Origin of the sequence: Streptomyces sp. NPDC059009, assembly GCF_042740175.1 — a bacterium.
In the GTDB taxonomy this organism is placed as follows: domain Bacteria; phylum Actinomycetota; class Actinomycetes; order Streptomycetales; family Streptomycetaceae; genus Streptomyces.
This window is the reverse complement of sequence record NZ_JBHYJB010000029.1, coordinates 1-56,342: the sequence shown is the minus strand read 5'-3', so window position 1 is coordinate 56,342 and position 56,342 is coordinate 1. Positions and strand designations below refer to the sequence as shown.

Here is a 56,342-nt window from a genome sequence, read left to right as displayed (position 1 = left end):
GCGCCGAGGACGTGCAGGGGGCCTGCGACGCGTACGACAAGGCACTTGCCGAGGCCGGGGGTGTCGATCTGCAGCTGCTCGGCATCGGGACCGACGGGCACATCGGCTTCAACGAGCCCTGCTCGTCGCTGGCTTCGCGCACCCGCATCAAGACGCTGACGGAGCAGACGCGGGTGGACAACGCGCGCTTCTTCGACGGGGACATCGAGCAGGTGCCGCACCACGTCATCACGCAGGGCATCGGGACGATCCTGGAGGCGCGGCACCTGGTGCTGCTCGCCACGGGCGAGGGCAAGGCGGACGCGGTCGCGGCGACCGTGGAGGGGCCGGTGGCCTCCGTGGTGCCCGCGTCGGCGCTGCAGTTGCACCGGCACGCGACCGTCGTGGTCGACGAGGCCGCCGCCTCGAAGCTGAAGCTGGCGGACTACTTCCGGCACACGTACGCCAACAAGCCTGCGTGGCAAGGCATTTGAGACGTCGTACGACGATGGGGCGCCCCTTGGCGAAAGGGGCGCCCCATCGTCGTATCCGCGTCAGGAACCGGTGATGGCCTCCGCCGCCGCCGCCCCGCACACCCTCGCCGCGCCGTACGTCGCGATGTGCAGGGAGCCTCGCGGGGTCGACTGGGGCACGCCCATCTCGACCACGATCGTGTCGGGGCGGGCCGTCAGGAGGGTGTCGAGGGCCGACGCCATCCACGGGTGGCGGTGGGCGTCGCGGACCACCGCCACGATGCGGCGCTCCCCCGCCGCCGCCAGGGCGTCCGCGCCCGCGGTGTCACCGGAGAAGCTGGCCGTCCCGGTGCCGGGGAGGCGGCGCTGGAGTTCGGCGGCGACGCCCCAGGGGGTCTCGTCGCCGACCGCGATGTTGGCCAGGGGCGTGAAGGCGGCGACGTACGGGGCCTCGGTGACCGGGCCCGCGTAGGTCTCGCCGTGCGTGACCGTGAGGGCGCGGCGGGCCGCGGTGAGGCCGATCCCGGTGTCGGGCGCGCCCCCCGAACGATCGGCCGCGCCCGACACCGAGGTCCAGGAGGCGAGAGCCCGTACGCGCTCGGCGGCGTCGGCGAGGCGCTCCTCGGGGAGTTCGCCGGCGCGGACCGCGGCGACCAGGGCGTCCCGCAGGCGCAGGACCGTCTCGTCGTCGGCGAGGCCGCCGCCCACGCAGATCGCGTCGGCGCCCGCGGCGATGGCGAGGGCGCTGCCGCGCTCGATGCCGTACGTCGAGGCGATGGCCTGCATCTCCATGCCGTCGGTGACGATCAGTCCGTCGAAGTTCAGCTCCTCGCGCAGGACGCCCGTCAGGATGCGGTGCGAGAGGGTCGCGGGGCGCTCCGGGTCCAGGGCCGGTACGAGGATGTGGGCGCTCATGACCGCCCGGCTGCCCGCCGCGATGGCCGCGCGGAACGGGGCCAGGTCACGGGCGCGCAGCGTCTCCAGGTCCACGTCGATGCGCGGCACCGAGTGGTGCGAGTCGACCGCGGTGTCCCCGTGCCCGGGGAAGTGCTTGGTGCAGGCGGCCACCCCCGAGGACTGGAGGCCCTCGACGTAGGCGGCCGTGTGCCGGGCCACCAGGAGCGGGTCGGCGCCGAAGGAGCGGACGCCGATGACAGGGTTGTCCGGGTTGGCGTTGACGTCCGCGGAGGGCGCCCAGTTGAGGTTGACGCCGCAGGCGGCCAGGCGGCGGCCGAGCTCGGCGGCGACGTCGCGGGTCAGGGCGGTGTCGTCGACGGCGCCGAGCGCGTGGTTGCCGGGGAAGGAGGAGCCGGTGCGCACCTCGAGGCGGGTGACGTCGCCGCCCTCCTCGTCGATGGCGACCAGCACGTCGTCGCGCTCGGCCCGCAACTGGGCGGTGAGCGCGGCCAGTTGCCCGGGCGAGGCGATGTTGCGGCCGAACAGGCCCACGGAGGCGAGCCCCTCGCCGAGGCGGCGGAGCAGCCAGTCGGGGGCCGTGGTGCCGACGAAGCCGGGCTGCAGGACCGTGAGGGCGTCGCGGGTGAGGGTGTCGGTGGCGCGGGTGAGCGTCGTCATAGGGCGTTATCCCTTCACTGCGCCGGCCGTGAGACCCGCGGCCATCTTGCGCTGGACCAGGAGGAAGAGGACCACGATCGGGACGGCCATCATCGTGGAGCCGGCCATCATCGGGGCGTACTCGGTGCCGTTCTTGGTGGTGAAGTTGCCGAGCCAGACGGTGGCCGTCTGGTTCTGCTGGCTCATCAGCATCAGGGCGTAGAGGTACTCGTTCCACGCCTGGATGAAGCCGTACACCGAGGTGGCGACCATGCCGGGGGCGAGGAGCGGGAAGACCACGCGGACGAAGGCGCCGGTGCGGGTGCACCCGTCGACCATCGCCGCTTCCTCCAGCTCCTTGGGGATGTTGACGATGAACCCGCGCAGCGTCCACACCGTGAAGGGGAGGATGAAGGTCAGGTACGTGATGATCAGGCCCGAGAGCTTGTCGTACTGACCGAGGTCGTTCAGGAGCAGGAAGACCGGGATGATCATGGCGACGAGCGGCACCATCTGCACCGCGAGGATGCCGACGATCACGATCTTGCGGCCGCGGAAGGCGAACCGGGAGATGGCGAGCGCCGCCAGCATGCCGATCGCGATGCCGATGACCACGACCACCAGGGACACGATGAGGCTGCGCCCGACGGGGCCCCAGAAGTCCGAGACCTCGAGGGCCCGGCGGAAGTTCTCCAGGGTGAAGGTCCGCGGGAAGAAGTGCGGGTTGGGGTCGATGGCGTCCTTGGCGGGCTTGAACGCGGTGTTCAGCATCCAGTAGACGGGGAAGCCCGCGGTGAGGAAGACGGCGAGGCCGAGGAGGTTCCAGCCGAGCTTCGTCTTGCGCCGGGGCCGTCGGGCCTTGGGGGCGGGGGAGGCAGAAGGAGCCGTGGCGGGCGTGGCCACGTCCTCCTTTCCGATCACTGCGCTCACTCGACCTCTCCGATCTTGAGCATCTGACGCATGTAGACGGCGACGACGCCCAGCAGCAGGACGACGGTGATCAGGGCGATCGCCGAGCCGCCCGAGTAGTCGTTGACCACGAACGCCTTGTCGTACGAGTACGTGGTGAGCAGCTGGAACTCGGCCTCGGGGTGTCCGTTGCGCATCACGAAGACCTGCGGGAAGACGCCCATGTCCCAGATCACCGAGAGCGTGGTGAGCATGACGAGGATGGGCTTGAGGATCGGCAGCGTCACGTAGCGGAAGACGCCCCAGGATCCTGCGCCGTCGAGCCGGGCGGCCTCCTCCAGCTCCTTGGGGACCTGGGTGAGACCGGCGCTGAGGGTGATGACGACGAACGGGACGGCGCCCCAGACCACGAGGAGCATGATGACCGCGAGGCCCTGGGGCCCGGTCGCGAACCAGTTGTGGCCGATGAAGTCGACGCCGGGGAGCTTGCTGAGCAGCCAGTTGAGGACTCCGTAGTCGGAGTCGAACATCCACTTGAAGATCGTGGTGGCCACGATGATGGGCATGCCCCAGCTCGCCACGAGCGCGATGTTGATGAGCGTCTTGACCCAGCCGGAGACCCGCTGGAGCAGCAGCGCGATGAGCATGCCGATGACCATCGTGAGGACGACCGCGCCGCCCGCGAAGAGCACGGTGCGCACGACGACGGTCCAGAACTCGGAGTCCCCGAGGATGGCGCTGAAGTTGTCGAAGCCGACGTTCTCGGGCTCCTGGAAGCCCCAGAGCTGGGTCTTGCCGAACTTCTGGAAGGAGAGGGTGACCAGGCGCACCAGCGGATAGCCGAGCACGAGGACGAGGATGATCAGGCAGGGAGCGAGCAGCGCCCACGGGACCGCGGCGCCGCCTGTGGTGCGCCTCTTGCCGGGTCTGCCCGGTGATGGTGACCGCCGCCCCTGCGGCACCTTGGCGGTGGTTGTCTCTGCGGCACTCATCGCGCGCTCCTCAGCAGTCCCTCTCGTGGTGCGGGCGGCAGGGCCCCTCCGTGCGAAGGGGCCCTGCCGTCAGGTCACTTGGTGTTGATGACCTTGTCGATCGCGGCGTCGGCGTCCTTGGCCGCGGCCTCGACCGACTTCTTGCCGGTGCCGATGGACTGCAGCATCGTCTGCAGGGTCTGCGCCTTCTCGACCTGGCCCCAGCCCGGAGCCATCGGGACGAACCAGCTGCGCTCGGCGGCGGTGGCGGGGACCACCGTCTTGGGGTCGTCCTTGAGGGTCGCGAGGTCCTTCTTGTTGTTGGGCAGGTTGCCCTTGGCCATCAGGCCCTTCTGGCCCTTGGCCCCGGTGAAGGCGGCGATCCACTCACCGGCCGCCTCCTGGGCGTCCGACTTGACCGGGACGGCCAGGTCGGAGCCGCCGAGGAAGACGGGGGCGTTCTTGCCGGACGGGCCGGGCATGACGAAGTCCTCGATCTTCTTGCCGAGCTTGCCGACCTTGTCGTTCTTCTTCAGGGCCGCGGTGCCGCCCTCCCAGGCGGAGGCGAAGATCATCGCCGACTTGCCCTGGCCGTAGACGATCGGGCGGTCCGCCTCGTCCTTGGTCTTGTCCCCGTGCATGTAGGTGTCGAGCACCTTCTTGTACGCGGTGAGGCCCTTGATGGACTCGGGCGAGGAGAGGTTCGACTTCCACTTGTCGCCGTCCTGCTTGGCGATGGAGCCGCCCGCGTCGTAGACGAAGGACATGGCCGCGTACCAGTCGCGCGAGGGCTGGTACCAGGCGCTGAACTGCTTGCCCTTCTTGTCCTGGATCTTGTCCAGGTCGGCGGTGAGCTCCTTGTACGTCTTCGGCGTCGACTTGATGCCCGCGTCGGCGGCGATGTCCTTGCGCCAGGTCGCGACGCGGCCACCGGCGTAGTACGGCACGCCGTAGGTCTTGCCCTCGTAGGTCACGGACTCCTTGAGGCCGTCCAGCCAGTCGCCCGAGTTCTCGAACTTCTTGGGGTCGAGCGGGGCGAAGGCGCCGGTGACCATGTAGCTGAGCATCTCGGAGTTGCCCATCTCGACCACGTCGGGCGCCTTGTCCGTGGACAGGACGGCGTCGAGCTTGGCGTTCTTGTCCGGCCAGCCGTAGTACTCGTGGTTGATCTTCATCCCGGGGTGCTTCTGCTTCACCGCGGCGTCGGCGGCCTTGACCAGCTCCGGCCAGTTGTTCTGCGCGTCGACGGTCAGCCAGACCGTCAACTCCTTCGTCTCGGCGGCGGACTTGCTCTTCCCGTCGCCGTCCCCACCACAAGCCGCGACGCCCGCCATGATGCCCACGACACCGATGGCCGCTATGAGCTTGCGCTTCATGTCACCCTCCTCAGGAGTGCCATCAACCCCCCACCCGCAGCGACCAATAGGACGAGAACTGCCCGTGGGACCGGAACCTGGTCTTTAATGGTGTAGACCAGTACGGGGAGCTTGGCCTAGACCTTTAGGGGTGTCAAGGGTGTATAAGAAGGGCTGTCGCGTCCGTTATCGGACCGACACCTGAGCGGGCACGACCGGGTCGGCCCGTCCCGTGCCACGATGTGAGCCGCGACAGACGGAGGAGCCGGTGACGGCAGCAGCACAGCCGCAAAAAAATGCCGCGCGCAGCGGGTCCCCCCAGGTGTCCAGCTCTGGGGGAGCGTCCGGCAGGGATGGCGGCCGGGAGACGGGTGGGAAAGGCATGGGCACCGAAGCGAGCACCGGGACCGACTCGGGCGCGCCCACGGAGGGCGCGGGGGTCGGCCGCACCGCCCGCGTGCCCAAGTACTACCGGCTGAAGCGGCACTTGCTCGACATGACCGAGACGCTCCCTCCGGGCACCCCGGTACCGCCCGAGCGCACCCTCGCCGCCGAGTTCGACACCTCGCGCACGACGGTGCGCCAGGCGCTGCAGGAGCTCGTCGTCGAGGGCCGCCTGGAGCGCATCCAGGGCAAGGGCACCTTCGTGGCCAAGCCCAAGGTCTCCCAGGCCCTCCAACTCACCTCGTACACCGAGGACATGCGGGCCCAGGGCCTGGAGCCGACCTCGCAGCTCCTCGACATCGGCTACATCACCGCCGACGACACCCTCGCCGGGCTCCTCGACATCAGCGCGGGCGGCCGGGTGCTCAGGATCGAGCGGCTCCGGCTCGCCAACGGCGAGGCCATGGCCATCGAGACCACGCACCTGTCCGCCAAGCGCTTCCCCGCGCTGCGCCGCTCCCTGGTCAAGTACACCTCGCTCTACACCGCGCTCGCCGAGGTCTACGACGTGCACCTGGCCGAGGCCGAGGAGACCATCGAGACCTCGCTCGCCACCCCCCGCGAGGCGGGCCTGCTCGGCACGGACGTGGGCCTGCCGATGCTGCTGCTCTCCCGCCACTCCCTCGACGGCGGCGGGCAGCCGGTGGAGTGGGTGCGGTCGGTGTACCGGGGTGACCGGTACAAGTTCGTGGCGCGGCTCAAGAGACCGCAGGAGTAGCTCAAGAGACCGCAGGGACGGTCCAAGAGGCCCCAGGGGCAACGGAGTTGGCCGTGCCTGCGGTATAGCGCCGGTCCCCTTCCTGCCATACGGTCCTCCCGTCATCGCCTGATCGGTGAACGGGAGGACGCCCCGTGCGCACAGCAAGCCCCCGCACCATCGTCACCTGGACCCTCGTCGCCCTCGTCGGCGCGGCCGGCTGGACCGTCCTCGCGCTCTCCCGGGGCGAGGAGGTCTCCGCCGCCTGGATGGTGGCCGCGGCCCTCGGCTCGTACGCCATCGCGTACCGCTTCTACTCCAAGTTCATCGCGTACAAGGTCCTCAAGGTCGACGCCACCCGGGCCACACCCGCCGAGCGGCTCGACAACGGCATCGACTTCCACCCCACCGACCGGCGGGTGCTGCTCGGCCACCACTTCGCCGCGATCGCGGGCGCGGGGCCGCTGGTGGGGCCCGTGCTGGCCGCGCAGATGGGGTACTTGCCGGGCACCATCTGGATCGTCGCCGGGGTGATCTTCGCGGGCGCCGTGCAGGACATGGTGGTGCTGTTCTTCTCGACGCGGCGGGACGGGAAGTCGCTCGGGCAGATGGCGCGCGAGGAGATCGGCCCGTTCGGCGGGGCCGCCGCGCTGATCGCCACCTTCGTCATCATGATCATCCTGCTCGGGGTGCTGGCGCTCGTCGTCGTGAACGCGCTCGCCGAGTCGCCCTGGGGCACCTTCTCCATCGCGATGACCATCCCCATCGCCCTGTTCATGGGCTTCTATCTGCGGGTGCTGCGGCCGGGCCAGGTCAGCGAGGTGACCTTCATCGGGGTCGGGCTGCTGCTGATCGCGCTCGCGGCGGGGAAGTGGGTGGCCGAGTCGTCGCTCGCCGACACCTTCACGCTGGCGCCGTCGACGCTGGTGATCTGGCTGGTGGCGTACGGGTTCGTCGCCTCGATCCTGCCGGTGTGGACGCTGCTCGCACCGCGCGACTACCTCTCCACCTTCATGAAGATCGGCACCATCGGGCTGCTCGCGGTCGGTGTGGTCGTGGCGCTGCCGACGCTGAAGATGGACGCCGTCACGGACTTCGCCTCGCGCGGCGACGGGCCGGTCTTCGCGGGCTCGCTCTTCCCCTTCGTCTTCATCACCATCGCGTGCGGGGCGCTCTCCGGCTTCCACGCCCTGATCTCCTCCGGCACGACGCCGAAGATGATCCAGAAGGAGACACAGGTACGGATGATCGGCTACGGCTCCATGCTGATGGAGTCGTCGGTCGCGATCATGGCGCTCGTCGCCGCGTCCATCATCGACCCGGGCCTGTACTTCGCCATGAACGCGCCCGCGGGCGTCGTCGGCGACACCGTGCAGCAGGCTTCCCAGGCCGTGGGACAGCTCGGGTACACCATCTCCCCGGACGACCTGGCGCGCGCCGCCGACCAGGTCGGGGAGGGCTCGCTGCTGCACCGCACCGGCGGGGCGCCCACCCTCGCGATCGGCGTCTCGGAGATCTTCTCGAAGGCGACCGCGGGCGAGGGGCGGGCCTTCTGGTACCACTTCGCGATCATGTTTGAGGCGCTCTTCATCCTGACCGCGCTCGACGCGGGCACCCGGGTGGGCCGCTTCATGCTCCAGGACATTCTGGGCAACGTCTACAAGCCCTTCAGGAACGTGAGTTGGAAGCCCGGGCTCGTCCTCGCGAGCGCCGCCGTCACCGGACTGTGGGGCTACTTCCTCTGGGTCGGCGTGCATGAGCCGCTCGGCGGGATCAACCAGCTCTTCCCGATCTTCGGCATCGCCAACCAGCTGCTCGCGGCGGTGGCCCTCGCCGTCTGCACCACGCTCCTGGTGAAGTCCGGCCGGCTCAAGTGGGCCTGGATCACGGCCGTTCCGCTCGCCTGGGACGCCACCGTCACGCTCACCGCGAGCTGGCAGAAGGTGTTCTCCAGCGACCCGCGCGTGGGCTTCTTCAAGCAGCGCGAGGTCTACCAGGACGCCATCGACGCGGGGAAGGTCCTGCCGCCCGCCAAGTCCATGGACGACATGCACACCGTCGTCACCAACTCGACGGTCGACGGCGTCCTCTCCGCCCTCCTCGCCGTCCTCATCGTCGTGGTGATCGCCGATGCGGCCCGGATGTGCGCGCGCCATCTGCGCGACCCGGGGGCCACGACGCTCAGCGAGGCGCCGTACGTGAAGTCGAAGCTGGTGGCCCCCGCCGGGCTCGTCCCCACCCGGGAAGAGCGGGCACAGGCGCGGGAGTTGACGAAGTGAGGGCGGCCCTGGGGCGCGTCGCGCACGGGCTGCGGTGGCTGCGGTGGTATCTGCGCGAGCTGACGGACGAGTCGGCGTACGACCGGTATGTGGCGCATATCCGCGGGGAGCATCCGGCCGCAACCGTCCCCAGCCGCCGCGCATTCGAACGCATGCGGACACAGCGGCAGGAGTCGGACCCGCGGCAGGGGTTCCGCTGCTGCTGAGCAGGGACCTTGGCGCGTCCGTTATCCGGACGGGGGTTCCATACGGCGAGACTGTGGCTTAGATTTCCCGCACGTTAAGCATGGGATAAGTGAGGGAGCGGAGCCGCCGTATGTCAGATGCGCCTGAAGTGAGCAGACCGGTCGTGACGCCGGTCCGCGTGGTCATCGCCCTCTGCCTCGTCGCGCCCTTCGTGGCCATGCTCTGGGTGAGCTCCTACGCGAAGGCGGAGCCGCTCTTCATCGGCATCCCGTTCTTCTACTGGTACCAGATGCTGTGGGTGCTGATCTCCACGGCGCTGACGATGATCGCGTACAAGCTGTGGCAGCGCGACCAGCGCGCCCGTAACGGGGGTGCTGACAAGTGAAGGAGCTCGCAGCGGGAACGGGCGGCGTCAACGGCGTCGCGCTCGCCGTCTTCATCTTCTTTTTCCTGGCCGTCACGGTCATGGGCTTCCTGGCCGCGCGCTGGCGCAAGGCCGAGAACGAGCAGAGCCTGGACGAATGGGGCCTCGGCGGCCGGTCGTTCGGCACCTGGGTCACCTGGTTCCTGCTCGGCGGCGACCTCTACACCGCGTACACCTTCGTGGCCGTCCCGGCGGCGATCTACGCGGCGGGCGCGTCCGGCTTCTTCGCGGTGCCGTACACGATCCTCGTCTACCCGCTGATCTTCACCTTCCTGCCGCGCCTGTGGTCGGTCTCGCACAAGCACGGGTATGTGACCACCTCCGACTTCGTGCGCGGGCGCTTCGGCTCCAAGGGGCTCTCGCTGGCCGTCGCGGTCACCGGCATCCTCGCCACGATGCCGTACATCGCGCTCCAACTGGTCGGCATCCAGGCCGTGCTCGACGTGATGGGCATCGGCGGCGACGCGGGCACCAACTGGTTCATCAAGGACCTGCCGCTGCTGATCGCCTTCGCGGTCCTCGCCGCGTACACGTACTCCTCGGGTCTGCGCGCCCCCGCCCTGATCGCCTTCGTGAAGGACGGGCTGATCTACCTGGTCATCGCGGTCGCGATCATCTACATCCCGATCAAGCTGGGCGGCTTCGACGAGATCTTCGCCGGCGCCGCCGCGAAGTTCGACGCCACCAACGAGGCGGCGGGCAAACCGGTTTCGGGCCTGGTGCCCGGCTCCGCGGGGACCTGGACGTATGCGACGCTCGCCCTGGGCTCCGCGCTCGCGCTCTTCATGTACCCGCACTCGATCACGGCGACCCTCTCCTCCAAGAGCCGCGACGTGATCCGCCGCAACACCACGATCCTGCCCCTGTACTCGCTCATGCTGGGCCTGCTCGCACTGCTCGGGTTCATGGCGATCGCGGCCGGGATCAAGGTCGAGAACGGGCAGTTGGCGATCCCGCAGCTCTTCGAGGACATGTTCCCCGACTGGTTCACGGGTGTCGCGTTCGCGGCGATCGGCATCGGCGCACTGGTCCCGGCGGCCATCATGTCCATCGCCGCCGCGAACCTCTTCACGCGCAACATCTACAAGGACTTCCTGAAGCCCGACGCCACCCCCGAGCAGGAGACCAAGGTCTCCAAGCTCGTCTCGCTGCTCGTGAAGGTGGGCGCCCTGGTCTTCGTCCTCACCATGGACAAGACCGTCGCCATCAACTTCCAGCTCCTCGGCGGCGTGTGGATCCTGCAGACGATGCCCGCCCTGGTCGGCGGCCTGTTCACCCGCTGGTTCCACCGCTGGGCGCTGCTCGCGGGCTGGGCGGTCGGCATGGTCTACGGCACATGGGCCGCATGGAGCATGTCCTCGCCGAAGCAGTCGCACTTCGCCAGCAACTCCAAGGAGATCCCGGGCATCGGCGAGATCGGCTACATCGGTCTCACGGCGTTCGTCCTCAACGTCGTGGTCACGGTGGTCCTCACCTTCGTCCTCAAGGCCCTCAAGGCCCCCGAGGGCGTCGACGAGACCTCCCCCGGCGACTACACGGCCGACGCGGGCGACAAGGGCGTCCAGGTCGAACTCCCCAAGGTGGGCGCGGGCCACTGAGCCTTCCCTGCGCGTGGACGGGCCGCCGGAAAATCCGGCGGCCCGTCCTCGTGCGCGTGCGGGACACTCCCGGCATGGACCTCACCATCAGGCAGGCGCGCGCACAGGAGTACGAGGCGCTGGGCGCCGTCGTGGCGCGGGCGTACCGCGCGGACGGGCTCCTCGACTTCGAGGAGAGCGACGGGTACGAGGAACAGCTGCGGGACGTCGCGGGGCGGGCCGCCGCCGCGCGCATCCTGGTCGCGGTGGACGGCGGCACGGACGGGCGCGCGGGCGAGGACGGCACGGGCGGGCGCGCGGGCGACGGCGGCACGGGCGGGCGCGCAGGCGACGGCGGCCGGGTGCTCGGCGGCGTCACGTTCGTGGAGTCCGGCGGCCCCATGGCGGAGCTGGCGCGGGCCGGCGAGGCCGAGATCCGCATGCTGGCGGTCGCCCCCGACGCGCGCGGCCGGGGCGCGGGCGAGGCGCTGGTGCGGGCCTGCGTGGAGCGGGCCCGGGCGGTCGAGGGCTGCGTCCGTGTGATCCTGTCGACCCAGCCCACGATGCACGCGGCCCACCGCCTCTACGAGCGCCTCGGCTTCGTACGGGTCCCGGAGCGGGACTGGCTGCCGGTGCCCGATGTGCGGCTGCTGGCCTACGAGTTGGAGCTCCGGGCCCGGAGCGGGCCCTAGGGCCTGTCCGGCGGATCAGGCCGCATGATTCCGAGCTGTGCCGTCCGTCGCTGGTGAGCGGGCTGTGGTGCGTCGAGATGCAAGGCGGAGGAGGGCGACAACGCGGAGCGTTGGCAACCGACGACAACGCCGCAGATCGGCGTGGAACAGCCCGCGACCGCGGCAAGATCCACCGGACAGGTCCTAGCCGTACAGCTCCGCGCGGACCCGGTCCACCGCCTTCGCCGCCGCCTCGACGGTGCGCCCCTCGTCCGTGCCCGCGCTCACCGTGACGAGCACACCGCCGACGCGGACCTCGGCGGTGTACTGGGGCCTGTGGTCGTACTCGTTGCTTCCGGGGATGCGGCTGGTCTCCAGGATCGCCTCGTCGCCGATGCGGGGCAGCTTCTTGACCGAGTGGTGCCGGGTGATCGGGGCGGCTTCGGTGTCCTCCATCGTGGTGGGGCACAACTCACCCAGCCTGCGCTGCAGTTCGAGGTAGCGACCGGCCTCGGCGGGGCGCAGCGAGACAAGGCGCTGGCTCACGGGCGGCCGGGGCGCCGCCGTCTGGTCGGACACCGAGCCCAACTCGCCCGCCCCGCCGCCTGCTTCGTCCGCCCCGCCGGCACCTTCGTCCGCTCCGCCGCCGCCCTCGTCCGCCCCGGCGTCGAAGGCCAGCACCTGCTGCGCGCTCGCGCCCCGCAGGCCCAGCAGCTCCTCGTTCGCGTCCTTGCCCCGGGCGCAGGAGCCCCAGTCGCCGCGCCCGAAGCTCTTGTTGAAGAGCCCCACCGCGGTGTCCGTCGGCCGCGCGCGCTCGGCGAAGGCGTCGTCCGCGAGCAGCGCGCCGCTCAACTGGACGTCGCTGAACGTCTTCGCGGCGCCCTCGCGCCCGTCGACGCCCTCCGCGCTCGGCGGCCCGTCCGAGAACCAGCCGCCCGCCCCGCAGCCCGCGAGCGGCGCGATCAGTGCCCCGCAGAGGGCCGCACGGGCCATGCCCCGCCTCGCTCCCACAGCCCCTCCTCCGCCGCTTGATCCGTCAAGCCGCCACCCTAACCACACCCCAGCCGACACAAGATGTGGTGCTGCCTCCGAAACCCAGCACAAGATGTATGCTCGTCCTCGCTGTCGCCGCAGGGGAATCCGGTGGAAGTCCGGAACTGTCCCGCAACGGTGTATGTGTACGTCTTTGTCGTACCCGTGAGTCCGAGAACCTGCCGACAGTGCGCCCGGTGCATCCGCTCCGGGTGCCGAGACGTCCGGGCCTCGTGGAATGGGCCGGTGGACGCGGCGCTCCGCCCTGCGCGGACGCGCCCGCACCCGCCGTGCTCCCCTCGGGCCCAGAGCCGAGCGAGGGAGTGCTCCACGTGACCATCGCGCCAGCCGAACCGGCCTCAGCCCAGCAGACCCGGGCCGCGCAGGAGGCAGCGGACCAGGCGGACAAGGTACAGGACGCGCCGGGCACCGCCCTGTTGCGTACCCTCACCGACCTCACCGCCGACCTGCCCGACGCCGACCCCGGCCGGGTCGCCGCCGCCGCGCTGCGCGGCCGCTCCGCCAAGGCGGACGAGGCGGAGCTGCGGGACCTGGCCACCGAGGCGGCCGCGGGGCTCATCTCCGAGGACCCGGTGTACTCCAGGCTCGCGGCCCGGCTGCTCACCATCGGCATCCGCGAGGAAGCGGCCTCGCAGGGCGTGACGTCCTTCTCCGGCTCGATCGCGGTGGGCCACCGCGAGGGCCTGATCGCCGACCGCACCCAGGAGTTCGTGGCCGCGCACACGGCCCGCCTGGACGCGCTGATCGACCTCGACGGCGACGACCGCTTCGGCTACTTCGGCCTGCGCACCCTGCACAGCCGCTATCTGCTGCGCCACCCGCTCACCCGCAAGGTCGTGGAGACCCCGCAGCACTTCATGCTCCGCGTGGCCAGCGGTCTCGCGGAGGACGGCAGCGACCGCGCCGTGGACGAAGTCGCCGCCCTGTACCGCCTGATGAGCCGCCTGGACTACCTCCCGTCCTCGCCCACCCTCTTCAACTCCGGCACCCGGCACCCCCAGATGTCCAGCTGCTACCTGCTGGACTCGCCGCTGGACGAGCTCGACTCGATCTACGACCGCTACCACCAGGTGGCCCGGCTCTCGAAGCACGCGGGCGGCATCGGCCTCTCGTACTCCCGCATCCGCAGCCGGGGTTCACTGATCCGTGGCACCAACGGCCACTCCAACGGCATCGTCCCGTTCCTGAAGACGCTGGACGCCTCGGTGGCGGCCGTGAACCAGGGCGGGCGCCGCAAGGGCGCCGCGGCCGTGTACCTGGAGACCTGGCACTCCGACATCGAGGAGTTCCTGGAGCTGCGCGACAACACCGGTGAGGACGCGCGCCGCACGCACAACCTGAACCTCGCGCACTGGATCCCGGACGAGTTCATGCGCCGGGTCGCCGCCGACCAGGACTGGTCGCTGTTCTCCCCCGCCGACGTGCCGGACCTCGTCGACCTGTGGGGCGACGACTTCGACGCCGCGTACCGCAGGGCCGAGGCCGAGGGGAAGGCCCAGAAGACCATCCCCGCACGGGACTTGTACGGCCGCATGATGCGCACCCTCGCGCAGACCGGCAACGGCTGGATGACCTTCAAGGACGCCGCCAACCGCACCGCCAACCAGACCGCGGAGCCCGGCCACACCGTCCACTCCTCGAACCTGTGCACCGAGATCCTGGAGGTGACGGACGACGGGGAGACGGCCGTCTGCAACCTGGGGTCGGTCAACCTCGGCGCCTTCGTGGACCCGGCCACCCGCGACATCGACTGGGAGCGGCTCGACGCCACCGTGCGCACCGCCGTGACCTTCCTCGACCGCGTCGTCGACATCAACTTCTACCCGACCGAGCAGGCGGGCCGCTCCAACGCGAAGTGGCGCCCGGTCGGGCTCGGCGCCATGGGCCTTCAGGACGTCTTCTTCCAGCTGAAGCTGCCCTTCGACTCGCCCGAGGCGCGCGCCCTGTCCACCCGTATCGCGGAGCGGATCATGCTCGCCGCGTACGAGGCGTCCGCCGAACTCGCCGAGCGCAACGGCCCGTTGCCCGCCTGGGAGAAGACCCGCACCGCGCGCGGTGTACTGCACCCCGACCACTACGGCGTCGAGCTCACCTGGCCCGAGCGGTGGGCGGCGCTGCGGGAGCGGATCGCCGCCACCGGCATGCGCAACTCCCTGCTGCTCGCCATCGCGCCGACCGCCACCATCGCGTCCATCGCGGGCGTCTACGAGTGCATCGAGCCGCAGGTCTCCAACCTCTTCAAGCGCGAGACGCTCAGCGGTGAGTTCCTCCAGGTCAACTCCTACCTGGTGGACGAGCTGAAGCGGCTCGGCGTGTGGGACGCACAGACCCGGGAGGCGCTGCGCGAGGCCAACGGCTCGGTGCAGGGCTTCAGTTGGGTCCCGGCCGAGGTGCGCGAGCTGTACCGCACGGCGTGGGAGCTCCCGCAGCGCGGCCTGATCGACATGGCGGCGGCCCGCACCCCGTTCCTCGACCAGGCGCAGTCGCTCAACCTGTTCCTGGAGACGCCGACCATCGGCAAGCTCTCCTCGATGTACGCGTACGCCTGGAAGCAGGGCCTGAAGACGACGTACTACCTGCGCTCGCGCCCGGCCACGAAGATCGCCCGGGCCGCCCGCGCCACCGCCCCCGTACCCCAGCAGGTCGCCGACCCCGAGGCCGTCGCCTGCTCCCTGGAAAACCCCGAGTCCTGCGAGGCATGCCAGTAATGAGCTCCATCACCAACTCCGAGAAGAACCTGCTCGACCCTGGCTTCGAGCTGACTCTCCGCCCCATGCGCTACCCCGACTTCTACGAGCGCTACCGGGACGCCATCAAGAACACCTGGACCGTCGAGGAGGTCGACCTCCACTCGGACGTCGCCGACCTGGCGAAGCTGTCGCCGGGTGAGCAGCACATGATCGGCCGCCTGGTCGCGTTCTTCGCCACGGGTGACTCGATCGTCTCCAACAACCTCGTGCTGACCCTGTACAAGCACATCAACTCCCCCGAGGCCCGGCTGTACTTGAGCCGTCAGCTCTTCGAGGAGGCCGTGCACGTCCAGTTCTATCTGACGCTGCTCGACACCTATCTGCCCGACCCGGAGGACCGCGCGGCCGCCTTCGACGCGGTCGAGGAGATCCCCTCGATCCGGGAGAAGGCAGAGTTCTGCTTCAAGTGGATCAACGAGGTCGAGAAGCTGGAGCGCCTGGAGACGCAGGCCGACCGGCGCCGCTTCCTGCTCAACCTGATCTGCTTCGCCGCGTGCATCGAGGGCCTCTTCTTCTACGGTGCCTTCGCGTACGTCTACTGGTTCCGCAGCCGCGGTCTGCTGCACGGCCTGGCGACCGGCACCAACTGGGTGTTCCGTGACGAGACGATGCACATGAGCTTCGCCTTCGACGTGGTGGACACGGTCCGCAAGGAGGAGCCCGAGCTCTTCGACGAGGCGCTGACGCAGCAGGTCACGGACATGCTGAAGGAGGCCGTCGAGGCCGAGCTGCAGTTCGCCCGCGACCTGTGCGGGGACGGCCTGCCCGGCATGAACACCGACTCGATGCGCGAGTACCTCCAGTGCGTCGCCGACCAGCGCCTCCAGCGGCTCGGCTTCGCCCCGGTGTACGGCTCCGAGAACCCCTTCTCCTTCATGGAGCTGCAGGGCGTGCAGGAGCTGACGAACTTCTTCGAGCGGCGGCCCTCGGCGTACCAGGTCGCCGTCGAGGGGTCGGTCTCCTTCGACGACGAGTTCTAGGACGGATCCCGTACGGAAGACGCGTTCTCATACGTGAGTGGGGCGCCCTCGGCCAGGAGGGCGCCCCTTCCGCGTGCCCGGGACTCAGCGCGGATCGGCGCGCAGCACGAGGCGCTTGGGGTGCAGGGTGATCCCCACCTTCGTGTCGCTGTCCGTTTCCGCTACGCGCGTCAGCCGCCAGAGTGGCACCACCGTGCCCAGAATGATGGTGAGTTCCGCCAGGCTGAAGTGGTCCCCGGGGCACTTTCGGTTGCCGACGCTGAACGGCATCATCGCGAACTCCGGTACGTCTCCGGCACGTTCCGGTGTCCAGCGATCCGGGTCGAACTCCAAGTGCCGTTCGAAGGAACGCGGGTCGCGCTGCATCGCATACACGCTGTAGACGATGTCGGCGTTGGCTGGAATGCGATAGCCACCCAGCTCGGTTTCGGCCACGGAGCGCCGGGTGAATATCCAGGCGGCGGGCCGTATACGCATCGCTTCGGTCACCACATTGCGCGTATGCGGCAGCCGACCGAGATCGCCGAATGTGATCGGCCGGTCCCCCGCGACGTCCTTTACCTCTTCAACCAAACGCCTTTCCTGTTCCGGGTGCCGGGTGAGCAGGTGGAAGGTCCACGCCAGGGTCGAGGCCACATTCTCCGCGCCCGCCACCACCAGGGAGACCACGTGGTCGTGGATCTCCGCGTCGGTGAGCGGGGCGCCCGTCTCGTCCCGGGCGGTGAGCAGCCCGGCCAGCAGGTCGTCCTTCTCCGTGGCGGCCGCGGCGCTGCCCCGGCGCTCCGCGACGATCTCGTCGACCAGCGCGTGCAGATCGGCGAGGGCCCGCTCGAAGCGGCGGTTGGCCGGGGTCGGGACCTTGTAGAGCGGCCCGACGGACAGCACCATCCGCCGGTAGAGGCCCTCGAAGACGGTGTGCAGCGAGTCGGCGATCCGGTCCGCCTTCTCGCCGATCGAGTCGACCTCCAGGAGCGAGCGTGACACGATGCGCACCGCCGTGCGGAACATCTCGGCGCTGACGTCGACGGCCTCGCCGGGGAGCCAGCGCGCCGCCGTCGCGCGCGCCTCCTCTTCCATCACCTTCGCGTAGTCGGCGATCCGCTCGGGCCGGAACGCGGGCTGCATCATGCGCCGCTGGCGCCGGTGCAGCTGTCCGTTGCTGGTGGCGACGCCCTTGCCGAGGAGGACTTCGAGGGTGTCCCACAGGGGTCCGCCGACGATGTACTCCGGGCTCTTCAGCAGCGCCCCCGCCAGGTCGGGCGCCGTGACCGCGTACGCCGTCTTGGGCCCCAGCCTGATCCTGACGAGATCCCCATGGTCACGCAGCTGTGCGAGGAAGCCGAGCGGGTCGCGCACCAGGTTCCAGGCGTGGCCGAGCAGCGGTGCGCCGCCGGCCACCAGGGGCGGCTCGGCTATCGGGCGGGTCGTGGTGACGGGGCTACGGGATTCGACGCTCATTCCTCACCTGCCAGGTCGCTCGCGAGATCGTCGATGTACGGGGGGGTCGACCGGTCGTCCCAGCTGTCCACGCGGTACCGGCCGGACTCGTGGTGGAACCAGTACACGGAGCTGAACCAGTTCCGCATATTGGTCACGCAGTCGATGAGGGCCTCGCCTATTTCCCGGCCACGCTTCGAGCCGTCGGCGGCGAATTCATGGGCGAGCGCGAATACTTCCTGTTCCGCCTGGAGGAAATCCCGGACGCATCGACTCACGCGCCTATGGACTTCGGCGACCGCGCCTTCGAGAGAAAGGCCCTCGTGCTGGATGAGACTGATTCCGAGATTGTGCACCTCATCGCCCGCGATTTCCTTCGGGAGCGAGCAGAGGTCGTTGTACCACGCGGAGAAATCCTGCGTGGCGAGTGCGGCCCGCCGATATGCGGGGTGTTTCCTTGTCGCGGTGGGGAGTTCGAATCTCGCGGTCGGTTCAAGAAGGTCGATCCAGATCCAGTGCGCGAAGGTGAGCCGCCTCAGTTCCACGTAGTCGGCGACCGTCGGGACGGTGTGGCGCGTGCGGTTGTCGTACTCGTGGTCGTACGCGTCGATCACCACGTGGAAGTGCCGGACGAACCGGGTGTCCCACTTCCGACTAAGCCGGGAGCACATGCGCACCACACAGTCGGCGAAGGCTGCGACCAGGGGATCCCGGTGGTGCAGATGGCGCCGGGGCGCGTCGAGTGCCGCGTGCAGATCGCGGCAGAGCCGCCGCCAGCCCTCGCTCCTGCGGTGCACGACGTCCCGGTCGTGCCGGTCGTCCCAGGCGAAGAACCAGGCACTGAAGTCCGCGATCGCGGAGAGCAGGTCGTCCGGGGCGCCGAGGTAGTAGCCCGCCACCAGGTCCGTGTAGCAGAGGCTGTCGGCGTACCGCGCGACCTTGTCGGCCGGCATGAGCCGCTTTTCCAGCAACCAGACCCGTGTGGTCTCCTGAAGCTTTGGCCAATACGGGTGCAGATTGCGAGGAAACGCGGACTCGATCACCGGAAGGGAGAGCGCCGGTGGGACTGTCACCCTGGGTCCCGCTGTCGGTGTCCTTGAAGTGCTGTGTGAGAAAGCAGGCACGAACTAACCCCTCTCAGCCGCCAGTTGAGCGAGCGCCCCTCCCGCCGTACCGGGCGCGCGCCGTTGCGTATCCCCGCGCTTTCCATTCAGCATCACAACTGACCGTTCTGGGAACAGATTTGCGCCATTCACTACCCCAAGGTGCCGAGAACCTCCCCATGTGTGACTGATTTTGGATCATCCGATGGCGTTCTCAGTACGGCCATCGACCACACATGCGAACGGCGCCTGGTCGGGAGGGGGTCCCGGCCAGGCGCCGTCGGTGCTGCACACGCGCCTCAACAGGCGCTTCGTTCCCAGGAGTTGGGTACGTCAGTCGTTGGACACCACGGGGTAGCGCGGGGTGCCTTCGGCCATCTGCTTCAGCGCGTCCTTGCGCTCCCGCTTGGAGAGGCGGTCGATGTACAGGTAGCCGTAGAGGTGGTCCGTCTCGTGCTGCAGGCAGCGGGCGAAGTAGCCGGTGCCGCGCACCTTGATCGGGTTGCCCTTCTCGTCCTGCCCGGTGAGCTCCGCGTAGTCCGGGCGGGCCAGCTCGGCGTAGGCGGTGGGCACCGAGAGGCAGCCCTCGTTCGACGCGTCGAGGCTGCGGCGCTCGGCGGGCAGGTCCTGCAGCACCGGGTTGCACACGACGCCGACGTGGCGCACGCCCTCGTCGTCCATGCAGTCGTAGACGAAGACCTTCAGGTCGACGCCGATCTGGTTGGCGGCCAGGCCCACGCCCTCCGCGGTCCGCTGGCTCGCGAACATGTCGTCGACGAGCTGCGCGAGCTCGTCGTCGAAGGCCGTGACGTCCTTGCACTCCTTGTGCAGGACCGGGTTGCCGACGACCGTGATGGGCCGGGACGTGCCGCGCTCGCGGTAGGCCGTCTCGCGCTCCTCGCAGTCCTCCGTGTCGATGACGAAGCCCTCGTCGTCGACGGGGAGCACCCCGCCGGAAGCCTGCTGCTCAGTGTCCTGCGCCATGTCCGCCGTACGCCTTCCTGGGAACCCTAGTGATACTGCCGCTACAGCCTACGGGGCGCACGCGCCTGCTCTTCCCGGGATCCCGGCCCCGGACGGACCGCTTCGAGGTCTCAGCAGACCTCTTCGAGGTCCCGCCAGTCACGGGAGTCCGGGCTGTCCGCCACCCAGCCGTCGAGCAGCCCCCGCACCAGCGCCGCCGGCGCCGCGATCCCGCACTCCCGCTCCGGCACCCACAGGGCGCCCGGGCTGCGGTGGCCGAGCGGACCCGGGTGGCCGGGCTCGCTGTGGTCGTGCGGGTCCAGGTGCTCGCCGTCGCCCTCGTCGCTGGGCATCCGGGACTCCGAGCACATCCGGCACAGCAGGCGCACCGACGAGGACCAGTCCTCGGCGGCGAAGCCCGCGTCGGCGGCCAGCTTCTCCAGGGCGTCCCGGTCCTCCTCGGTGGCGGCCTCGAGGAGGACCACCCAGGTGGGCACGGGCGAGGGCGCCCACAGCTCGATCTCGTCGAAGACCGGGTACGAGTGCCCGGCGGCCGTGGTGCGCTCGCCGTGCGGGACGCCGTCGTGCAGCACGACCTCGCCCCAGCGGCGCCCGGAGGACGGCAGCGGGATGGACAGGACCTCGATGCGGGCCGGGTCGAGCCTGCGGCCCCACACCACCTCGGCCTCGCCCTCCGGCGAGAGCCGCACGGCCGCGCTGCCCAGGTCCATGCCCGCGGGCTCCCCGGTGGCCGCGACGCCCCCGGGCACCCGCAGGCCGTACGCCTGCCAGGCACGGCGGGCCAGCGGCCAGTCCTGCAGAGCCGTCGCGGCGATGCCCACGTTCCACCAGTCCGGGGCGCCGGCCGAGCGGTCGAGCAGCGCCACGGCGCGCAGTCCCGCGGCCCGTGCCTGCTCCCAGTCGTGCCGGAACTTGTGCAACAGGGCCAGGTTGAACCAGGACTCGGACAGCCAGGGTTCGAGGTCCGCCGCGCGCGTCAGGAGCGCGCCCGCGTCCTCGTACCGCCCGTCGCCGATCAGCGTGAACGCGCGGTCGGTGGCCTGCCGCCAGGAGGCGGAGGGCCGATGCCGTCCCTTGCCGAAGATCCTCACGATTCCCGCCTGCCGGTTTACCGGTTGGTCGCGCCCAGCACCGGTGACTGGGCCTCTTCGCATCCAACCACGTGCGGTCGGACGCCCGCTCATTACCCGTGGGTTACCCAACAGAGACGGACCTAAGTCGAGCCCGCCCGTCTCCCACCACCGCCCTCAGCCGAGCCCCTGCGGGGCGCCCCCGCTCCTCACGAGCACTCTCGCCAGCGACTCGACCACTTCCGGCTGGTACTCGTGCCCGGTACCGAGCCGGAGCCGCTCCAGAGCGCTCAGCGGGCCTCCTGGACCTGCTGCCCGGGCCATCTCGTCGTAAGCGTTCGCCGTCCGCACGATACGCGCGGTGAGCGGTTGGTCGCGATAGGGATCCGCCTGTCTCTCGACGATGACGGCAACTTCCGCGTCCACCCCGGTCTGCCGCACCACGGCACCCCCCAGCAGAGCTATGCGCCGCTGCTCCGCGCCGGACAGGGCCGCCGTGGCCCCCTCCGGCACCGGGTCGACCAGGGAGAGCTGGCCGATGTCGTGCATCAGGGCGGCGTGCTCCAGGACGGTGAGGTCGGCCCGGGACAGCCCCAGGTCGCGGCCGACCGCACGGGCGAGGGCGGCCACCCGGCGGGCGTGGCCCTGCGGGGTGTATCCGGCGATCTCGGTGGCCCGGGCGAGCGAGGTGATGGTCTGCCGGTACGTCGTCCGCACGGCGTCGTACCGGCGGAAGGCCAGCTGGGTGAGGAGCAGCGGCAGGCTGAAGACGGGCAGCGCCCACAGGCCCACGACGGCGACCGCGAGCGCCATCACGGCACCGGTCGCCCCCACCGCCGAGCCGATCCCGGGCAGGGCCCGCAGCTCGTCGCGGAGCAGCGGGCCGAACGGCCAGCCGGTGCGGGCGTGCGCCAGGGCCGCGGCGAGCACGGCGTCGCAGAGCGCGGTGAGCACGAGGAGGGCGACGAGCACCAGCGCGTAGGCCGGACCCTGCCCCACCCACTCCCCCAACTTCCCGGAGTTGTACAGGGGTTGGAAGCAGACGGCGGCGAAGCCCACGGTCAGCACGCGCCGCGCCAGATAGTCCGGTCCCGGCCCCCGGCCGAGCGCCACATGCGGCACGACGCCCAGCAGCCCGGCCGCGACGACGACGGCGACGACCTGCGGGACGCCGTGGTGCGTGGCCTGGCCCGCGCTCTCCCCGAGCAGCGCGTAGGCGAGCGCCCCGGCGGCCCCCAGCGGCGCGGGTTCCCGCTCGTCCGCGGCGCCGCCGCCCCTCCCCCACGTTCTCGGCTCCGCGTGCACGGGGGAGACCCCACTGGTGAGCTCGCCGACGGCGACGAACAGGCCGAAGGCGAGGGCGGTGCCGGGCTCGGCGACGCCGTGCCAGAGGGTGTGGGCGAGGGCGAAGAGGGTGAGCGACACGGCCGCGGCGCGTGTGACCGCGGTGAGCGGGTGCGTGCGCGGCTTTCCCGGCAGCGGCTTGCCGGCCATCGGGGGCCGGGTCACCGGGCGACCGGTCCGGGGGCCGGGGCGGTCTGGGTCGCGGTCTCGGTCTCGGGGTCGGTCGCGGTCTCGGGGACGGCGTCGGTGCCGGTCGCGGTCGGGCGGGGCGGGGGCACGTCCGTGGTGACGGTGACCTCGAAGGGCTGCCAGCCGTAGCGGTCGAGGGCGCGGGTGAGGGCCGCCACCATCTCCTCGTCGAACTGGGCCCCGGCGCACCGCTGGAGCTCCGTCACCGCGTCCGCCACGGGCCGCGCCCGCCGGTAGGAGCGCGTGGACGTCATCGCGTCGAAGGCGTCCGCGACGGCCACCACCCGGGCGGACTCCGGGATCTGACGCCCCACCAGGCCGTACGGGTAGCCGCTGCCGTCGATCCGCTCGTGGTGGTGCAGGATCGCCCCGCGCGCCTCGTCGAGGAAGCCGATGCCGCGCACCATCTCGTGCCCGTACTCGGGGTGCAGCTCGATGATGCGCCGCTCCTCGGGGGTCAGCGGCCCGTCCTTCCTCAACAGCCGTGTGGGGACGCCGAGTTTGCCGACGTCGTGCAGGATGCCCGCGAACCGCAGGACCTCCACCCGCTCCTCGGCCAGGCCCAGTTCGCGCGCGATCATCACGGAGGCGCGCCCCACCCGCTCGCTGTGTCCGCGCGTGTACTGGTCCTTGAGGTCGACGGCCTGCACGAGGGCGCGGATGGTGGCCTGGTGGGCGGCGCGCTCGCGGTGGTACTGGGCGAACACCCAGCAGGAGATGTACATCGGCAGCAGTACGAGGAGCGCGGCCGGCGGCCCGTACGGGCTGCTCCACAGGACCGCCATCGTCAGCCCGGCGAGCCCGTGCACGGCGACGGGCGCGAGCAGCCGCGGGAAGTGCCCCCGCCACGCGGCCCGCACGGGCACGCGCTCGGCCAGGACGAGCACACCCCCGTCCAGGGCGGCGAGCACCGCGCAGAAGGCGAACACGGCGGCGCCCGTGGGCACGAGGACGTACGGGAAGTCGGGCACACGGACCGCGGCGGGCCCCTCCAGCGCACCGAAGACGCGGGCCGACACCGAGGCGGCCAGGGCGAGTTGGGCCGCCCGCCAGACGCGCCGCACCGCGCGCGGACGCCGCTGCACACGGGTGAGCAGCGCGCCGGGCACACCGACGAGGGCGGCCGCGGCGGGCGGCAGCAGGAACACCCCGGCGAGCAGCACCGGGAAGAAGGCGCCCATGCCCTGCGGGGCGCGGGTCCGGGCGCCGAGCAGACGGCACCGGGTGAGCTGCTCGCACCCGGCGTAGAGGGCGGCGAGCAGCGCGACGGCGGGCCAGGGCGTGCGCGGGGTCAGGGCGGGCGCGGCACAGAGCCCGGCGCCGAGGGCGACGCACAGGATGTAGCCGCGGGCCCATGGCGCGTCCGACCGCATGGAGCTCTCCTCCCCGTTCCAGGTCCGGAGACTAGAACGGGGGGTGGGGCGCGCCTCGTGTCACTGCCCCGGATTAGCACGTTCGAGTGATGAACCGCCGTAAAAGCGGGGCGAGTTGGCTACTGAAGGCGTACGGGGGTGAGTGTCCGCACGCGGTACACCTTCAGCAGGCGCGGCTCAGGCTTCCTTGGTCAGGTCCTGGTCGGGGACCGCCTGGCCGGAGCGGATCAGGTCGATGCGGCCCATGACCTTGGCGCGCAGGTCCACGGGCACGTCGTCCTGCCCGCAGCAGCGCTTGACCAGCTTCTTCACCGCCTGCTCGAGTCCGTACTTCTCCAAGCACGGCGAGCACTCCTCGAAGTGCGTCTCGAACTTGGTGCAGTCGCTGTCCGGCATCTCGTGGTCCAGGAACTCATAGAGATGGTCCAGGACTTCACTGCAATCCGTCTCGTGCGGCTCTCCGCAGCTCATGAGCCCGAGCCTTTCGCTTCGTTCGACTCTCCGGCGCCGGCCGGGACGAGTCCGCGGTCACGCGCGTAGTCCTCGAGCATGCCGCGGAGTTGGCGGCGGCCCCGGTGGAGCCGGGACATGACCGTACCGATGGGTGTCCCCATAATGTCCGCGATCTCCTTGTACGCAAAGCCCTCTACGTCGGCCAGATAGACGGCGATGCGGAACTCTTCGGGGATCGCCTGCAGCGCGGACTTCACGTCCGAGTCGGGCAGGTGGTCGAGGGCCTGGGACTCGGCGGAGCGCAGACCGGTCGACATGTGCGACTCGGCGCGCGCCAGCTGCCAGTCCTCGATCTCCTCGGCGGCGCTGCGCTGGGGCTCCCGCTGCTTCTTGCGGTACGAGTTGATGAAGGTGTTGGTGAGGATGCGGTACAGCCACGCCTTGAGGTTGGTGCCCTCGCGGAACTGGTGGAACGACGCGTACGCCTTGGCGTAGGTCTCCTGGACCAGATCCTCGGCGTCGGCCGGGTTGCGCGTCATGCGCAGGGCGGCCGAGTACATCTGGTCGAGGAAGGTGAGGGCGTCCCGCTCGAAGCGCGCGTTGCGCTCGGCGGCCGACTCCTCCGGCTGCTCCGCCTGGCCCTGTGCGGTCCCTGCGTCGGTCCCTGTGACCGGACCCACCTCCTTCAACGACGTGACGGGATCGATGCCGACCCCACTCGAATCGGAGGATAGACGACGACCCGCTGCCCGCGCCGCTCGAATAGGAGCGGTCTTGGGCGCGCTCAGCACGGTCCACTCCAGGTCAGAGGCGGTGGAGCGGTTCGGGCAGATGGTCGAACCCATGTGGCGGGACCCCTTCTCGCACGCTGTTGGTGGCTTCCGTTCGCCACAACAGTGGTTAGAGGCTCAACATTCCCGCCCAGCGCGTGACGCCGTCGACGAGGAGCTGAAGGGCCTCGTCCTGCCCGAGGCCGGCGCGCTTGGGGACCGCGAAGCCATGGTCCCCGTACGGGATCTCGACGATCTCGTACGAGGGGTCCTCCGGGAACTCCTCCGGCTTCCCGAAGGGGTCGTTGCCGCCCTGCACCACGAGGGTCGGCACTCCGGCGCCGAGCAGCTCGTCGGCGCGCGACTTCTCGGGCCTGCCCGGCGGGTGCAGCGGGAAGCTGAGGGCGAGCACGGCGGCGGCGCCGAGCTCGGTGGCGGTGCGGCAGGCGACGCGGGCCCCGGCGCTGCGGCCCCCGGAGATCACCGGGAGGCCCGGCTTCGCGAGGGCGGGCCAGATCCCGCGCCAGCCGACGTCGAGGGTCTTCGGCGCGGGCGCCACCTTCTTGCCCGCCACCCGCCACGGCTGCTCGACGAGGGCGACGGTCACGGCGTGCGCGGGCAGGGCGGCGGCGAGGGCCTGCAGGTCGCGGGCCTCGATGCCGCCGCCGGCGCCGTGGCTGACGGCGAGGACGGCCCGGGCCTTCTTCGCGGGGTACCAGGTGATCCGCGCCGTACCGGCGTCGGTCTCGACGATCTCGCTCTTGGTCACCCGAGCAGGGTGCCAGAAGGCAGGGCCCATGCGTGCCCTCAGAACAGCGTGCCCTCCTCCGGTCCCTCCAGCTCCGTCAGCAGCTCGGGGCCGTTGTTCCGTACGTTGCTGACGGCCGTCGACACCGGGTAGGCCCGCATCAGGCCGGTCGGCGGCGGCTCCAGGAGCGGGCGCAGCTCCTCCGCGTCGGTGCGCGTCGGGTCCAGCCACGCGTCCCAGCGGTCCGGCGTCAGCATCAGCGGCATGCGCGGGTGGATGTCGGCGAGCGAGCGCGGGCCCTCCTCGGGCGCGACGCCCAGCGGCGCCGTCTCCGCCTCCGTCGTGATCACAGAGCACGTCACCCACCACGCGAGCGGGTGCTCGTCGGGCAGCGTCCGGTCCCGCCAGAACTCATACAGCCCGGCCATCGCGAAGACCGAGCCGTCGGCCGGGGTCACGAAGTACGGCTGCTTGCGGGGGCGCTTCTTCTTGCCCTCGACCTCCAGCTGGCGCTCCTCGACCGCGGTCACCCACTCGTAATAGCCGTCCGCGGGCAGGATGCAGCGGCGGGCGGCGAAGGCCCGGCGGTACGAGGGCTTCTCGTGCACGGTCTCGGCGCGGGCGTTGATCATGCGCGCCCCGCCCTCCGGCGTCTTCGACCAGGCCGGGACGAGCCCCCACTTGAGCTTGCGCAGCTGGCGAACCGGCCTCGGCGATCCGGCGTCTTTCACCGGACGGTCGAGAACCGCGTAGACCTCCTTGGTCGGAGCCACGTTGAAGTCCGGAGCCAGCGTCTCCTGTGGCTCCCACTTCTCGATCTCAAAGATTCCTGCGAGATCCTCGGGCCTACGACTCGATGCATACCGACCACACATACGTGCCAGACTGCCATGCCGCGTACGACCAGAGGGAGCCCTGTCCGACGTATGGAAAGCACCGCATCCACCAGCCTGACCGGCCTCTGGGACCGGGTCTTCGGCACCCAGGCCGCCCCCGAGCAGTGGCTGGTGATCGCCTGCGGCGTCGCCGCCCTCGCCGTCGTCGTGCAGCACTCCATATGGCGCCTGGCCCGCAACGCGATCACCATCGCGCACGAGGGCGGCCACGGCCTGGTGGCCCTGCTCACCGGCCGCCGGCTCAGCGGCATCCGGCTGCACTCGGACACCAGCGGCCTCACCGTCAGCCGCGGCAAGCCCACCGGGCTCGGCATGATCCTGACGGCCGCCTCCGGCTACACCGCGCCCCCGCTCCTCGGCCTCGGCGGCGCCGCCCTGCTCGCGGCCGGGCACATCACGGCGCTGCTCTGGCTCGCGACGGCTCTGCTCGTGGCGATGCTCGTGATGATCCGCAACGCGTACGGGGCGCTCACCGTGATCCTCACCGGGGGCGCCTTCCTGCTGGTGTCGTGGCTGACCAGCTCCCAGGTGCAGGCGGTGTTCGCGTACGTGGTGGTGTGGTTCCTGCTCCTCGGCGGGGTGCGCCCCGCGTTCGAGCTGCAGTCCAAGCGCAGGCGCGGCGGCGCGGGCGACTCGGACGCGGACCAGCTGGCCCGGCTCACCGGCATCGCGCCCGCGCTGTGGCTGTTCGTCTTCCACGCCGTCTCGCTCTGCTGTCTGCTCGCGGGCGGGCGCTGGCTGCTGGACGTCTGAGCACGCGGCGGGGGTGACGGTCTCCTGCGGCGGCTTCCTGCGGGCGGCTTCCCGCGGCAGCTTCCTGCGGGCGGCCGATCGATCAAGATCTGCGGTCCCCGCCAGCCATTAAAGTGAGGGCATGACCGCGAATCCTGCGCACACCGCCCTCTGGCCAGCCCCGCACGCGAGCGGAGCCGTCGCCGCGACGGTCCACGTGCCCGGATCCAAGTCGGTCACCAACCGCGCCCTGGTGCTCGCCGCGCTCGCCGCCGAGCCCGGCTGGCTGCGCCGCCCGCTGCGCTCCCGCGACACCCTGCTGATGGCGGGGGCGCTGCGCGCGATGGGCGTCGGCATCGAGGAGACGGTCACGTCCAGCTCGTCCGTCGCGGGCGGCCCGGACGGGACCGGTGAGTCCTGGCGCATCATCCCCTCGGGCCTCGGCGGCCCGGCCACGGTCGACGTGGGCAACGCGGGCACGGTCATGCGCTTCCTGCCCCCCGTCGCCACGCTCGCCGACGGCCCGATCCGCTTCGACGGCGACCCCCGTTCGTACGAGCGCCCGCTGCACGGCGTGATCGACGCCCTGCGCACCCTCGGCGCCCGCATCGACGACGACGGCCGCGGCGCGCTCCCGCTGACCGTGCACGGGGGCGGCGCCCTGGAGGGCGGCCCGGTCGAGATCGACGCCTCCTCGTCGTCCCAGTTCGTGAGCGCCCTGCTGCTCTCGGGCCCGCGCTTCAACCAGGGCGTGGAGGTACGGCACGTGGGCGGCGCCCTGCCGTCCCTGCCGCACATCCGCATGACCGTCGACATGCTCCGCGCCGTCGGCGCCCAGGTCGACGAGCCGGAGTCGGGCGGCGAGCCGAACGTCTGGCGGGTCACCCCGGGCGCCCTGCTCGGCCGGGACATCGTCATCGAGCCGGACCTGTCGAACGCACAGCCGTTCCTGGCCGCGGCCCTGGTCACCGGCGGCCAGGTCACCATCCCGGACTGGCCCGAGCGCACCACCCAGCCCGGTGACGCGCTGCGCCGGATCTTCACCGAGATGGGCGGTTCCTGCGAACTGACCGAGAAGGGCCTGGAGTTCACCGGCTCGGGCTCGATCCACGGCATCGACGTCGACCTCAGCGAGGTCGGCGAGCTGACCCCCGGCATCGCCGCGGTCGCCGCCCTCGCCGACTCCCCCTCCACGCTGCGCGGCGTCGCCCACCTCCGCCTCCACGAGACGGACCGCCTGGCCGCGCTCACCAAGGAGATCAACGAACTGGGCGGCGACGTCACCGAGACCGCCGACGGCCTGCACATCCGCCCGCGCCGCCTGCACGGCGGGATCTTCCACACGTACGACGACCACCGCATGGCCACCGCGGGCGCCGTCATCGGCCTCGCCGTGGAGGGCGTACAGATCGAGAACGTGGCGACGACGGCCAAGACCCTCCCCGACTTCCCCGACCTGTGGACCGGAATGCTCGGGAACTGACGGGCGGACTGAACAGCCATGCGCCGCTACGGCAAGAACCCCGACGAGGACGACATCCGCGTCCGCCCCAACCGCAAGGGCAACCGGCCGCGGACGAACATCCGCCCCAAGCACGAGGACGCGGCCGAGGGCATGGTCCTCACCGTCGACCGGGGCCGCCTCACCGTCCTCATCGACGGCCGGCCCGTGACCGCCATGAAGGCCCGCGAGCTCGGCCGGAAGGCGGCCGTGGTCGGCGACCGGGTGGCCGTCGTCGGCGACCTGTCCGGCAAGAAGGACACCCTCGCCCGCATCGTCCGCATCGAGGGCCGCACCTCGGTGCTCCGGCGCACGGCGGACGACGACGACCCCTACGAGCGGGTCGTCGTCGCCAACGCCGACCAGCTCGCCGTCGTCACGGCGCTCGCCGACCCCGAGCCGCGCCCCCGCATGATCGACCGCTGCCTGGTCGCGGCGTACGACGGCGGCCTCTCCCCGCTCCTGGTCCTCACCAAGTCGGACCTCGCCCCACCGGACGAACTCCTCGCGCTCTACGGGGACCTGGACATCCCGTACGTCGTGACGAACCGCGAGGAGCTGGCGAACGGGGACGCGGCGGACCGGGTCCGCGAGCAGCTGCACGGCAAGGTCACGGCCTTCGTCGGGCACTCCGGAGTCGGCAAGACGACGCTGGTGAACGCCCTGGTCCCGGAGGACCGCCGGCGCACGACCGGGCATGTGAACGCGGTGACCGGCCGCGGCCGCCACACCACCACATCGGCCCTGGCGCTGCCGCTCCCGGACGACGGCGGCTGGGTGATCGACACCCCGGGCGTGCGCTCCTTCGGCCTGCACCACGTGGACCCGTCCCGCGTCATCCACGCCTTCCCCGACCTGGAGCCGGGCACGGCGAACTGCCCGCGCGCCTGCAGCCACGACGAGCCGGACTGCGCCCTGGACGCCTGGGTCGCCGAGGGCCACGCGGACCCGGCGCGCCTCTACTCGCTGCGCCGGCTGCTCGCCACCCGGGAGCGCCGCGACGGCGACTGACCTTCGCGGCGTTACGGCGACTGACCTTCGCGTTGTTTGCGTCAACCAAGGCCCGGTAAATGCATAATCGCACCGAGCCCGAAGCGGTCACGGACGTAGCAATGCAGGAGGCACAGTCATGGCGTGGCTGCTGGTCATCGTCGCCGGAATCCTCGAGACCGGGTTCGCGGTCTGTCTGAAGCTCTCCCACGGCTTCACCAGGCTCTGGCCCACGATCGCCTTCGCCGCCTTCGCGCTCGGCAGCTTCGGCCTGCTGACGCTGGCCCTGAAGAAGCTCGACGTCGGCCCCGCGTACGCGGTGTGGACGGGCATCGGGGCGGCGGGCACCGCGATCTACGGCATGATCTTCCTGGGCGACCTGGTGTCCACGCTCAAGATCGTCTCGATCTCGTTCGTCATCCTCGGCGTCATCGGCCTGCAGCTCTCCGGCTCGGCCCACTGACACCTGGTCCCACCGCCTACCCGGTCGGCCATCTCCCGACGAGCCCCCGGACCAGCTCCGCGGGGTCCTCACCCTTCGCCGCGGGCGCGACGACGTACGACAGGGCGAGCCGGACCGCGCTCTCGCAGGCCCGCGTCATCTCCTCGGCCCGCTCCCCCGGCGCCCCGATGGCCACCACCACCCGGTCCCGCACCAGGGCGAGCAGCTCGCCGGGCGAGGGCACCCCCGCGTCGGCCCGGCGCTGTGCGGGGACCGGGGAGGTGGAGGCGGTGGTGCGGCTGGGCGGGGGCAGGCTCTCGCTCCAGCAGCCGGTGAGGACCGCCCGCACCAGGGCGTTGCCGCGCGCCGCGCCGATGGTCCAGGCGCCGACGGCGGCCAGCCGGTCCACCGGGTCGCGGGCCTCGGCCAGGGCGCGCTCGACACCGCTGAGATAGCTGTCGGTCTCGCGGCGCAGCAGGGCGCGCGCGAGCCCGTCCTTGCTGCCGAACTCGTTGTAGAGCGTCTGCCGGGAGACCCCGGCGACGGCAGCGACATCGACCATGCGGACGCCTGCCCATGGCCTGCGGGCCAGAGCGGTATAGGCCGCGTCCAGTAAGGAATCCCGCGCTGCGGGCATCATGGCCTCCCCGGGCCGGGGACCTGTCTGGAGTTGTGGTGTGCATCAGGGAGCGGCCCCGGCTCTGGGGCCAGAGTTGACGGGCCCGGCGGCAGTGTCAATAGCCCTGAAGGCCCTGCTCCGCCTACGGTCACGGACGCGCTGTGGCTCGGCCAGATCGGGATCGATACTGTTCACTCATGCCCGACTACCACGATGATCTGCGTCTCGCCCACGTCCTCGCGGACGCCGCCGACGCCGCGACGATGGACCGGTTCAAGGCACTCGACCTGAAGGTCGAGACCAAGCCGGACATGACGCCGGTCAGCGAGGCCGACAAGGCGGCCGAGGAGCTGATCCGCGGCAACCTGCAGCGCGCCCGGCCGCGCGACGCGATCCTCGGCGAGGAGTACGGCATCGAGGGCACGGGCCCGCGCCGCTGGGTGATCGACCCGATCGACGGCACGAAGAACTACGTCCGCGGCGTGCCCGTCTGGGCGACCCTCATCTCCCTGATGGAGGCGGGCGAGGGCGGCTATCAGCCGGTGGTCGGCGTGGTGTCGGCCCCGGCGCTCGGGCGGCGCTGGTGGGCGGCGAAGGGCGGCGGCGCCTACACCGGGCGCAGCCTGTCGTCGGCGACGCGGCTGCGCGTCTCCCAGGTCTCCCGGCTCCAGGACGCGTCGTTCGCCTACTCCTCCCTCACGGGCTGGGAGGAACAGGGCCGCCTCGACGGCTTCATGGACCTCCAGCGCGCGGTCTGGCGCACCCGCGGCTACGGCGACTTCTGGCCGTACATGATGGTCGCCGAGGGCTCGGTCGACCTCGCGGCCGAACCCGAGCTCTCCCTCTGGGACATGGCGGCCAACGCCATCGTCGTGACCGAGGCGGGCGGCACCTTCACCGGCCTCGACGGCACCCCGGGCCCGCACAGCGGCAACGCGGCGGCGTCGAACGGCCTGCTCCACGACGAGCTGCTCGGCTACCTCAACCAGCGCTACTGACCGGCCGGTTGACCGACTCCCCTGAGACGTACGTACGGCTGCCAAGGCGTACGTACGAAGAACGCACGCCCCTCAAGTGGCCCCGCGATCCCTCTTGTTGACGTCCCGGAGGGCTGTCACTCTGAAAGTCCCCCCACTTGTGAACTTGTGAATCCTTTCTCCAGGTATTCCAGAGGTCAACGGATGGCCAAGGAGACGGGGTTCTCCTAGGAGGTGGCTTCAGCCCATGCTCGTCCGCGACGCCATGAGCACCATGGTCCTCACCATCGGTCCCGCCCACACCCTCCGCCAAGCGGCCCGGCTGATGTCGGCGCGCCGCGTCGGCGCGGCCGTCGTCCTCGACCCCGACACCTGCGGCATCGGCATCCTGACCGAGCGCGACATCCTCAACTCCCTCGGCCTCGGCCAGAATCCGGACCACGAGACCGCGGGCACGCACACCACGACCGACGTCGTGTTCGCCGCCCCCGCCTGGACCCTGGAGGAGGCGGCGGACGCCATGACGCACGGCGGCTTCCGGCACCTCATCGTCCAGGATCACCAAGGACCCGTCGGCATCGTCTCGGTGCGCGACATCATCCGCTGCTGGGCCCCGGCCCGGCATCCCGCCCCGACCCTCGCGGGCGGCTGAGAAACGGCGAACGGGCCGGACCCCCGAAGGGATCCGGCCCGCCGCCTACCTACGGCAACCGGCCTCAGCCACGCAGGGCCTGGACCGCGGCCTCCAGCCGCTTGCCGAAGTCACCGTCCGCCTGGCGGAAGTTGTTGATCGCGCGCTCGGCGATGTCGTCGCGCGAGACGCCCGCGATGTTGCCCGCGAGGTTCTCGATCAGACGCGCCTTCTCGTCCTCCGACATCAGCCGGTAGAGGTCGCCCGCCTGCACGAAGTCGCTGTCCTCGGCGTGCGAGGGAGCGGCGTGGTTGCCCGTGCCGCCGGTCACCGCGGAGGTCACCCAGAGCGGCTTGTCCGTCTGGAACGGACCGCCGAAGGAGTTGGGCTCGTAGTTCTTCGCGCCCTTGTGGCGGCCGTCGTACAGATAGCCGTCCCGCGAGTTCGTCCGCGCCTCGGTGGCGTGCGGGCGGTTCACCGGCAGGTGGTCGGCGTTGATGCCGACGCGGTAGCGGTGCGCGTCCCCGTAGGCGAACAGCCGCCCCTGGAGCATCTTGTCGGGCGACGGACCGATGCCCGGCACGAGGTGGGCGGGGCTGAAGATGGACTGCTCGACCTCGGCGAAGATGTTCTCCGGGTTGCGGTTGAGCTCCAGCTTGCCGATCTCGATCGGCGGGTAGTCCTCGTGCGGCCACACCTTGGTGAGGTCGAACGGGTTGAAGCGGTAGTTCGCCGCGTCGGCCGCGGGCATGATCTGCACCTGCACGGTCCAGCTCGGGAACTCCCCGCGCTCGATGGCCTCGCGCAGGTCACGCTGGTGCGAGTCGGGGTCCTTGCCGGCCAGCACCTCGGCCTCACCGGCGGTGAGGTTCTTGATCCCCTGGTCGGTCTTGAAGTGGTACTTGACCCAGAAGACCTCGCCCGCCTCGTTGTTCCACTGGAAGGTGTGCGAGCCGTAGCCGTTCATGTGCCGGTACGAGGCCGGGATGCCGCGGTCGCCGAAGAGCCACGTCACCTGGTGGGTGGTCTCCGGGGAGAGCCCCCAGAAGTCCCAGACGTTGTCGGCCTCCTGGCTGCCCGTGTACGGGTCGCGCTTCTGCGTGTGGATGAAGTCCGGGAACTTGATGGCGTCCTTGATGAAGAAGACGGGGGTGTTGTTCCCGACGAGGTCGTAGTTCCCCTCCTCCGTGTAGAACTTCAGCGCGAAGCCACGGGGGTCACGCACGGCGTCGGCCGCACCGAGGTTGCCGGCCACGGTGGAGAACCGCAGAAAGGTCTCGGTCTTCTTCCCCACCTCGGAGAGGAACTTGGCCCGGGTGTACTTGGTGACGTCGGCGGTCACGGTGAAGGTGCCGTAGGCGCCCGCACCCCGCGCGTGCACGATGCGCTCCGGAATGCGCTCGCGGTTGAAGTGCGCGAGCTTCTCGAGCAGCAGCTGGTCCTGGACGAGCACGGGTCCGCCGACGCCCGCGGTCTCGCTGTTCTGGTTGTCCGCGACCGGGGCTCCGGCCTCCGTGGTGAGCGGTCCCTGCTCCGTCGTCACGTGCGCCTCCTGCGTGTTCTTGCTCGGTCCTGTCCCTTGGCGTATGCCGTTGCCGACCCTACACTGGACATTGTCTAAGTCAAGTAAGCATCCAAAGCCACACACTGTCGGGACTTAGGTCCCTTGCCTGTTAGGCTGGTCTTTATGAGTGACCTGTTGGAACGACTGCGCGGACGAGGCTGGCGCATGACCGCGCAGCGGCGCGTCGTGGCCGAGGTCCTCGACGGCGACCACGTGCACCTCACCGCCGACGAGGTGCACGCCCGCGCCGCGGACCGCCTCCCCGAGATCTCGCGGGCGACGGTCTACAACACCCTGGGCGAGCTGGTGACGCTCGGCGAGGTCCTGGAGGTCTCCACGGACCGCCGCGCCAAGCGCTACGACCCGAACGCACACCGGCCCCACCACCACCTGGTCTGCGCCCGCTGCGGCGCCATCCGCGACGTCCACCCCACCGGCAACCCCCTGACGAGCCTCCCCTCCTCGGAGCGCTTCGGCTTCACGGTGGAGGGCGTGGAGGTCACGTACAAGGGCATCTGCCCGGACTGCGCGAGCGCGTAGCACCCCCTCCCGAGACTCCAAGGGCCCTGGCACCGCAAGGTGCCAGGGCCCTTGAGTTTGTGCCGTTTGTGGGCAGGCGTCCCGCACGGCGGGACGGGTGGGCACAAACCACCCACCGGCCCGCAGCCAAGCAGCCAATCTCAGCCAAAACAAACCCCTTCCCCAATCTGACGGACCGTCATATCGTCGACGGCGCCCAACATCCGCCTGCCCTCCGCAAGGAGAAACCGTGGGAGATCCGCACCCGAAGCTAGAAGCCCACGACCTCACCCGAACCTTCGGCCGAGGCACCAAGCAAGTAGCCGCCCTCGGCCCCCTGGACCTGAAAGTCGCCCCGGGCGAGTTCACGTGCATAGTCGGCCCCTCCGGCTGCGGCAAGAGCACCCTCCTCCGCATCGCCGCGGGCCTCCTCCGCCCCAGCAGGGGCGAGCTCACCATCCGTACGGCATCCCCCCGCCCCGCCGCGATGATCTTCCAGGACTACGGCATCTACGACTGGAAAACGGTCCTCGCCAACGTCCGCTTCGGCCTGGACATCCAGAAGGTCCCGCGCAAAGAGGCCACCACCCGCGCCCGCGACTGGCTCTCCCGCATGGGCCTCGCCGACTTCGCCGACGCCTACCCCGCCGCCCTCTCCGGCGGCATGCGTCAACGCGTGGCGATAGCAAGGGCGTTGGCGGTGGAGCCGGAGATCCTCCTCATGGACGAGCCGTTCGCCGCGCTCGACGCCCAGCTCCGCACGATCCTCCAGGACGAACTCCTCGCCCTCACCCAGACCACCTCCACCACCACCCTCTTCATCACCCACAGCCTCGAAGAGGCGATCGTGCTCGGCGACCGCGTCCTGGTGATGTCGGCCCGCCCCGGCCGCATCATCGCCGAACACCGCCCGCCCTTCCCCCGCCCTCGCACCGGCGACATCCGCACCACCCCCGAATTCACCGCGCTCAAGGGCGAGTTGTGGGACCTCCTGCGCGGCGAGGTCGACCCCAGGACGTCACCCCGGGCGGCAGCATGAGCACCCTCACGAACAAGTCGGCCCCACAAGACGTACTGGTGCGGCGGCCCGGCCCCCAAGAACTGCACCCCGCCCGCACCCACCGCAGGCGCCGCGCCCTCGAACTGTCCCTCGCCGTGGCCGCCCCCCTCGCCCTCGTCCTCCTGTGGCAACTGGCCGCCGTGAGCGGCTGGATCGACGACCGCGTCTACCCGGCCCCGCAGACGATCCTGGAGGACGGCTGGGAGCGCGCCGCCGACGGCGACCTGTGGCCCGACGTCTGGGCCACGCTCAAGCGCGTGCTCGCGGGGTACGCGATCGGCACGGTGACCGGCTATGTCCTCGGCCTGCTGATGGGCTCGCTCTCCGTCGTACGCGCGGCACTCGAGCCCACCCTCGACGCGCTCTACGTCGTCCCGAAGCTGGCGCTGCTGCCGGTCTTCCTCAACATGTTCGGCCTCGGCGAGGGCCCCCAGATCGCGCTGGTCGCGGCCACGGTCTTCTTCTTCGTCTGGATCTCGACGATGGCGGCGGTCCTCGCGGTGCCTTCGGGCCACCGGGACGCGGGCCAGGTCTTCGGCGCCTCACCGTGGCAGATGTTCCGCCACGTCCTCCTCCCGGCCTCGCTGCCCGCCGTCCTCGTGGGCGCGCGGATCGCCGCCGGGGTCGCGGTCCTGGTGATCGTCGCGTCCGAGCAGATCGCCGCGTCGGACGGCCTCGGCCACCTCATCTTCGACTCCCGGGCCCTCTTCCAGAACGACGTGATGTTCGTCGGCATCGTCTGCGTCGCGGTCCTCGGCGTCGTCTTCTCCGAACTGGTGCGCCTGGCGGGCCGGTTGCTCACCCCCTGGGCCCCCCGGGACCGCGGCCGCGGCCAGCCCTGACCACCACGTACGTACGGAGGCACCGCCATGCACCGCAGCAGCACCCGCACGCCGACGCTCCCTCTCACCCTGCTCCTGGCGGGCGCCCTGCTCGCCACGGCGGGCTGTGCCAAGGAGGACGACGCCCCCGACACCTCGGCGCCCGCGAAGCCCCGCACCATCAAGACGGTCTCCGGCTGCGGCAAGGGCAGCTGGACCGACCCCGCCGACCTGGCCCCGGACCGCACCCCCGCCCGCTGCGACGCGGACGCCCCCGCCCCCCAGCCCCTCAAGAAAGAGCGCAGCCTCACGATCGCGACCGGCACCCTGAGCGCCGAGTACGTCGCACCCCTCCAAATGGCGGTGGAAAAGGGCGAGTTCAAGAAGGAGGGCCTGAACGTCCATCTGAAGGTGCTCCCCACCCCCGAGGCCCTCCCGCTCCTCGCCAAGGGCGACATCGCCGCCCAGTGGGCCGCCCCCGAGGCGGCCGTGATGAACGGCATCAACGGCGGCTTCGACATCAAGTGGACGGCCGGCAACTTCTCCCCCGACCCGAAGTCCAAGAGCGGCCTGTGGGTGCGCCTCAAGGACAACGAGAGCGCGACCCACGTCCCCATGGCGGGCCGCAGGCTCGGCACGATGATCGGCAAGGGCTCCGTCATCTCGTACCCCATGAACAAGGCCCTCAAGAAGCACGGCGGCGGCCTCGACAAGATCCAGTTCCAGCAGCTCGGCTCCGCCGACGTCCTCACCGCCCTGCAGAACGGCGGCGTCGACTCGGCCTGGCTCCTCGACCCGGTCTGGCGCAAGGTCGACGGCGACCAGCGCTTCGCCTTCCTCGGCGGCCAGCCCCAGGGCGAGCCCCTGGGCGGCCTCCTCTTCGGCCCGACCCTCCTCAAGGAGGACCCGGACGCGGGGGTGGCCCTGCTCCGCGCGTACATCCGGACGGTGAACACGTACTTCCGCGGCGACTACAAGAAGGACCCGGAATTCGTCACCGACCTCGCGAAGCTCCTCAAGACCGACGAGTCGGTCCTCAAGTCCACCCCGTCCCTCCGCATGGACTGGGAGATCCGCTCCGGCACGACGGACCGCCTCCAGGACGCGTACGCGGCGGCGGGCGTCTCCAAGGGCGACAAGGTCCCCGAGGAGAAGGCGGTGAACCGCGCGCTGTACGAGGAGGCGGTGGGCCACAAATAGCGGCAACTGCCCGGACACACACCAAGGGCCGGAAGCGTTGAACGCTTCCGGCCCTTGGCCTTCAGTAGCGGGGACAGGATTTGAACCTGCGACCTCTGGGTTATGAGCCCAGCGAGCTACCGAGCTGCTCCACCCCGCGTCGGTGAACCCAACAGTACGCCAGGCCCACGACCAGCGCAAATCGAGGTAGCACCACCCCGCACCGCCGCGTACCGCTACGCGGACAGCTCCTCCCGCAACGCGTCCCGCAGCCGCGTGGCCCGCTCGCACACCTCCGCGGGCCCGAGCTCCGCCGCCCGTGCGGCCCACCGCTGCCCTTCCACAAGCTCTCCCCGACGCGCGTAGAGCAGGGCGAGCCGCAGCGCCGCCCGCCCGTGCCCCGCATCAGCGGCCCGCGTCCACCACAGCGCGGCCTCCGGCTCACTGCCCTCGCGGGCGAGCAGGAGACCCAGGTTGAACGCCCCGTTCCGGCTGCCCGCCTCCGCGGCCAGGCGGTACCACCGGGCCGCCTCGACGACGTCGCCCCGGCCCGCCGCCAGCATCCCGACCCGGACCTGCGCGCGCCGGTGCCCCTGCTCGGCCGCCCGCTCGTACCACTCCTCGCACTCGGACTTCTCCGCCACGCTCTCGCCGAGCGCCGGCGCCCCCGCGGGCGGACGGCGCGCGTCGAGCACGCTCCCGAGGCGGTAAGCGGCCTCCGCGCTGCCGCCCCCGGCCGCGCACCGCAGATGCCGCTCGGCCTCCCGCTCGTCGCCGTCGCGCAGGCGCGCGGTGCCGACCTGGAGCGCTGCGTCGGTGTGCCCGGCCGCCGCCGCCCGCTCGTACCAGCGCAGGGCGGCGTCGTCCTCGCCCCGGCTCGCGTACAGGATCCCGAGGTTGAAGGCCGCGTCCACGCTGCCCGCCTCGGCGGCCTTGGAGAACCACGGCTCGGCACCGGCCGCGTCGCCGCCCTGGAGCAGCAGCACGGCGAGCGCGTTGGCGGCCTCGCGGTGGCCGGCGTAGGCCGCGCGCCGGTACCACTGGTCGGCCTGCGCGGTGCGGCCCTGCTCGGCGCAGAGCAGCCCGAGGTTGTACGCGCCGTTCACATCGCCCGCGTCCATGGCCGCGCGGTACCAGCGCTCGGCGGTCTGGGTCTCGCCGCGCTCGGCGTGCAGGGCGCCCAGCGCGTTCGCCGCGTTCCCGTCGCCGTCCTGGGCGGCCCGCAGCCACCAGACGGCGGCGCTCTCCTCGTCGCCCGCGTCGCGCAGCAGGAAGCCGAGCGCGCAGGCGGCCCGGGACTCGCCGTCCTTGGCGGACGTCAGATACCAGCGCCCGGCCTCCTTGAGCTCGCCCCGCTGCTCCAGGATCGCGCCGAGGTGCAGCGCGGCCCTGCGGTGGCCGCGCGCGGCCGCCTGGCGGTACCACTGCTCGGCCTCGGTGCGCTCGGCCTCGCCGTGGCCCGGCTTCGCGTTCCGGTCGACGGCGCGGGCCAGGCGGTAGGCGGCCTCGCGGTGGCCGCGCTCGGCGGCGGTGCGCATCCAGCGCTCGGAGCCCACGTCGCCGCGGTGCTCCAGGAGGTCGGCGAGCGCGTACGCACCGAGGGTGTGGCCCTGCTCGGCGGACTGCCGCAGCCAGTACTCGGCGGCGGGCTCGTCGCCGCGCTCGCGGTGGTGGCGCCCGAGCGCGTGCGCCGCGGCCGCGGAACCGGCGACGGCGGCGACCCGCCACCAGCCGGCCGCCTCGTCCGCGTAGCCGCGCTGGTGGAGCAGGACGCCGAGGTTGTTGGCCGCGGCGCGGTCACCCTCGGCGGTCGCGGCGCGCAGCAGAGACTCGGCCCCGTCGAGATCACCGCGGCGCAGCAGCAGGCTGCCGAGGACGCTCATCGCGTCGACGTCCCCGGCCTCGGCGGCGATCCGATGCCGCAACTCCTCCGCGGCCGTCCCGGGGTCCTCCCGGTCGGCCGGCTGCACAAACCGCCCTGTCTCCAACAGAGTTGCCTTGTCCCCCATAACGTCCATCGTCGCACCACCTGCAACCTGGGTACACCTCGTATACCGCAGCCAGTGAGGTCACTTCAGCGTTTTGTCGACATGCCCACAGAGAGATAAGTGAAACACAGATCCCTCAACTCGCCCCCTGCGGAGCACGGTTCGCACAAACAGGCACGGGCCGGTGGCAAGGTCATCGGCATAGGCCACGACAAGGCCGCCCCACGCGGCCCGGACACAACGACGAGGGCCCGGATCCTGTGATCAGGATCCGGGCCCTCGTCTTCAGTAGCGGGGACAGGATTTGAACCTGCGACCTCTGGGTTATGAGCCCAGCGAGCTACCGAGCTGCTCCACCCCGCGCCGTTGTGCGGCAACCGTACCACGGCACGAGATGGAGCTTTCCCCGGCGGCCTCAGCCGCCCTTGTTACCGCCCTTCGCGGCCTTGTCCGAGGCGTCCTCGGCCCGCTGCAGCGCCTCCTGGAGACGCTCCTGCGCCTCGCCGTACGCCTTCCAGTCGCCGTCCTTCATGGCCTTCTCGCCCTCCTCGAACGCCTTCTGGGCGTCGTCGAGGGCGGCCTTGACCGTCGGGTCGTTCGTCTTCGGCGGCTTGGTCGGCTCGTCACCGCCCTCGTCCGGCGGCTTGGTGCCGCCGTCGACGCCGAAGACCTGGTTGAGGCCGTCGCTCAGGGAGTCCGCGAAGGCGGTCTCCGTGCCGTAGGACACCGCGACCTTCTTCAGGAGCGGATACGCCGACTTGCGTCCTTGGACGTAGACGGGCTCGACGTACAAGAAGCCGTCGTCCAGGGGAACGGTCAGCAGATTGCCGTAGAGGACGTCGGAGTCGGCGCCCTTCATGTCGCGGACGAAGTTGCCGACCTCCGTCATGGAGTTCAGCTTGTTCTGCACCTGCTCCGGGCCGTCGACGTCGCCTCTGACTCTGAGCAGCTGCATCTTGCCGTAGTTCTTGCTTCTCGCATCGGCGTCGACCGACATGAAGGCCCGTAGATTCGGCCGCTCACTGGGCGTGAACGTCGTCGTCAGGGAGAACTGCTGCTGCGTCTGACCCGGCGACTTCATGGACAGGTAGTACGGCGGAACCGCGCTCTGGTCCTTCTTGGTCGGGTCGTTCGGCACCTGCCAGGCGTCACTCGCGTTGTAGAACTGGCCGGGGTCCGTGACGTGGTACTTCGTCAGCAGTTCGCGCTGCACCTTGAACATGTCCTGCGGGTAGCGCAGGTGGTCCATCAGCTTCGGCGGGATCTCGCTCTTGTCCTTGACCGTGCCCGGGAACGCCTTCTTCCAGGTCTTCAGGACCGGGTCCTTGTCGTCCCAGGTGTAGAGCTTGACGTCACCGGTGTACGCGTCGACGGTCGCCTTCACCGAGTTCCGGATGTAGTTGACCTGGTTCTGCTGCGCGATCACCGTGCGCTGGCTGTCGGCCTGCGACAGGGAGTCGGCGGTGCTGTCGCCGAGCGTGGTCCGCGAGGCGTACGGATAGCCGTTGCTCGTGGTGTACGCGTCGACGACCCACTGGATGCGGCCGTCGACCACGGTCGGATAGACGTCGCCGTCGATGGTCAGCCAGGGCGCCACCGCCTCGACGCGCTCCTTGGGGGTGCGGTTGTAGAGGATCCGCGAACCCTCGCCGATCGCGCCCGAGTACAGGATCTGCGGCTCTCCGAAGGACACCGCGTACGCGGCGCGGTTGATCGGGTTGGAGAGGTTGACCCCGCTCTTGCCCTTGTAGCTGTAGGTCTTCTGGCCGCCGCCGTCCTCTTCGTAGTCGAGCTCCTTCTGGGGCCCGCCCACGATCGAGTACTGCGTCGTCTTCTCGCCGTAGTAGATCCGCTGCTCGTACTCGCCGAGGTTGCCGGTGGTGGGCAGGCCGGACTCGGTGAAGTCCGGGGCGCCCTTGGAGCCCTTCTTCGTCTCCGTGCCCTTGGCGGCGACCATGCCGTAGCCGTGGGTGTAGGCGAAGTGGTCGTTGATCCAGTTCCGCTTGTCGAGCTTGTTCACGTTCAGCTCGCGCAGGCCCACGATGGTGTCCTGGCCGTTGTAGCGGTCCACGTCCAGCGTCTTCGGGAACTGGTAGTAGCTGCGCTCCTGCTCCAGCTGCTGGAACGTCGGCGAGACGATGTTCGGGTCGTTCAGCCGGTAGTTGGCGGCCGAGTCCGCGTCCTCACGCTTGTTCTTGGCGTCCTCGTCGACCTTGCCCGCGCCCTTGTAGTCCTCGGGCTTCACTCCGCTGATGCCGTAGGCGTTGCGGGTGGCCTCGATGTTCTTCTCGATGTACGGCGCTTCCTTGGCCTGCTCGTTCGGCTGGACCTGGAACTTCTGCACGATCGCGGGGTACAGGCCGCCGATGAGGATCGCGGAGAGCACCATCAGGCCGAAGCCGATGACCGGGAGCTGCCAGGTACGCCGCCACAGCGTCGCGAAGAAGAGCAGGGCACAGATGACGGCGATGCAGAACAGGATCGTCTTCGCCGGCAGATAGGCGTTCGCGTCGACGTACCGCAGGCCCGTCCAGTTGCTCGTCGCCTTGAAGTCACCGGACTTCACCGCGAGGCCGTACCGGTCGAGCCAGTACGCGACGGCCTTGAGCGCCACGAAGACGCCGAGCAGCACCGAGAGGTGACCGGTCGCGGCGGCGGTGGCCCGCCCGCCGGGGCTGGTGATCCGCAGCCCGCCGTACAGGTAGTGGGTGAGCGCGGCGGCGACGAGCGCGAGGACCGTGGCCGCGAAGCCGAAGCCGAGCAGGAAGCGGTACCAGGGCAGGTCGAACGCGAAGAAGGACACGTCCATGTGGAACTGGGGGTCCTTCTGGCCGAAGGACACTCCGTTGACCCACAGCAGCCAGGTGCGCCACTGCCCCGCGGCGGAGGCACCGGCGATCAGACCCACCAGGGCGGTGATCCCGATCAGCAGCCACTTCTTGTACGGGGCGATGCCCATGCGGTACCGGTCGAGGCTCTGCTGCTCCACCGACATGGCGCTCAGTGGCGGCCGCAGCCGGTGGGCCAGCCAGATGTTCACGCCGACCGCGGCGGCCATCAGCAGGCCGAAGACGAAGAACAGGCCGATCTTGGTCCACAGGGTCGTCGTGAAGACGGACGAATAGTGGACCGAGCGGTACCAGAGCCAGTCCGTCCAGAACCCCGCGAACATGACGAACGCCATGGCGAGAACCGCCAGGACGCCGAGCGTCATGAGCAGCGTCCGGACGCGACGGGAGGGCCGCCCCACTCTGATCCGCGGCCCCGTCGGGCCTCCGCGGCCTCCGCCGCGGTCCGGCATCTGGAAAGCCAAGGTGCGCACCTCGAAGTTCGCTGTTGATCCGTTGAGGATCCGTGATGGTCCGTTGTCGGTCAGGCCCCCGTGATCGCGGACCCTCACCTATGCAACTTACTCACGCTTTACTCGGTTCCCGTTTCCGGGGACTAACGAGGCAGGATTGTGACCATGTCCAACACTCCCATGGCAGCGAGCCCCCTCACCCGGGCCGTACTCGAACTCGACGAGTACGCCTCCGGCCTCGGCTGGGACCGGCCCGCACGCCTCTTCGCCCTCGTCGACACGGCGCGGCTGCGCACCCAGGAACCCGGCCTCGCCTCCCAGCTCGGCCTCGACGACGGCGTGGAGCACGCCGGCTACACCCCCATCGAGCAGGACGAGATCCCCGCGGACAAGGCGCTGGACGAGTTCCTCGGCACCATCGCCTGGCCGGACGCGGTGGCGGGCTGCGCCCTCACCGTGGAGCGCCTGATGCTGCCGCCGTCCGCCGAGACGTCCGTCCCCGACGGCCTGAGCGAGGCTCAGCTCGCGAAGTGGGTGGCGAAGCACCCCGACCGCCAGGAGGTCCGCATGACCGTCGCGGTGCTCCGTGACGGCGCCCGTGAGTCGGCGCTGCGGCTGCGCGAGAAGGACTCGCCCACGGAGGTCCTCACGGGCTCCGACCTGGTGCCGGGTCTCGCGGACGCGCTCGCCGCCACGTTCGCGGAGTAGCTCCGGACGCGCGTACGCGGGTGGGGTCGCCCCCGCCCGCGTACGGCTCCGCGTCATGGCCCTGGCCTCAGCCCTTGGTGCACTGCGGCAGGCCGGCGGTGTCTCCCTTGCGGATGTCCTTCAGCGCCTTGACCGCGTCGTCGATGGTGTGGACCTTGACCAGCGTGAGGCCGTCGGGGACGTCCTTCGCGGCGGCCGCGCAGTTCTCCTTGGGCGTCAGGAAGTACTGCGCCCCCTTCTCGCGGGCGCCGACCGTCTTCATCTCGATGCCGCCGATCGGGCCGACCTTGCCGCTGTCGTCGATCGTGCCGGTGCCCGCCACGAACTTGCCGCCGGTGAGGTCCTCGGGCGTCAGCTTGTCGACGATGCCGAGGGCGAACATCAGCCCGGCGCTGGGCCCGCCGACGTCGGCGAGCTTGATGTCGATCGTGAACGGGAAGGTGTGGTCCGTCCCCGCCTGGATGCCTACGATGGCGCGGTCGCCCTTGTCCGCCTTCTTCGTGGTGATCGTGACGTCCTCGGTCTTGGTCGGCTCCTTGTTCGCCTTCTCGGCGGCGGCCGCCTCCTTGACCGGCACGATGGTGAAGGTGACCTTCTCGCCCGGCTTGTGCTGGGTGACCAGCTTCGCCACGTCCGTCATCTTCTTGACGGGCTTTCCGTCCACCGCCTTGATCACGTCGCCCGCGTGCAGCCTGCCCTCGGCCGGGTCGCCCTTGACCACCGTCGAGACGATGACCTGCGACTTCACCGGGATGCCCAGCTCCTTCAGGGCGGCGACCTTGGCGCTCTCCTGGGACTGGCTGAACTCCTCGGCGTTCTCCTGGCTGGACTGCTGCTCCGTCTTCCCGTCCGGGTAGAGGGTGTCGTGCGGCACCACGATGTTGTCGTGGGCGATCCAGCCGTAGACCGCCTCCGCGAGGTTCATGTTGTAGTCGGCGCTGGTGACCCGGACCGTCGTCATGTTGAGGTGACCGGTCGTCGAGTACGTCTTGCGGCCGGAGATCTGCAGCACCGGCTCGCCGTCGTGGTCCCCGAGGGTGTTCACGGTGGGGCCCGGGGACATCTCCGAGTACGGGACCTTGATGAGCACTCCCGCGCAGAGCAGCGCGATCAGCATGAGGGTGGAGGCGAGCATCGTCGCAGTGCGGCGTGGCATGGAACGACAGTACGGGACGGGTCTGTCAACGCACCTGTGGGGCCGGTCCGTACGGGGCCGACCGCCTCCGTCGGGGCTCAGGCCGCGTCGTGGCCCGGACTGCTTCGGTGCTCAGGCGGCGTCGGTGCCGGAGCCCGAGTGGGCGGGGGTCCTGGCGGCGTGGTCCGGCGCCTGGGACTTCTCCATCGCCTCGCGGAAGGCCGCGTAGCCGTTGAGCTCCGTGACGTCACCGGTCTTGCGGTTACGCGCCGCCCAGCTCCCCCACAGGCCCGCGCCGACCGCAGCCAGAAGCGGAATCAGCAGCCAGGCAAGTGCCGCCACATCGACCTCCCGACCCCACGAGCAACCAGAACTGACCGATCAGCAGATTAACCATCCGCCTTCTCAACGCTCACGGCAGGGGTCGGGTTACGCAACCGGAACGACCTTCTGGCGGTATGGACTTCGACCTTCAGCAGGCGAGGCCCTACGCGCCGACCCATTCCTCATTGCCATCGGAGAACCGCTGGTGCTTCCAGATCGGCACTTCGTGCTTGAGGTCGTCGATCAGCTTGCGGCAGGCCGCGAACGCCTCCGCGCGATGCGGACACGAGACCGCGACGACCACCGCGAGGTCGCCCACGGCCAGGTCGCCCACCCGGTGGACGGCGGCCAGCGCCCGTACCGGAAATTCGGCGACGACCTTCTCGGCCACGCGGCGCATCTCGGCCTCGGCGGTGGGGTGGCTGGAGTAGCCCAGCTCGGCCACGTCCGCGCCCCCGTCGTGGTTGCGCACGGTGCCGACGAAGAGCGCCGTGCCGCCCGCCGCGTCGTCGCCGGCGGCCTGGAAGACCTCGTCCAGGGAGAGCGGGGTGTCACGGATGGCAAGCAGCCGGATGGGGTCCTGTGCTGCCTGCTCGCCGGGGTGGTCGAACGTGGTGCGTGCCATGCCGCCATGGTGCCGCACGGCACGGACATCACGGAATAGCCGTTTCACCCGGCACGCGCGCGTGCCGCATTGGAGCTCCCTACAGGACCCCCGCCCGGCCCCTTTCCCGTCCCGCCCGGCCCCTTCCCTGAGCGCCTCCCGGCTCCCGCCCCCCACTTCCTTCCGCTTCCCCGCAGAACCGCCCTCAGATCCGGCGCCGCGCCTTGCGCGCCCTGCGCACCACCGCCGCCGCGCCCAGCAGCGCGACCGTCGCACCCGCGGCGCCCGCCGCCGTCGCGTCCTTGCGGCCGAGGCGGCGCCCGGCCACCGTCCGGCGCCCCGCGACCTCCTCCAGGAGCTCGGCGAGGACCTCCTCGTTGGTCCACTGCGGCCGCCACCCGGCGTCGTGCAGCCTGCTCCCGCTGACGACCCAGGGGTACATCGTGTACGCCAGGTCACCGGCCGGGGACGGGGTGAGACCGATGCGGTGCAGCCGGGCCGCGGCGCCGAGCGCGACGGTGGACGGCAGCTCCATGCGGCGGATGCCGCTGAGCTCCTCGACCTCTTCTTGTTCGAGCCAGCCGTCGCAGCCCACGGCAAGCTCCCCCTCGACCTTCTCCAGGACGGCGTACTCCAGGGCGCTGCACAGGTCCTCGACGTGGCAGAACTGCCAGGCGGGGTGCGAGCCGGCCACGACAAGGAGGCGCGGTGACTCGAAGTAGCGGGTCAGGGCCGTGTCCGTGCCGCCGACCAGGATGGCGGGGCGGACCACGGTCACGTTCAGGCCGGGGTGCGCGCGAGGTGCGCGGCGGGCGAGCCGCTCGACCTCCAGGAGGTCGCCGACGCCCGTGGCCTCGGCGGTCGCCCGCAGTTCGGCGTCTTCGGAGAGAGGGAGTTCGTTGTCCTCGAGCGCTCCGTAGACCATCGCCGACGTGCACAGGACGACGCGGTGGACCCCCGCGGCGGCGGCAGCGGTCAGCACGGTCTGGGTGCCCCGTACGTTGTACGCGGTGCGGGCCGCGGCGTCGGTCTCCAGATCGAGGTCGAGCGCGAGGTGCACCACGACGTCCACGCCGCGCAGCTTCTCCGCGATCGCCGGGTCCCGGACGTCCAGGATCTGCCACTGCGCCTGGGCGCACTCGCCCCGGCGCTCGTCGATGGCCACGACCAGTTTGATCTCTTCGGCGGCCGCGAGCCGCTCCACCAGCAGCGCGCCCACACCGGACGCGGCACCGGTGACGGCCACGACGGGGCCGCGCACACCGGCTGGGGTTGAGAGGTTTCGCGCTGCGCGAACCTGTGGATCTGGGGAACTCACCGGGCGTCTCCAGCGGTTGTCTTCAGTACGTACGTGAATGACGCGTACGTACCAGGTGGCATCCATCCTGCCGCAGGCCCCGAGACGGCGAAGCACCGAGGCCCGAACCCGCCACGGTGTCTACGCTGGAGGGTGTTGTCGGGCAGCCGCCGCCGGAAGTCATCCGGCGGCCCTACGAGCCGAGGAATCCCGTGAGTGACACCCCATTCGGATTCGGCCTTCCGCCGGAGGAGCCGGAGAACGGCGACGAGGGCAAGAAGAAGGACACCCCCGGAGGGGAACAGGGCGCAGGTGGCCCCGCGAACCCCTTCGGCTTCGGCCTGCCCGGTGCGGGCGGTCCGGGCGGCGGGGACAATCCTTTCGCCGCGATGTTCGGTTCGATGAACCCGAACGACCTGGGGGCCGCCTTCCAGCAGCTCGGCCAGATGCTCTCGTACGAGGGCGGCCCGGTGAACTGGGACATGGCCAAGGACATCGCCCGCCAGACGGTCGCCCAGGGCACCCCTGACGGCACCAAGGACGCGAGCGTCGGCCCCGCCGAGCGCTCCGCCGTCGAGGAGGCCGTGCGCCTCGCCGACCTCTGGCTGGACGACGCGACGTCGCTGCCCTCGGGCTCCGGCTCGGCCGTGGCCTGGTCCCGCGCGGAGTGGGTCGAGGCGACCCTCCCGGTGTGGAAGGAGCTCGTCGACCCGGTGGCCGAGCGCGTGGGCCTGGCGATGGGCGACGTGCTGCCCGAGGAGATGCAGGCCATGGCGGGCCCGCTGATCGGCATGATGAAGTCCATGGGCGGCGCCATGTTCGGCCAGCAGATCGGGCAGGCCGTGGGCGTGCTCGCGGGCGAGGTCGTCGGCTCCACCGACATCGGCCTGCCGCTCGGCCCCTCCGGCAAGGCCGCCCTGCTGCCGGTGAACGTGGAGGCGTTCGGCAAGGACCTGGGCGTCCCCCAGGAGGAGGTCCGCCTCTACCTGGCGCTGCGCGAGGCCGCCCACCAGCGGCTCTTCGCCCATGTGCCGTGGCTGCGCTCGCACCTCTTCGGCGCCGTCGAGGGGTACGCGCGCGGGATCAAGGTCGACACCGCCAAGCTGGAGGACGTGGTCGGCCAGTTCGACCCGCAGAACCCCGAGGAGCTCCAGCAGGCGCTCCAGCAGGGCATGTTCCAGCCGGAGGACACCCCCGCGCAGAAGGCCGCCCTGGCGCGCCTGGAGACGGCTCTCGCGCTCGTGGAGGGCTGGGTGGACGCGGTGGTCCACGCCGCCGCCAAGCCGCGCCTCTCGTCGGCCGACGCGCTGCGCGAGACACTGCGCCGCCGCCGGGCGACGGGCGGCCCCGCCGAGCAGACCTTCGCGACCCTGATCGGCCTGGAGCTGCGCCCGCGCCGTCTGCGGGACGCCTCGCGCCTGTGGGCCTCACTCACGGACGCGCGCGGCGTCGACGGCCGCGACGGCCTGTGGGAGCACCCCGACATGCTCCCCACCGCCACGGACCTGGACGACCCGGACGGCTTCGTCCACCGCGAGCAGCTGGACTTCTCCGAGCTGGACAAGATGCTGGGCGAGGCGGCGGGCGGCGGCTCCGGCAAGCCGGACCTCTCCAAGGACGACGCCCCCAAGAGCGACGACGAGGACGACAACGGCAAGTGAGCCTGTACGACGACGCGGCCCTCGTACTGAAGGGCTACGAGAACACGGCGCCGGGACAGCAGGAGCTGCGCGAGTCCTACCTGGCCCACCTGGCGGCCCACCCCGAGGACGGCATGTGGAAGGCGTGCACGGACGGCCATGTGACCGCGAGCGCGCTGGTCATCGATCCGGTACGCGGGCGCGTGCTGCTCACGCTGCACAAGAAGCTGCAGATGTGGCTCCAGATGGGCGGCCACTGCGAGCCGGGCGACCCGACCCTCGCGGCCGCCGCGCTGCGTGAGGCGACCGAGGAGTCCGGCGTCGCGGGGCTCACGCTGCTGCCGGGCGGCCCGGTCCGCCTCGACCGGCATCCGATCCCGGGGCCGTGCACCCAGCACCTCGACGTGCAGTACGCGGCGCTGGCCCCGGCGGGCGCCGAGGCGGAGATCAGCGACGAGTCCCTGGACCTGCGCTGGTTCGCGTACGACGAGGTGGCGGGGGTGGCCGACGAGTCGGTGGTACGCCTGGTGGAGGCCACGCTCTCGAGGCTCTGACCGTCCTCTTCCAGAGCGTGCTCATTCCTTTGCATGCGTAAGGGGCGACTGCCATTGGCGGTCGCCCCTTACGCATGTCCGTGGCTGTTACGCATGTCCGCAACTGCCGTACTAGCTCCAGACGTTGCCCTGGTTCTGCCCCCGGGCGCCCTGCTGCCCCATGCCGTACTGGGCACGCATGCCCTGCCCGATCATGGCGTTCTGCGGCGGCAGCATCTCGCTGGGCTGCACCAGCGCGTAGCCCTGGCCCATGAAGCTGAGCTCCCAGCCCTCACCCGTGTTGCCGCGGCGGCGCCACACGCCCGTGGAGTGCGTCTGCGCCTGCATCTGCACCCGCAGGCCGTTGGACCAGGCCACGATCGCGTCCGCGTCCGCGTTCACATACCGCTCCGGCGTGACCTGCAGCATCAGCGGCTGGCCCGAGGTCATCAGGGCGACCTTGCCGCGCCCGGTGATGTTGAGCTGGTACTTGCCGGAGCCGGAGATGCCGTACTGGCTGTCCACGGCGATGACCTGGTGGGTCAGCGACGAGTCGAGGGCCAGGACATAGCTGCTGTCCACGGTGAGGCCGTCCTGGTCCACGTCGACGACGTGGATGTACTGCGCGAGGTTGGCGAGGTAGACCGTGCCCTGGCCGTGGCAGCGCATCAGGTCCAGGCCCTCGCCGGTGTGGGCGCGGGCCCGCTGCTGGCCCTGGCTCTGGTACTCGGCGTCGAACTCGATCAGGCCCTGATAGGCGACCATCGCCCCCTTGCGGGCCAGGACGTCGTCGTGGCCCTCCAGGGCGACCCGCAGCATCTGCGGGTTCTGGACGGAGTAGCGCTCCTGCGTCTGCTGCTCGGCATGCGCGAAAAGTGTGCTCTGCATGGCTTGTTGCTCCCCCTCAGCCCCGGGCTCGGAGACGGTCGGTGCTGTCCTCGCTGGGCTGTACGACGACGATGCCCTCTCCGGAGAAGCCCATCTGGTACGCCTCCCCGCTGCCGCGCCCGATGAGCGAGCCCGCCTTGAAGCTGCGCTTGCCCTTCACCTTCAGGTTCGGTGACCAGGCGACCAGCGCGTCCGGGTCGACGTACGTCTCGTCCTCGCCGCGGCCGCAGTCGACGACGATCGGGGTGCCGCGGGAGGTCAGCGCGACCCAGCCCTGGCCGGAGATCTTGATGTTCCACAGGCCCTGTCCGGCGAACTTGGCCAGGCCCTTGACCCGCTCGACGCCCCACTGCAGGGACGCGTCGAGGGCGAGGAGGTTGGTGCCGTTCACCGACAGGGAGTCGCCCGCCAGGTTGATGACGACGACATCCGCTCCGTAGTCGGCGAGATAGAGGAGGCCGTCTCCGGTGCACTTCATCAACGGGGCGCCCTCGCCGGTGATCCAGTCGCGTGCGATCTGGCGGACGGCGGGCGGGTTGGGCTCGTACTGCACGAACCCTTCGTAGGCGACCATCGACCCCACGCGCGCGAGGAGGTCGTTCCCGGTCTGCATGGCCACCTTGACCATGTGGTTGCCGTGGTTCTCCATGCGGGCGGAGACGGGTGCCGGGGCAAAGCCCGCGAGCTGCTGATTCATGACGGGCTCCCTCAGACCTCGTACGGCTGGACGATGATGAAATTGCCCGGTGCGCCCCGGAATTGGAGGTTCACGCTCTCCCCCGTGGAGCCCGCGTAGGCGTTGGCACGCAGGCGCACCTGGCTGGAGACGATCGCCTGCGCCGCCGCCGACCAGGCGACCACGGCGTGGCAGTCGGCGAAGGTCGTGGGCGTGACGGGCAGGACGATGGGCACGCCGTGCGTCTTCACGACGACGGTGCCGCTCCCCTGGAACTGCATGACGAAGAGCGCGCCTCCGGGGATGCCGTGCCCCTCGATCCGGCGGACCTCGTACTGCAGCGTCTCGTCGAAGGCGAGGACGCTCTCCGCCGAGACGCAGATCGCGTCTCCCTGGAGCTCGATGGGGTGCAGGTGGGTGCCCTCTTCGGCGAAGAAGACCTGGCCGCGGCCGGAGCAGCGCATGAGCTGCATCTCCTGGCCGGTGGCGTTGCCCACGATGCGGCCGGCGAACCCGGCGCCCTTGTAGCTGAATTCGACCTTGCCCTGGTAGAGCACCATGCTGCCCTGTCGCGCGAGCACGGGCTGCTCGCTGACGCCGAGGTCGACGCGGACCATCTTCTTGTTCTGCGGCGTCCAGCGCTGCCCCGTCGGGGCCTCGCGGTAGGCGGCGAGCGCGGCGGCCACACCCGGGGCGCCGCCGCCCTGCGGCATCCCCTGCGGGACTCCGGGCGGCGCGCCCTGCGGCTGTCCGTACGGGGCTCCGGGCGGGGCGGCCTGGCCGGGGAACTGCCCCTGGGGCTGGCCGTATCCAGGAGGCGGCGGGGCGGCGGGCTGGCCGTAGCCCGGGGGCGGCGGCGGGGTCTGGCCCGGGACCTGGCCGAACTGCGGCTGCTGCGGGGGCTGTTGCTGACCGGGCTGGCCGTATCCGGGAGGCGGCGGGGGCGGCGTCGCCCCGCCCGGCGGATTCATGGGCGCCACGATGGTCTGTGCGGCGTGCACCGACGGGTCGTTCGGAGCCGGGGCGGGCGGCGGGGTCGCGCCCTGGGGCGGTGCGAAGGACTGCGCGGGAGCGGGGGCCGGGGCGGCCGGAACCGGGGCGGGCGCGGCGGGAGCCGGGGCGGGCGCGGCGGGAGCCGGGGCGGGGGCGCCGCCACCGGGGGCGCCGAACGCGGGCGGCGCGGTGGCCTGGGCGGGCGGCGCGAAGGACGGTGCCCCGGCCTGCGGCTGCTGCGCGGCGGGCTCTTCCTCGGCGACCTCGCCGCCGAAGTTCTTCAGGAGCGCGTCGAGTCCGCCGTCGAAGCCCTGGCCGACCGCGGCGAACCGCCAGACGTCCTTCAGGTAGAAGTCGCCCAGCATCACCGCGCGCTCGGTGGAGAACTCGGCGCCGTTGAAGGAGTACCGGGCCACCTCCTCGCCACCCGCGACGATCCGGATGTAACCGGGGGCGATCTGCGACATCTGGCCGGCGCCGTCGATGGTCGCGGTGAACGACAGCTTCTGGATCTGCTGCGGGATCCGGTCGAGGGTGACGCGGAACGACTCGGTGTCACCGGCCTGCTCGCCGAGGAGCTGGATGGACTCCTCGGGCGACTTCGGCTGGTTGAAGAAGACGAAATAGCGGTCGTCCGAGAGCCGTTCGCTCGCGTCAAGGCCGAAGCAGCTGATGTCGAAGGTCAGCCCCGGCGCCGAGATCTGCACGCCTACGTACAGATCCGTACCTGCGGTGAGGTCACTGATCCTGGCCTTGTGGCCGCGTTGGAATTCCCTGGCCATACGTAACGACCGTCCCCCATCCCGATGGTGAATGCGTCGCGCCAGGCTAACCGCAAACACCGACACCGGACGACGCCGGTACAGACCCGGTACAGAACCACCGCAAGACGGTGGTCGGTCATTCTTCGCGGGCCGCGGGCAGATGCGGCAGCCGGTCGGCAGCGACCACTCCCTCCAGATATCCGCGGGCCCGCTCGGTGCGCGGATACGCGTCGAGGAGCCGCCAGAACCGGGGGCCGTGACCGGGGACGAGAAGGTGGGCCAGCTCATGGACGAGGACATAGTCCACGACGTACTCCGGCATGCCCTGCAGCCGGTGCGAGAGGCGGATGCTGCCCTCGGACGGCGTGCACGAACCCCAGCGCGTGTTCTGATTGGTGACCCAGCGCACCGACTTCGGCCGCGCGCGACCCTCGAAGTACTGGCTGGACAGCAGCTCGGCACGCTCCGCGAGCTCGGTGTCACCGAGGACCCGCTTGCTCTCCTGCGCCGCGAGCTTGTCGAGCATGACGTTGACCCAGCGCTGCTCCTCCGCCTCGGACATCCGGGCGGGGATGAGGACCACGGTGCGATCGCCCTCGCGGTACGCGGATACCGTTCTCCGTCGGCGTGCGCTTCTGCGTACCTCGACCGCGCTCACTCCCGAGCCGCCTGACGGCGGGCTGGTCGTGCTGCGCTGTGGATTTCCGGCGCGGTGCAGTGGGTCGGCGGGCACGCCCCGACGTTACCCGCTGGACATGGGGGAAGTCCCGCCTCCGGGACGGTTCGCTGCCGATCCACTCCCCGTGCGCTGGATTAGTACGACGAATATCCCCAGCCTGTGGACAACGTTCGGCGACTCCCGGACGGAACGGGCATTCTGGCAATCGACCGGCGAGGCGATCGGGGGCAGCGCCGGAGTGCGACGGGGGACGACCATGTATCCGATCTTGAAACCGGCGCTGCGGCGCGGCTGGCGGGACCTGAGCACCGTGCAGTTCGGGGTGGCGCCGGCGCATGCGCTGGTGCTCGGCCCGGTGGACACGGCGACGGGCAGCTTCCTCTCCCTCCTGGACGGCACCCGCGGCTTGCCACTGCTGCGCGAGGAGGGCCGGCGGATGGGCCTGCCGGACGGCCATGTGGATCAGCTGGTGCGGCGGTTGACCCGCGCCGGGCTCCTCGACGACTCGCGGGGCGGGGGCCCGGACGCCGAGGCCCTGCGCAAACGGCAACCGGTGCTCGACCGGCTGCGCCCCGACCTGGCGTCGCTGTCGGTGATCACGTCCGAACCCGGCGACGGCATGCGGAAGTTGGCGGCGCGCCGGGCCATGCGGGTGCGGGTGCAGGGAGCCGGGCGGGTGGGCTCGGTGGTGGCGGCGGTGCTGTCGGGGGCGGGCGTGGGGCTGGTGGATGTGATGGACGGGGGCTGTGTCGAGCCGTGGGACGTGGCGCCGGGCGGGCTGCCCGTCGAATCCGTCGGGGAGCGCAGGGACACCTCCGCGCAACGGCTCGTGCGGCGCTGCGCCCCGGGGAGCCCACCGCGGCGGCCCACGGGCGACCCCGGTGAGCAGGGGCTCTCCCTCGTGATCATCGCGCCACGCGACGGGCTGGACGCCCACGCCCCCGACCCGGCCGCCGCCGAGCCCCTCGTCTCCTCGGGGATCCCGCATCTGTACGCGGGTGTGGTCGAGGCCACGGGCCTGGTGGGGCCGCTGGTCCTGCCCGGAGCCACGGCCTGCGCGGGCTGTCTGGACCGGGACCGGGTGCGCCGGGATCCCACCTGGGCGCGGATGTCGGCCCAGTGGCGCTCGGGGCACGCCCGCCATGTGCCCGCCTGTGACCTGGCCCTCGCCACCACCGTCGGCGGCCTCGCCGCGGCACATGCGCTGGCGTTTCTCGACGGGACGGCAGCGGCGAGCGCGGGGGTGCGCTGGGAGGCGTCGGTGCCTGGTTTCGACTGGCATGCCCGGCCGGTGCCCACGCATCCGGAGTGCCCGTGCGGTGCGGCTGAGCAAGGTAAGGGTGAACACACCTCCGGAGCCGAGGAGCCGCACGACACAATGGTCCGGTAACCGCCTGACGAGGCACGGCTGTCTGGGTTTTGGAGGGGCGCATGTCTGATCTTCCCCGGAAGGCGGTCACCCGTACCGCCAAGTTGGCAGCGCTGCCGCTCGGCTTCGCCGGGCGGGCGACCTGGGGGCTTGGCAAACGGATCGGTGGCAAGTCGGCGGAGATCGTCGGGCGTGAGCTCCAACAGCGCACGGCGGACCAGCTGTTCAAGGTGCTCGGCGAGCTCAAGGGCGGGGCCATGAAGTTCGGCCAGGCGCTCTCGGTCTTCGAGTCCGCGCTGCCGGAGGAGGTGGCCGGCCCCTACCGCGCCGCGCTGACCAAGCTGCAGGAGGCGGCGCCGCCGATGCCGACCCGCACGGTGCACTCCGTGCTCGAGGAGCGGATGGGCGGGACCTGGCGCGAGCACTTCCAGGAGTTCGAGGACAAGCCCGCGGCGGCCGCGTCCATAGGGCAGGTCCACCGCGCGGTGTGGGAGGACGGCCGCGAGGTCGCCGTCAAGGTGCAGTACCCCGGCGCGGGCGAGGCGCTGCTCTCGGACCTGAACCAACTCAGCCGATTCGCCCGGCTCCTGGGCCCGCTGGTCCCCGGCATGGACATCAAGCCGCTCATCTCGGAGCTGCGCGACCGCGTCTCCGAGGAGCTCGACTACGACTTGGAGGCACAGGCCCAGCGCGCCCACGCGGAGGAGTTCGCGGACGACCCCGATGTGGTGGTGCCCCACGTCGTCTTCCAGTGCGACCAGGTCCTGGTGACCGAGTGGATGGACGGCGTCCCGCTGGCAGAGGTGATCGCGGACGGCACGCAGGAACAGCGGGACAGCGCGGGCCAGCTCCTCACCCGCTTCCTCTTCTCCGGCCCGGCCCGCACCGGCCTGCTGCACGCCGACCCGCATCCGGGCAACTTCCGCCTGCTGCCCGGTGAGAAGGGCGGCTGGCGGCTCGGTGTGCTGGACTTCGGCACAGTGGACCGGTTGCCCGGCGGCCTGCCGGAGACGATCGGCGAATCCCTGCGGATGACCCTCGAGGGCGAGGCCAATGCGGTCTACGACCTGCTGTGCGAGGAGGGCTTCGTCAAGGAGTCGGTCGACCTGGAGCCGGACGCGGTCCTCGACTACCTGCTGCCGATCATCGAGCCCGCGCAGGTGGACGAGTTCACCTTCACCCGGGGCTGGATGCGCAGCCAGGCGGCGCGGGTGGCCGATCCCCGGTCCCCCGCCTACCAGTTGGGCAAGCGGCTCAACCTGCCGCCGTCGTATCTACTCATCCACCGTGTGACGTTGAGCACGATCGGGGTGCTCTGTCAGCTGGGCGCGACGGTGCGGATGCGGGACGAGCTGGAGGAGTGGATGCCGGGCTTCGCCCCGGGCCCGGACGACGAGGACGCGGACGAGGGCGAGTTCAGCGCGGTGGTGGAGGAGCCGGCGGCCGAAGCCTGAGCGGGGTCGCCCGCTCCGTCACCACCAGGCCGAGTCGAGCCGGCCCTCGATGGCTCTGATGTTGGCGCGGGCACAGGTGTCGCAGAAATAGCGACGGGTTCCGTTCTCGACGGAGCAGGTCCAGGTCGGCGGCGTGCCGTCGGCGACCGTGCCACAGCGGGAGCAGACAAGGTCCTCGGCGCCCGCGGGTTGAGCGTGCTGCTGGTCCACTCGGCGACCATATCGCCGCTGCCGGAGGTTCGCCCGGCACAACGCACCGCGGGGGCCGGTCCGTTCGGACCGGCC

At 70.8% G+C, this 56,342-nt stretch carries 52 protein-coding genes, 2 tRNA genes and 1 riboswitch (1 of these 55 running past the window's edge); of the genes, 24 read left to right on the top strand and 30 right to left on the bottom strand.

Annotated elements, in window-relative coordinates:
• Positions 1-473: the 3' portion of a glucosamine-6-phosphate deaminase gene (nagB, locus tag ACFWYM_RS26970; protein ID WP_384842440.1), read on the top strand. Its footprint begins 313 nt before the window's first position; only the last 473 of its 786 coding nucleotides appear in the window; its start codon lies off the left edge, out of view; it ends in the stop codon at positions 471-473.
• 60 nt (positions 474-533) lie between these two features.
• Here nagB and ACFWYM_RS26965 read toward each other — a convergent pair whose 3' ends face one another.
• From ACFWYM_RS26965 to ACFWYM_RS26950, 4 genes are all read right to left on the bottom strand, one after another.
• A complete protein-coding gene (locus ACFWYM_RS26965) occupies positions 534-2,027 on the bottom strand; it encodes a glycoside hydrolase family 3 protein (protein WP_384842437.1) in 1,494 nt (497 codons plus the stop codon).
• Between the two features lie 6 nt (positions 2,028-2,033).
• The gene (locus ACFWYM_RS26960) at positions 2,034-2,909 is read right to left on the bottom strand and encodes a carbohydrate ABC transporter permease (protein ID WP_384842643.1); all 876 of its coding nucleotides are present in this window, start codon (positions 2,907-2,909) and stop codon (positions 2,034-2,036) included.
• 23 nt (positions 2,910-2,932) lie between these two features.
• Positions 2,933-3,907, bottom strand: coding sequence for a carbohydrate ABC transporter permease (locus ACFWYM_RS26955; protein WP_384842434.1), 975 nt, complete (start codon positions 3,905-3,907; stop codon positions 2,933-2,935).
• Positions 3,908-3,981: 74 nt separating this feature from the next.
• Positions 3,982-5,262 carry an extracellular solute-binding protein gene (locus ACFWYM_RS26950; RefSeq protein WP_384842430.1) on the bottom strand — a complete coding sequence of 427 codons (1,281 nt, stop codon included), beginning with the start codon at positions 5,260-5,262 and terminating at the stop codon, positions 3,982-3,984.
• A 361-nt stretch (positions 5,263-5,623) separates the two neighbouring features.
• Here ACFWYM_RS26950 and ACFWYM_RS26945 point away from each other — a divergent pair, with 361 nt between their 5' ends.
• The 6 genes from ACFWYM_RS26945 to ACFWYM_RS26920 all read left to right on the top strand — a co-directional run bounded on the left by ACFWYM_RS26945 (position 5,624) and on the right by ACFWYM_RS26920 (position 11,540).
• Complete coding sequence (locus ACFWYM_RS26945; RefSeq protein ID WP_384842427.1) at positions 5,624-6,403, top strand: GntR family transcriptional regulator; 780 nt, start codon at positions 5,624-5,626, stop codon at positions 6,401-6,403.
• A 134-nt stretch (positions 6,404-6,537) separates the two neighbouring features.
• Positions 6,538-8,661, top strand: coding sequence for a carbon starvation CstA family protein (locus tag ACFWYM_RS26940; protein ID WP_384842424.1), 2,124 nt, complete (start codon positions 6,538-6,540; stop codon positions 8,659-8,661).
• On the top strand, positions 8,658-8,867 hold the full coding sequence (locus tag ACFWYM_RS26935; RefSeq protein ID WP_384842421.1) for a CstA-like transporter-associated (seleno)protein: 210 nt from the start codon (positions 8,658-8,660) through the stop codon (positions 8,865-8,867). The genes ACFWYM_RS26940 and ACFWYM_RS26935 overlap by 4 nt, the downstream gene beginning before the upstream one ends.
• Positions 8,868-8,977: 110 nt before the next feature.
• Positions 8,978-9,232 (top strand): DUF3311 domain-containing protein, encoded by a 255-nt coding sequence (locus ACFWYM_RS26930; protein ID WP_384842418.1) that lies wholly within the window; start codon positions 8,978-8,980, stop codon positions 9,230-9,232.
• Positions 9,229-10,869, top strand: a complete 1,641-nt coding sequence (gene mctP / locus ACFWYM_RS26925) for a monocarboxylate uptake permease MctP (protein ID WP_384842415.1) — start codon at positions 9,229-9,231, stop codon at positions 10,867-10,869. The genes ACFWYM_RS26930 and mctP overlap by 4 nt, the downstream gene beginning before the upstream one ends.
• Positions 10,870-10,943: 74 nt before the next feature.
• Positions 10,944-11,540 carry a GNAT family N-acetyltransferase gene (locus ACFWYM_RS26920; RefSeq protein WP_384842412.1) on the top strand — a complete coding sequence of 199 codons (597 nt, stop codon included), beginning with the start codon at positions 10,944-10,946 and terminating at the stop codon, positions 11,538-11,540.
• A gap of 183 nt (positions 11,541-11,723) precedes the next feature.
• On the opposite strand, the gene ACFWYM_RS26915 is transcribed toward ACFWYM_RS26920, so the two are convergent.
• Entirely contained in the window at positions 11,724-12,512 is a 789-nt protein-coding gene (locus ACFWYM_RS26915; RefSeq protein WP_384842409.1) for a hypothetical protein, read from the bottom strand.
• 99 nt (positions 12,513-12,611) lie between these two features.
• A riboswitch (cobalamin riboswitch) is annotated at positions 12,612-12,753 on the top strand.
• 130 nt (positions 12,754-12,883) lie between these two features.
• Here ACFWYM_RS26915 and ACFWYM_RS26910 point away from each other — a divergent pair.
• A complete protein-coding gene (locus tag ACFWYM_RS26910) occupies positions 12,884-15,280 on the top strand; it encodes a ribonucleoside-diphosphate reductase subunit alpha (RefSeq protein ID WP_384842406.1) in 2,397 nt (798 codons plus the stop codon).
• Positions 15,271-16,302, top strand: coding sequence for a ribonucleotide-diphosphate reductase subunit beta (locus tag ACFWYM_RS26905; RefSeq protein ID WP_384842403.1), 1,032 nt, complete (start codon positions 15,271-15,273; stop codon positions 16,300-16,302). The genes ACFWYM_RS26910 and ACFWYM_RS26905 overlap by 10 nt, the downstream gene beginning before the upstream one ends.
• Before the next feature lie 84 nt (positions 16,303-16,386).
• Here the strand turns inward: ACFWYM_RS26905 and ACFWYM_RS26900 are convergent, their stop codons facing one another.
• From ACFWYM_RS26900 to ACFWYM_RS26855, 10 genes are all read right to left on the bottom strand, one after another.
• Positions 16,387-17,760, bottom strand: a complete 1,374-nt coding sequence (locus ACFWYM_RS26900) for a cytochrome P450 (protein WP_384842400.1) — start codon at positions 17,758-17,760, stop codon at positions 16,387-16,389.
• Positions 17,757-18,863 carry a multidrug MFS transporter gene (locus ACFWYM_RS26895; protein WP_384842397.1) on the bottom strand — a complete coding sequence of 369 codons (1,107 nt, stop codon included), beginning with the start codon at positions 18,861-18,863 and terminating at the stop codon, positions 17,757-17,759. The genes ACFWYM_RS26900 and ACFWYM_RS26895 overlap by 4 nt, the downstream gene beginning before the upstream one ends.
• Before the next feature lie 312 nt (positions 18,864-19,175).
• Complete coding sequence (gene def / locus ACFWYM_RS26890) at positions 19,176-19,826, bottom strand: peptide deformylase (RefSeq protein WP_384842394.1); 651 nt, start codon at positions 19,824-19,826, stop codon at positions 19,176-19,178.
• Positions 19,827-19,936: 110 nt separating this feature from the next.
• On the bottom strand, positions 19,937-20,917 hold the full coding sequence (locus tag ACFWYM_RS26885) for a tetratricopeptide repeat protein (RefSeq protein ID WP_384842392.1): 981 nt from the start codon (positions 20,915-20,917) through the stop codon (positions 19,937-19,939).
• A 156-nt stretch (positions 20,918-21,073) separates the two neighbouring features.
• Positions 21,074-22,390, bottom strand: coding sequence for an HD-GYP domain-containing protein (locus tag ACFWYM_RS26880; protein ID WP_384842389.1), 1,317 nt, complete (start codon positions 22,388-22,390; stop codon positions 21,074-21,076).
• An 11-nt stretch (positions 22,391-22,401) separates the two neighbouring features.
• A complete protein-coding gene (locus ACFWYM_RS26875; protein WP_384842386.1) occupies positions 22,402-23,802 on the bottom strand; it encodes an HD-GYP domain-containing protein in 1,401 nt (466 codons plus the stop codon).
• Positions 23,803-23,979: 177 nt separating this feature from the next.
• Positions 23,980-24,273: a mycothiol system anti-sigma-R factor gene (gene rsrA / locus ACFWYM_RS26870; RefSeq protein WP_384842383.1), complete on the bottom strand. Its 294-nt coding sequence runs from the start codon at positions 24,271-24,273 to the stop codon at positions 23,980-23,982.
• Positions 24,270-24,935, bottom strand: a complete 666-nt coding sequence (gene sigR, locus ACFWYM_RS26865) for an RNA polymerase sigma factor SigR (RefSeq protein WP_384842379.1) — start codon at positions 24,933-24,935, stop codon at positions 24,270-24,272. The genes rsrA and sigR overlap by 4 nt, the downstream gene beginning before the upstream one ends.
• Before the next feature lie 220 nt (positions 24,936-25,155).
• Entirely contained in the window at positions 25,156-25,824 is a 669-nt protein-coding gene (locus ACFWYM_RS26860; protein WP_384842376.1) for an alpha/beta family hydrolase, read from the bottom strand.
• Positions 25,825-25,832: 8 nt separating this feature from the next.
• Positions 25,833-26,648: an SOS response-associated peptidase gene (locus ACFWYM_RS26855; protein WP_384842373.1), complete on the bottom strand. Its 816-nt coding sequence runs from the start codon at positions 26,646-26,648 to the stop codon at positions 25,833-25,835.
• A gap of 51 nt (positions 26,649-26,699) precedes the next feature.
• Here ACFWYM_RS26855 and ACFWYM_RS26850 point away from each other — a divergent pair, with 51 nt between their 5' ends.
• The 4 genes from ACFWYM_RS26850 to ACFWYM_RS26835 all read left to right on the top strand — a co-directional run bounded on the left by ACFWYM_RS26850 (position 26,700) and on the right by ACFWYM_RS26835 (position 30,355).
• Complete coding sequence (locus ACFWYM_RS26850) at positions 26,700-27,422, top strand: M50 family metallopeptidase (RefSeq protein WP_384842370.1); 723 nt, start codon at positions 26,700-26,702, stop codon at positions 27,420-27,422.
• Positions 27,423-27,543: 121 nt separating this feature from the next.
• Positions 27,544-28,884 (top strand): 3-phosphoshikimate 1-carboxyvinyltransferase, encoded by a 1,341-nt coding sequence (aroA, locus tag ACFWYM_RS26845; RefSeq protein ID WP_384842368.1) that lies wholly within the window; start codon positions 27,544-27,546, stop codon positions 28,882-28,884.
• Positions 28,885-28,902: 18 nt separating this feature from the next.
• A complete protein-coding gene (gene rsgA / locus ACFWYM_RS26840) occupies positions 28,903-29,913 on the top strand; it encodes a ribosome small subunit-dependent GTPase A (protein ID WP_384842365.1) in 1,011 nt (336 codons plus the stop codon).
• Positions 29,914-30,031: 118 nt separating this feature from the next.
• Positions 30,032-30,355 (top strand): DMT family transporter, encoded by a 324-nt coding sequence (locus ACFWYM_RS26835; RefSeq protein WP_384842362.1) that lies wholly within the window; start codon positions 30,032-30,034, stop codon positions 30,353-30,355.
• Between the two features lie 16 nt (positions 30,356-30,371).
• Here the strand turns inward: ACFWYM_RS26835 and ACFWYM_RS26830 are convergent, their stop codons facing one another.
• Positions 30,372-30,974, bottom strand: coding sequence for a TetR/AcrR family transcriptional regulator (locus tag ACFWYM_RS26830; RefSeq protein WP_384842359.1), 603 nt, complete (start codon positions 30,972-30,974; stop codon positions 30,372-30,374).
• Between the two features lie 176 nt (positions 30,975-31,150).
• Between ACFWYM_RS26830 and hisN the strand changes: the two genes are divergently transcribed.
• Together hisN and ACFWYM_RS26820 are read left to right on the top strand one after the other, a co-directional pair.
• Entirely contained in the window at positions 31,151-31,951 is an 801-nt protein-coding gene (gene hisN, locus ACFWYM_RS26825; RefSeq protein WP_384842356.1) for a histidinol-phosphatase, read from the top strand.
• A 226-nt stretch (positions 31,952-32,177) separates the two neighbouring features.
• Entirely contained in the window at positions 32,178-32,582 is a 405-nt protein-coding gene (locus tag ACFWYM_RS26820; protein ID WP_384842353.1) for a cyclic nucleotide-binding/CBS domain-containing protein, read from the top strand.
• A 64-nt stretch (positions 32,583-32,646) separates the two neighbouring features.
• Here ACFWYM_RS26820 and ACFWYM_RS26815 read toward each other — a convergent pair whose 3' ends face one another.
• Positions 32,647-34,104, bottom strand: a complete 1,458-nt coding sequence (locus ACFWYM_RS26815) for a catalase (RefSeq protein ID WP_384842350.1) — start codon at positions 34,102-34,104, stop codon at positions 32,647-32,649.
• A 144-nt stretch (positions 34,105-34,248) separates the two neighbouring features.
• Here ACFWYM_RS26815 and ACFWYM_RS26810 point away from each other — a divergent pair, with 144 nt between their 5' ends.
• The 4 genes from ACFWYM_RS26810 (at position 34,249) to ACFWYM_RS26795 (ending at position 37,725) form a co-directional block, all read left to right on the top strand.
• On the top strand, positions 34,249-34,665 hold the full coding sequence (locus ACFWYM_RS26810) for a Fur family transcriptional regulator (RefSeq protein ID WP_384842347.1): 417 nt from the start codon (positions 34,249-34,251) through the stop codon (positions 34,663-34,665).
• A gap of 229 nt (positions 34,666-34,894) precedes the next feature.
• On the top strand, positions 34,895-35,683 hold the full coding sequence (locus ACFWYM_RS26805) for an ABC transporter ATP-binding protein (RefSeq protein ID WP_384842344.1): 789 nt from the start codon (positions 34,895-34,897) through the stop codon (positions 35,681-35,683).
• On the top strand, positions 35,680-36,546 hold the full coding sequence (locus tag ACFWYM_RS26800; RefSeq protein ID WP_384842341.1) for an ABC transporter permease: 867 nt from the start codon (positions 35,680-35,682) through the stop codon (positions 36,544-36,546). The genes ACFWYM_RS26805 and ACFWYM_RS26800 overlap by 4 nt, the downstream gene beginning before the upstream one ends.
• Before the next feature lie 27 nt (positions 36,547-36,573).
• Entirely contained in the window at positions 36,574-37,725 is a 1,152-nt protein-coding gene (locus ACFWYM_RS26795; RefSeq protein WP_384842338.1) for an ABC transporter substrate-binding protein, read from the top strand.
• A gap of 65 nt (positions 37,726-37,790) precedes the next feature.
• On the opposite strand, the gene ACFWYM_RS26790 is transcribed toward ACFWYM_RS26795, so the two are convergent.
• The 4 genes from ACFWYM_RS26790 to ACFWYM_RS26775 all read right to left on the bottom strand — a co-directional run bounded on the left by ACFWYM_RS26790 (position 37,791) and on the right by ACFWYM_RS26775 (position 42,993).
• Positions 37,791-37,864, bottom strand: a tRNA-Met gene (locus tag ACFWYM_RS26790).
• A gap of 76 nt (positions 37,865-37,940) precedes the next feature.
• The gene (locus ACFWYM_RS26785; RefSeq protein WP_384842335.1) at positions 37,941-39,722 is read right to left on the bottom strand and encodes a tetratricopeptide repeat protein; all 1,782 of its coding nucleotides are present in this window, start codon (positions 39,720-39,722) and stop codon (positions 37,941-37,943) included.
• A gap of 259 nt (positions 39,723-39,981) precedes the next feature.
• A tRNA-Met gene (locus tag ACFWYM_RS26780) sits at positions 39,982-40,055 on the bottom strand.
• A gap of 52 nt (positions 40,056-40,107) precedes the next feature.
• Positions 40,108-42,993, bottom strand: coding sequence for a UPF0182 family protein (locus ACFWYM_RS26775; protein WP_384842640.1), 2,886 nt, complete (start codon positions 42,991-42,993; stop codon positions 40,108-40,110).
• Positions 42,994-43,158: 165 nt separating this feature from the next.
• Between ACFWYM_RS26775 and ACFWYM_RS26770 the strand changes: the two genes are divergently transcribed.
• A complete protein-coding gene (locus ACFWYM_RS26770) occupies positions 43,159-43,701 on the top strand; it encodes a PPA1309 family protein (RefSeq protein ID WP_384842332.1) in 543 nt (180 codons plus the stop codon).
• A 67-nt stretch (positions 43,702-43,768) separates the two neighbouring features.
• Here the strand turns inward: ACFWYM_RS26770 and ACFWYM_RS26765 are convergent, their stop codons facing one another.
• The 4 genes from ACFWYM_RS26765 to ACFWYM_RS26750 all read right to left on the bottom strand — a co-directional run bounded on the left by ACFWYM_RS26765 (position 43,769) and on the right by ACFWYM_RS26750 (position 47,082).
• Positions 43,769-44,857 carry a PDZ domain-containing protein gene (locus tag ACFWYM_RS26765; protein ID WP_384842329.1) on the bottom strand — a complete coding sequence of 363 codons (1,089 nt, stop codon included), beginning with the start codon at positions 44,855-44,857 and terminating at the stop codon, positions 43,769-43,771.
• A gap of 111 nt (positions 44,858-44,968) precedes the next feature.
• Entirely contained in the window at positions 44,969-45,178 is a 210-nt protein-coding gene (locus ACFWYM_RS26760) for a hypothetical protein (protein WP_384842326.1), read from the bottom strand.
• A gap of 145 nt (positions 45,179-45,323) precedes the next feature.
• Entirely contained in the window at positions 45,324-45,785 is a 462-nt protein-coding gene (locus ACFWYM_RS26755) for a molybdenum cofactor biosynthesis protein MoaE (RefSeq protein ID WP_384842323.1), read from the bottom strand.
• A gap of 184 nt (positions 45,786-45,969) precedes the next feature.
• Entirely contained in the window at positions 45,970-47,082 is a 1,113-nt protein-coding gene (locus tag ACFWYM_RS26750; RefSeq protein WP_384842320.1) for an SDR family oxidoreductase, read from the bottom strand.
• A 191-nt stretch (positions 47,083-47,273) separates the two neighbouring features.
• Here ACFWYM_RS26750 and ACFWYM_RS26745 point away from each other — a divergent pair, with 191 nt between their 5' ends.
• Complete coding sequence (locus tag ACFWYM_RS26745; protein WP_384842317.1) at positions 47,274-48,722, top strand: zinc-dependent metalloprotease; 1,449 nt, start codon at positions 47,274-47,276, stop codon at positions 48,720-48,722.
• A complete protein-coding gene (locus ACFWYM_RS26740) occupies positions 48,719-49,255 on the top strand; it encodes an NUDIX hydrolase (protein ID WP_384842314.1) in 537 nt (178 codons plus the stop codon). Before ACFWYM_RS26745 ends, ACFWYM_RS26740 begins: the two co-directional genes overlap by 4 nt.
• A 111-nt stretch (positions 49,256-49,366) precedes the next feature.
• Here ACFWYM_RS26740 and ACFWYM_RS26735 read toward each other — a convergent pair whose 3' ends face one another.
• The 4 genes from ACFWYM_RS26735 to ACFWYM_RS26720 form a co-directional block, all read right to left on the bottom strand.
• Complete coding sequence (locus ACFWYM_RS26735) at positions 49,367-50,122, bottom strand: AIM24 family protein (protein WP_384842311.1); 756 nt, start codon at positions 50,120-50,122, stop codon at positions 49,367-49,369.
• 16 nt (positions 50,123-50,138) lie between these two features.
• On the bottom strand, positions 50,139-50,819 hold the full coding sequence (locus tag ACFWYM_RS26730) for an AIM24 family protein (protein ID WP_384842308.1): 681 nt from the start codon (positions 50,817-50,819) through the stop codon (positions 50,139-50,141).
• A gap of 11 nt (positions 50,820-50,830) precedes the next feature.
• Positions 50,831-52,573: a TerD family protein gene (locus ACFWYM_RS26725; protein ID WP_384842304.1), complete on the bottom strand. Its 1,743-nt coding sequence runs from the start codon at positions 52,571-52,573 to the stop codon at positions 50,831-50,833.
• Positions 52,574-52,691: 118 nt separating this feature from the next.
• Positions 52,692-53,288: a M48 family metallopeptidase gene (locus ACFWYM_RS26720; RefSeq protein WP_384842301.1), complete on the bottom strand. Its 597-nt coding sequence runs from the start codon at positions 53,286-53,288 to the stop codon at positions 52,692-52,694.
• 202 nt (positions 53,289-53,490) lie between these two features.
• On the opposite strand from ACFWYM_RS26720, the gene ACFWYM_RS26715 reads away from it, so the two are divergent.
• Positions 53,491-54,624, top strand: coding sequence for a TOMM precursor leader peptide-binding protein (locus ACFWYM_RS26715; RefSeq protein WP_384842298.1), 1,134 nt, complete (start codon positions 53,491-53,493; stop codon positions 54,622-54,624).
• A gap of 41 nt (positions 54,625-54,665) precedes the next feature.
• Positions 54,666-56,057 carry an ABC1 kinase family protein gene (locus ACFWYM_RS26710; RefSeq protein ID WP_384842295.1) on the top strand — a complete coding sequence of 464 codons (1,392 nt, stop codon included), beginning with the start codon at positions 54,666-54,668 and terminating at the stop codon, positions 56,055-56,057.
• An 18-nt stretch (positions 56,058-56,075) separates the two neighbouring features.
• On the opposite strand, the gene ACFWYM_RS26705 is transcribed toward ACFWYM_RS26710, so the two are convergent.
• Entirely contained in the window at positions 56,076-56,267 is a 192-nt protein-coding gene (locus ACFWYM_RS26705; RefSeq protein WP_384842292.1) for a hypothetical protein, read from the bottom strand.
• Between the last annotated feature and the right edge of the window lie 75 nt (positions 56,268-56,342).

Bases quoted from the DNA above. Each gene is read 5' to 3' on its own strand.
- def (WP_384842394.1), bottom strand. From the start codon at position 19,826: ATGGCGCAGGACACTGAGCAGCAGGCTTCCGGCGGGGTGCTCCCCGTC.
- ACFWYM_RS26765 (WP_384842329.1), bottom strand. From the start codon at position 44,857: ATGCCACGCCGCACTGCGACGATGCTCGCCTCCACCCTCATGCTGATC.
- ACFWYM_RS26710 (WP_384842295.1), top strand. From the start codon at position 54,666: ATGTCTGATCTTCCCCGGAAGGCGGTCACCCGTACCGCCAAGTTGGCA.
- ACFWYM_RS26730 (WP_384842308.1), bottom strand. From the start codon at position 50,819: ATGAATCAGCAGCTCGCGGGCTTTGCCCCGGCACCCGTCTCCGCCCGC.
- ACFWYM_RS26860 (WP_384842376.1), bottom strand. From the start codon at position 25,824: ATGGGCCCTGCCTTCTGGCACCCTGCTCGGGTGACCAAGAGCGAGATC.
- ACFWYM_RS26810 (WP_384842347.1), top strand. From the start codon at position 34,249: ATGAGTGACCTGTTGGAACGACTGCGCGGACGAGGCTGGCGCATGACC.
- hisN (WP_384842356.1), top strand. From the start codon at position 31,151: ATGCCCGACTACCACGATGATCTGCGTCTCGCCCACGTCCTCGCGGAC.
- ACFWYM_RS26920 (WP_384842412.1), top strand. From the start codon at position 10,944: ATGGACCTCACCATCAGGCAGGCGCGCGCACAGGAGTACGAGGCGCTG.
- ACFWYM_RS26795 (WP_384842338.1), top strand. From the start codon at position 36,574: ATGCACCGCAGCAGCACCCGCACGCCGACGCTCCCTCTCACCCTGCTC.
- ACFWYM_RS26930 (WP_384842418.1), top strand. From the start codon at position 8,978: ATGTCAGATGCGCCTGAAGTGAGCAGACCGGTCGTGACGCCGGTCCGC.
- ACFWYM_RS26915 (WP_384842409.1), bottom strand. From the start codon at position 12,512: ATGGCCCGTGCGGCCCTCTGCGGGGCACTGATCGCGCCGCTCGCGGGC.
- ACFWYM_RS26850 (WP_384842370.1), top strand. From the start codon at position 26,700: ATGGAAAGCACCGCATCCACCAGCCTGACCGGCCTCTGGGACCGGGTC.
- ACFWYM_RS26820 (WP_384842353.1), top strand. From the start codon at position 32,178: ATGCTCGTCCGCGACGCCATGAGCACCATGGTCCTCACCATCGGTCCC.
- aroA (WP_384842368.1), top strand. From the start codon at position 27,544: ATGACCGCGAATCCTGCGCACACCGCCCTCTGGCCAGCCCCGCACGCG.
- ACFWYM_RS26965 (WP_384842437.1), bottom strand. From the start codon at position 2,027: ATGACGACGCTCACCCGCGCCACCGACACCCTCACCCGCGACGCCCTC.
- ACFWYM_RS26855 (WP_384842373.1), bottom strand. From the start codon at position 26,648: ATGTGTGGTCGGTATGCATCGAGTCGTAGGCCCGAGGATCTCGCAGGA.
- ACFWYM_RS26955 (WP_384842434.1), bottom strand. From the start codon at position 3,907: ATGAGTGCCGCAGAGACAACCACCGCCAAGGTGCCGCAGGGGCGGCGG.
- ACFWYM_RS26945 (WP_384842427.1), top strand. From the start codon at position 5,624: ATGGGCACCGAAGCGAGCACCGGGACCGACTCGGGCGCGCCCACGGAG.
- ACFWYM_RS26735 (WP_384842311.1), bottom strand. From the start codon at position 50,122: ATGCAGAGCACACTTTTCGCGCATGCCGAGCAGCAGACGCAGGAGCGC.
- ACFWYM_RS26880 (WP_384842389.1), bottom strand. From the start codon at position 22,390: ATGGCCGGCAAGCCGCTGCCGGGAAAGCCGCGCACGCACCCGCTCACC.
- ACFWYM_RS26830 (WP_384842359.1), bottom strand. From the start codon at position 30,974: ATGATGCCCGCAGCGCGGGATTCCTTACTGGACGCGGCCTATACCGCT.
- ACFWYM_RS26785 (WP_384842335.1), bottom strand. From the start codon at position 39,722: ATGGACGTTATGGGGGACAAGGCAACTCTGTTGGAGACAGGGCGGTTT.
- ACFWYM_RS26905 (WP_384842403.1), top strand. From the start codon at position 15,271: ATGCCAGTAATGAGCTCCATCACCAACTCCGAGAAGAACCTGCTCGAC.
- ACFWYM_RS26775 (WP_384842640.1), bottom strand. From the start codon at position 42,993: ATGCCGGACCGCGGCGGAGGCCGCGGAGGCCCGACGGGGCCGCGGATC.
- rsrA (WP_384842383.1), bottom strand. From the start codon at position 24,273: ATGAGCTGCGGAGAGCCGCACGAGACGGATTGCAGTGAAGTCCTGGAC.
- ACFWYM_RS26725 (WP_384842304.1), bottom strand. From the start codon at position 52,573: ATGGCCAGGGAATTCCAACGCGGCCACAAGGCCAGGATCAGTGACCTC.
- ACFWYM_RS26715 (WP_384842298.1), top strand. From the start codon at position 53,491: ATGTATCCGATCTTGAAACCGGCGCTGCGGCGCGGCTGGCGGGACCTG.
- ACFWYM_RS26950 (WP_384842430.1), bottom strand. From the start codon at position 5,262: ATGAAGCGCAAGCTCATAGCGGCCATCGGTGTCGTGGGCATCATGGCG.
- ACFWYM_RS26875 (WP_384842386.1), bottom strand. From the start codon at position 23,802: ATGCGGTCGGACGCGCCATGGGCCCGCGGCTACATCCTGTGCGTCGCC.
- ACFWYM_RS26800 (WP_384842341.1), top strand. From the start codon at position 35,680: ATGAGCACCCTCACGAACAAGTCGGCCCCACAAGACGTACTGGTGCGG.
- ACFWYM_RS26770 (WP_384842332.1), top strand. From the start codon at position 43,159: ATGTCCAACACTCCCATGGCAGCGAGCCCCCTCACCCGGGCCGTACTC.
- ACFWYM_RS26900 (WP_384842400.1), bottom strand. From the start codon at position 17,760: ATGAGCGTCGAATCCCGTAGCCCCGTCACCACGACCCGCCCGATAGCC.
- rsgA (WP_384842365.1), top strand. From the start codon at position 28,903: ATGCGCCGCTACGGCAAGAACCCCGACGAGGACGACATCCGCGTCCGC.
- ACFWYM_RS26835 (WP_384842362.1), top strand. From the start codon at position 30,032: ATGGCGTGGCTGCTGGTCATCGTCGCCGGAATCCTCGAGACCGGGTTC.
- ACFWYM_RS26755 (WP_384842323.1), bottom strand. From the start codon at position 45,785: ATGGCACGCACCACGTTCGACCACCCCGGCGAGCAGGCAGCACAGGAC.